The organism is Lentilactobacillus kribbianus, from assembly GCF_013184075.1.
GTDB classification, from domain to species: Bacteria; Bacillota; Bacilli; order Lactobacillales; family Lactobacillaceae; genus Lentilactobacillus; species Lentilactobacillus kribbianus.
Genome location: NZ_JABEQQ010000002.1, coordinates 287,822 through 345,492, shown reverse-complemented (window position 1 = coordinate 345,492; position 57,671 = coordinate 287,822). Strand labels below are relative to the sequence as shown.

Below are 57,671 nucleotides of genomic sequence, written 5' to 3'. Positions count from 1 at the left end.
TTGCTGATAACTATCAAAATCAAACATATAAAAAATAATTGATTTTGCAATTTTTAACAGACTATAATCAAAAGCTACTGACGAGTAATCAGTAATTAAGGTATCAGTCACCGTCAATAGTTCACTAGTTGATAATTGATGATAAAACCGAATTTGAGCGGTATTTTGTCGTTGTAATTCGTGTTCATGTTTTCTTAGCAACGGATGAAGTTTAATAACTACAATTGCATCAGGATCAACCGTTAGCGCCTCTGAAACTCCCTTGGGTAACTGAACACTTTTATTCTCTCGATATGTAGGAGCATATAAAATTACCCGTTTGTTTTTCAACTCTGGTGCAATGTAATAAACTCTTTCACGTGAATTTTGAATCCAGGTTTGATTCAAATAACGGTCCGAGCGTGGATAACCTAATAGCTGCATTTTAGAACTGGGTTCATGATAGCTATTTTCAAACACCGACCCCATCGCTTCAGAGCCAACAATATATTCATTGAACTGATTATACACTTGCTGAAAACGCCGCTTATCGCTGTTACTACGTCTGTTAGTTATGGGATCTTCCCAACCAAATTTTTTAATTGCGCCAGCTGCATGCCAGAGTTGAACAATTTTAGTTCGTGAAGAATGAACTAATCCACCAAGAAAAGCATAATAATTATCACAAAAGATGATTTTAGCACCCATTATGACGGGAATTAGTTGAGTAGCAAAATACAAGTTGTCATCAAATTGGATGGTTTCCAATCCAAAAGCGGCTAGATCAGTAGCCGCTGCCTCTGCTTCTTCTCGATACAACACAATAATTTGAGTCTGTTGTGGTAAACTTTGCGCTAACTGCTTAATAAAATTAACGTTATTACCAAAACTCATCAGGTACACAATTTTCTTTTTAGGTCGCCATAAATTTAATAACGACACTAATCTGATTAACCACAAATATACAGTTTTCACTATCTTCACCGCACTAACGATTTATTTTACAGCCGATATTATATCATATTCCCTTAGTTCGAACTAAATAACTTAGGAATATATTACTTTTTTAATTTAAGGTCCTGGTTCATAAAAATGACCCAGTATTTTAACGATATTAGACACGCTCGCAAATGCTTTAGGATCAGACTCTTCTAATGCTTCTTCCAACTCATTCATCTCATAACCAGAAATAACGGTAAACAAAATGGTTTTAGGATCGTGATGATAAGCTCCCTCCACATTTTTAACGATAGTAACTCCTCGACGCATATGATTTTGAATACTATCAATGACGGTATTCGGTCGATCAGTGATAATCATTACTTGCATCCGTTGTTGGTTGGTATAAGTCATATCCATAATTCGGGCATTAACAATTAGTCCTAGCACTGAGTACAAAGCGTATGGCCAGCCGTAAGCAAAACCGGCAGCAATAATGATAAACGAATTAAAGAACATATTTATTGTTCCCATGCTTCTACCCGTGCGCTTTCGAATAACAATACCCAAAATGTCTAAACCACCGGTAGAAATACCGTTTCTAAGTGCTAATCCCGTTCCAAAACCATTAACTGCCCCACCAAAAATAGCACAAATAATGGGATCATGAGTTAGTGGAATGGGATGCAACAACTGAATCATCACACTAGACATTAATACCGATAAAAAAGTAAAAGCCGTAAACTCATGACCGATTGCTTTCCAGGCTAAAATAAATAATGGCAAGTTCAGAATAAATAATCCAGCCCCAGTTGGGATTGTTACCGGTAAAAATCTACTAGATATGGTATTTAGCAATTGCGCAAAACCGGTAATTCCGGAAGAATAAATGTGTCCTGGCGTCCAAAAAAAGTTCACCGCTATCGACACTAGGATTCCGTAAATTACGGATGTCGTTGCTTTTGTAATATATGTATGGCGTTTAATAACACTACCAAAATCGTCCATTGTTTTTCATCTTACCTCACTTAATATAGTTACCTACCAAGTATAACAATTAATAAACAATATGAGTAAAAAAATCAGTTACTTATTAAGTAACTGATTTAAAATTAAATATTAAAATAATCGGTAACAACTTGTTTAAAGTTAACCATAATCTCACTTTGAGGAACTGAAACTTCCTCACCAGTGACCATTGATTTAACATTAGCCGTTTGATTTTGCATTTCCGATTCACCAATCGTAATCGTAAATTGAGCATTATTTTTATTAGCTGATTTAAACTGAGCTTTTGGTTTTCTATTGAGATAATCTCTTTCAGCAGAAATATCTTGTTGCCGTAGTGATTGAACCATCTTCATTGTAGCAGGGGAAGTCTCTTCTCCAATACCTACAATATAAGCCGTTAAAGTATTTAGAGATGGCATATCAACACCTTGAGCTTCTAATAGAAGTAATAAACGCTCAACCCCCAAACCAAAGCCAACACCAGATACTTCCGGACCACCCAGTTCTTTAACTAAACCATTATATCGACCACCAGCACAAATTGTTGTGTACCCATCACCAAGGGTCTTGGCCTGTGTCATAATTTCAAAAATAGTGTGGTTATAATAGTCTAGCCCTCGCACCATAGTCGCATCTACTTCATAATCAATATTTAAAGTATCTAATAGCAATCGAACTCGATCAAAGTGCTTTTGAGAATTCTCTGATAGAAAATCTAAAATGGAAGGTGCATCTTTAACAAAAACCTTATCTTGTGGGTCCTTGCTATCCAATACTCGCAGTGGATTTTTATGCAAACGTAACTTAGAGTCATCACTTAATTCCTCAAAATGTGGTTCTAAATAATCAATTAGCGCTTGACGGTAATCATCGCGAGTTTCTTGATCACCTAACGTATTAATAGTCAATCGTAAATCCGTCAAGCCAAATTGTTGTAATAAATCCATTGCCATAGCAATCACTTCAACATCTACTTCGGGTTCATCACTACCAAAGGCTTCTACCCCAATTTGGTGAAATTCACGGAGTCGACCTGATTGTGGGCGTTCATAACGAAACATGGACCCCATGTAAAAAAGTTTAACTGGGCGTTGATATTCCGGACCATACATTTTATTTTCCACATATGCTCGAACAACTCCAGCAGTTCCTTCTGGTCGAAGACTGATATGACGATCACCTTTGTCATGAAAATCATACATTTCTTTGGTAACGACATCAGATGTTTCTCCTGATGATCTAGAAAATACTTCAAAATTTTCAAACAATGGTGTTCTAATTTCTTGATACTGATAATTATTGAATAAATCACGGGCAATATTTTCCACGTAAGCCCACTTTTCTGACTCACCTGGTAAAATATCCGCTGTTCCCTTTGGACGTTGGAATCTCATGATGTTCCTCCTAAGTTTTAAATAAAAAAACACCCCGACGAGTGTTCGTTACGGCATAAACGTAATTTTAAAAAGTTGCGTAAAACCTTTAATATCAAGTTTTAGCCTAATAGAAATTGAATAAAATGTCAAGAATGCTTAATAAACTTGGTTCACCTTTGAAAATGACCTATAATGCAATTAAATCAATTTTCAGGAGTTATGACTTTGACAAATCTTATTAAAAAACGAGGCTTAATTATAGCAATTATAGTCACACTCTTTACACTATTAATTCTCTTAAACGTTTATTTTTCTAATTCTGTTACGGTAAAAATCAGTCAACTAAATGTCCGAAGTGGTCCAGGAGTAAATTATTCCCTAAAGGGAACTGTAAAAAGAGGTACTCATCTGCAAGTAACTGCTAAAAAAAATAATTGGCTAAAAGTGGTAGCCAATCATAAGCAAACCGGGTGGGTTGCATCTTGGCTAGTTGATAAAACCACGATTGGTCACCATTCTAAATTGGCAGAAACCACCATTGTGTTAGATCCTGGACACGGTGGTGATGATACAGGGGCACTATCTAATACCCAAAAATATGAAAAAAAATATACCCTCCAAATTGCTAAACGCGTAGCCCAGCAACTTAGAAGCCAAGGAGCTAGAGTGATCTTAACTAGAAGTACTGATAAAACCACTAGTTTAGTTTCTCGTCCAGCACTTGCCGAAAAGGTTCATGCCGATGCATTTATTAGTTTTCATTTAGATTCATCAGATGTTGCTAATTCTGCTTCAGGAGTGACTAGCTATTATTATCATGATGGTGCGTCTAAACGGCTAGCCACCAATATTAATAACCAGTTAAGATCACTACCATTACCTAATCGGGGTGTGCAATTTGGTGACTTTTTAGTTATTCGTAATAATACAGTTCCAGCAGTATTATTAGAAACTGGCTATATTAATTCCAATAGTAATTTTAAACGTATCAAAAGTATTAAATACCAAAATCAAATTGCTCAAGACGTAGTTACAGGATTAAATAATTATTTTTAAAAGAACATGGCCATCATCTTTATTAGATGACAGCCATGTTTTTTTAGTCTTTATCCGTTTGAAGCCACAATCCAAGTTCGGCCATTTGTGAAACTCTAATTTCTGGATTACCAGTTTGTACAATTAAAGCATCCGGATCAAATAATCCGGCGGCAATATTAGCGTTATGACCTGCTAAAATATCTAATTCACGGTCTCCAATCATTATAGCTGCATCCCGATTAACCGCATGTTTTTCGATTAAATAATTTAATGAATCAGGCTTAGGTTTTCTTGGGAAAGGCATATCGGCCGTGACCGCATCCGCAAATAAAACATCTAAATGATCCTTTTTTAATAATTCTTTAGCTTGATCATTTCGATGAGTTAAGAGATAATTCGCGCCGCCATGAGTAATAGCCGTTTTTAAAATATCCGGAACCCCAGCAATCGGCTTAGCCTTTTTTACCTCTTCTACTTCTCGAGAGTAATACTTTTTCTTTAATTCCTTAATAGCAATTCCATATTCAGCAGCAAATTGAATAAATGCTGTCCCTAAAGATTGTTGCCTCATTGTAGTATAAATGGAATGATCATCAATTTCTAAATCATCAATATGCATTTCAATTAGAGCCTGATGAAATGCCGCCACCATCGCTGGATAAGTATCATAAAGCGTTCCATCAAAGTCCCAAAATAGTTGATTAATCATCATTTGTTCTCCAATCGTTATTTATTATCAGTATCAAATATAATCGTTACTGGTCCATCATTAACTAAAGATACCGCCATATCAGCACCAAATTCACCAGTAGCTACTTTTATTCCGGCATTTTGTAATGATTCATTAAATTGATTGTAAATTTGTTGAGCGTGTTCAGGCCGTCCGGCTTTAGTAAAGCTAGGACGATTGCCCTTTTTAGTATCAGCATACAAAGTAAATTGAGAAATTGATAGAATCTGACCAGCTACATCCAAAAGACTTAGGTTCATTTTATCATTTTCATCTTCAAACACTCTCAAGTGACTTATTTTACGAACTAAATAATCGATTTCCTCTAATCCATCTGAATCTGCTACGCCTATTAAAAGCATAAAGCCGCGGTTGATTTTTTCTTTTACTACAGAATCAATTGAAACACTGGCGCTACTAACTCGCTGCAAAACAACTTTCATTTATTTCCCTCTATCTAAATATTCGTTCCACCATATAAACATCTTTAATTGATTTAATACTATTTGAAACCCGATCAATTTGATCAATGTTTTTAACACCAACAGTCACAGAAATAATCACTAGTTTATTATGATCAACTTTTCCGTTAATGGATGAAACGTTTTTAGTAGCATTATTAATTGCATTTAAAACATCAGCTAATAACCCGGGACGATTATATCCTTGAACCGACAAATTAACTGGATAGTTACTACCATCACCATTACTGTTACCCCAGTAAACTGGAATTATTCTTTCACCACTTTGTTCAGCCTTGGCCACATTAGGGCAACCAATTCGGTGTACCGAAACACCTCTACCTTTAGTGATATAACCAACAATCTGATCACCAGGAACCGGCGTACAACAATGACTGAGACGCACTAATAAATTATCTACTCCATCAATAACGACCCCGTCAGCCGGTTTTTTTTGTTTACCATTAACCTTATGGTCTGTTGCCTGATCGCCACTTAAAGTATGGTGTTCTTCCAGTAACTCTTTTTCAGCTTGATCTTGCCGTTGCTTTTTTTGTTGTACCCGAATATCAGCAGTCAATCGATTACTTACACCGGTTGGTTGAATATCACCAAAACCGATTGCTGCCAATAAATCGTCTGCGTGTTTATAATGCATACTCTCCGCTACTTTTTCGATTTTTTCTTCAGTAAATACCGTTTTAGGATCGAAATTAGCTTCTTGTACTTTTTTTATGATTTCAGCTCGACCAGTAGCAATATTTTCTTTTCGTTCTTTTTGGCGGAAGAATTGTTTTATTTTATTTCGTGCCCGATGAGTATGAACTAATGGAATCCAATCTCGGCTAGGCCCCGCTGAATTACTAGAAGTAATAATATCAACGATATCGCCATTTTGAACCTTAAAGTCCAATGGTACCATCTTACCGTTAACTTTGGCACCAGTGGTATGATTACCAACCTCAGTATGAACCATATAGGCCATATCTAGTGGTCCCGCCCCTTTGGGCAACTCATATACGTCGCCCTTGGGCGTAAATACATAAACCCGATCACCAAACAGCTCGCCCTTAACTCCATCCATAAAATCAGAAGCATCATCGGTATCTTCTTGCAATTCAATAATTTGTTTAACCCAATTTAGCTTACTATTATCGTTGGTTTGTTGAACTTCACCGGTGACACCTTCTTTATAAGCCCAATGAGCGGCCACACCAAATTCAGCCACTTGATGCATTTCCACCGTTCGAATTTGAACTTCTAGTGGTTTGCCTTCGGGTCCAATTACTGTAGTATGCAGTGATTGATACATATTGGCTTTTGGCATAGCAATGTAGTCTTTAAATCGTCCCGGCATTGGTTTCCACTTAGTGTGAATAGCCCCTAAAACCGCATAACAATCTTTAATGGATTTGACAATCACCCGAATGGCTAAAAGATCATAAATTTGACTAAATTGTTTATGTTGATCCACCATCTTTCGATAAATTGAATAAATATGCTTAGGACGTCCATAAATTTCAGTTTCAATACCCAAATCACTAATGGAATCCTGCACTTCTTGAATGGCATTATCAATGTAATCAACTCGTTGATCACGTCTAGAATTCATCAAATGAACAATTCGGTAATATTGCTGGGGATTTAAATACCTTAAAGCAGTATCTTCTAATTCCCATTTGATTGTCCCAATCCCCAAACGATCAGCTAAGGGGGCATATATTTCCAAAGTTTCTTTTGAAATTCGTCGTTGTTTTTCTGGCCGAAGAGAATCTAGGGTACGCATATTGTGTAAACGGTCAGCTAGCTTAACAATCATTACTCGAATATCTTTACACATAGCCAGTAATAGCTTCCGGTGATTTTCTGCTAGTCGTTCTTCACTAGATTTATACTTAATTTTACTGAGTTTAGTAACCCCGTCTACAATTAAAGCCACATCGTCACCAAATAATTTTTTGATATCATCGAGTTCTACATCTGTATCCTCCACAATATCGTGCAAAAAGCCAGCGCTAACGGTCGCTGGATCCATATGCAAATCAGCTAAAATACCGGCCACTTGAATTGGATGAGTAATATAAGGCTCACCTGATTGCCTTTTTTGATTTATGTGGGCATTAGCAGCGTAATCATAGGCTTTTTGAACTTCTTTAACATGTTCTTCGTTCATATATTCAGCTACTTTAGCTAATACCTGATCAGCAGTCCATTCTACTTTTACCATTATCCTCATCCCTTTCGTTGTTTAATTACGCATTAACTCTAACATAACAGAAACTGCGCTTAGAAAATATAGTGGTGCCGTTTCTGTTCGTAAAATACGAGGACCTAGTCCGGCCGCAATATAACCATGATCAACTAGCTTATTTACTTCTGTATCGGTCAACCCACCTTCAGGACCAAAAACACTTACGATGGTTTCATTCGGTTGGATTTGTTGTAAAACTTTAACTAACGCTGCTGTCTCGCCTTGTTTAGCCACTTCTTCATAAGCAACTATTTTCTGATCAAATGATTCTTGAAACAATGCATCCCAATCAGCTAAATAATCTACCTTAGGAATTACATTTCGGTGTGACTGTTCAGCAGCACTTTGGGCCACTTCTTGTAGCCTACTAATTTTTTTAACACTTTTTTGATTCCACTTAACAATTGACCGTTGCATCGGTAAAAAAATAATGCGATGAACGCCTAATTCTGTGGCCTTTTGAACAATCAATTCCGGTTTACTTTGTTTAGCCAACCCCGAAACAATAGTCACATTCACCGGCAGTTCGACATTGTTTTTTTTATTTTCAATTATTTGAACAATATGATTATCCGCATCAATCAATTTGGCTACAAAAAGAGTTTGATTTTTTTCTGAAACTAATTCTAATTGATCGCCTACCACGGCTCGCATTACTTTCACAAAGTGATGAGCAATGTCATTCGGTAGTTTAATTTGATCTCCTAGTGTTAAATTTTGATTTATAAAATAATGTTGCAAAAATTAACCCTCATCTGGATTAGGCTTTTGTGCAATCACACCATACCAGTCTTTCATCTTACTTGTTTGAATAATTTTAAAACCTTGTGCTTTCATTTCACTTAAAATCAAATCAATCTTATCAGCAATTATTCCAGATGTCACAAAGTAACCACCATCATTTAAGTTATGCCAGGCTTGAGGAATTAGTGGCACAATGATTTCAGCCAAAATATTGGCAACCACTAAATCTACATGTTTATTGATGCCATTCAATAAATCATTAGCCACTACTTCAATAGAAGTTGCTTGGGGATTTAAATTAATATTTTTTTGAGCAGATTCAACAGCAACTTCGTCCAAATCAGTTGCAAAAATGGTATCCACTCCCAACAATTTAGCTGCAATACTTAACACACCGGATCCGGTTCCAACATCAATCATTGATTCGCCGCCCATAACTACTGTTTCTAGTGCTTGCAACGTTAATTGCGTAGTTGGATGAGTTCCTGTACCAAATGCCATTCCAGGATCTAACCTGATTACTTGTTCATGTGGTGATTGAATTTGATAATCTTCCCATTGAGGTACTACCGTCAAAAAATGGGTAATTCTAACTGGATGATAGTATTTCTCCCATTCAGTGGCCCAGTCTTTATCATCTACTGCTACAATACTAACTTCGGCTTTACCCGTATTTAGGCCCACATGTTTTAACGCTGTGACCTTTTCACGAATTAAGTCTACTTGTTCTCTAATATTGATATTTTCTGGGAAATAAGCCGAAATCATTGCTCCAGATTCAATATGAATCAGCTTAGTTGGATCAATAATTTCACCATAATCACCATAACGGCCTGCCTTTAGTTTGGCATAATCAGCCGCGTCTTCAATTGATAGGCCGCTTGAGCCTAATTCCATTAAAATATTAGAAACTGCTTCTACAGCCTCACTACTAGTTTGTACAGTTATTTCGGTCCACTTCATTTGTAAAGGTTCCTCTCAAACGTTATTTACTTTAATTATACAAAAAAAGCATCCTAATGAGATGCTTTTTTAAAATTTGATACTTATTTGGATGTTTGATCATCATGAACTTCTGCTTCATGACGCAACAAATGCCCCTCCAAGTAACTTAACAGTTCTGTTTCACTATCAAATACTCGAGGATGACGTTGCTTGTGTAACCGTAAATCAATTTCTTTGATTCTTTGTCGGCCAGTCCATTTATGATCATAACGAATAATTAAGCGGTTATCTAATTTTTCACGACCAAATTTAAAAATATAAATATTAGCCGGGGTAAAAAGTGGCCGCATATATTCTTTTTTATAATGATAACCGTTTTCGGTTAAGAAGTGTTTTGTTCTTTCTAAAATAGTGGACGCCTCCCAACAATGATTTATATTTGTATTATTATATAACTTCCGACAAGGAAAAACGAATTAATGTTATGATAAATAAAATAACTCAAATTGAGCTAAATTTCCAGTTAAATTTTTGCTGCTAGAGGAGCTGCTTGAAAATGATTCCATTTAAAATTACTTTTATAAATAAAATTAAACGAGATACTGTTGAAATTTCTTATACAGCAACAACCGAAAATGCCCAAAGTAATATCATGTTTAAAGGTAGTCAGGTCTTTTATCGTGAATACCTTAATCCAGTCGCTATTGCTAATGGCTGGGTTGCTATTCGGGCCATCATTAACGTTTTAAACGCTACCCCAGCTAATTTAATTTTAAATCAAGTTTCATTAGCACAATCTCCCAATCGTGAAGTGCTCAACTTACCTTCACAAAAAGATTTTGAAACTCAAATTACAGAAAATCATTTAATTAATCGTGTCTTAAACCACCAAGATGATAATCATCAAATTATCATTGACACAAAATTAATTCCAGAACTCAGAATTGGTTAAGTGGTCTACTTATCACTTTTTTCGTCATCGCCGGTTTGAAGAACTGACATAAAGGCTGCTTGTGGAATTTCCACCTTACCAACCGATTTCATTCGTTTCTTACCACGTTTTTGTTTTTCCAATAATTTAGCTCGACGATCTGGATCACCAGTATGAATTTTAGCAGTAACGTCCTTTCGATAAGCCTTGATATTAGTTCTGGCAATGATTTTAGAGCCAATAGCTGCTTGAACTGGAATTTCAAAGTTTTGACGTGGAATGATAGTTTTTAACTTAGAAGTAATATCTCTTCCTCGTTTATCAGCGAAATCTCTATGGGTGATGAAACTTAAAGCATCAACTTTTTCGCTGTTAAGCAAAATATCAATCTTAACTAAATCACTAATCCGATAGCCGGCCATCTCGTAATCCAACGAAGCATACCCTTTTGTGCTGGATTTTAATTTATCAAAAAAATCAAAAATAATTTCAGATAAAGGCATGTAATAAATGACATTAACCCGATAATCATCTAAGTATTCCATTGTATCAAATTGTCCCCGACGTCGCTGGCATAATTCCATAATAGCCCCAACATAATCATTAGGAACCATAATGGATGCTTTGACATATGGCTCCTCGATGTTTTTCATTTCAGAAGCTTCTGGCATTTCCGCCGGATTTTCGACTAATTTAACGCTACCATCAGTCATATTAGCTTTATAAGTTACTGAGGGTGCTGTTGTAATTAGATCTAAGTTAAATTCTCTTTCCAGTCGTTCTTGAACTACATCCATATGCAAAAGGCCTAAAAAGCCCACCCGAAAACCAAAGCCCAACGCTTGTGAAGTTTCAGGTTCAAATTCCAAAGCTGCATCATTTAATTTTAATTTTTCTAAGGCTTCACGTAAATCATCAAACTTAGCATTATCAGTAGGATACAATCCAGCATAGACCATTGGATTCATTTCACGATAACCTGGTAATGCTTCAGCAGCAGGATCATTTGCATTAGTTACTGTGTCACCCACACGGGTTTGCGTAATATCTTTAATACTAGCAGTGATATAACCAACGTCACCAGACATTAAGTAATCACGTTTAACAGGACCCGGGGAGTTAACCCCCACTTCAGTAACTTCATATTCACTGCCACTATTCATTAATCTGATTTTATCGCCAGGTTGCACTGTACCTTCAAACAACCGCACACTTAAAACGACTCCGCGATAATCATCATAAATTGAGTCAAAAACTAAAGCTTTTAAAGGTGCGTCTAATGATCCCGTAGGTGCTGGAACCTTGTGTACAATCTGTTCTAATAGTTCCTCGATACCAATTCCTTTTTTAGCACTAGCTAAAACAGCATCAGAGGCATCAATACCAATCATATCTTCTACTTCTTTTTTTACTCGATCTGGTTCTGCAGATGGTAAATCAATTTTGTTAATAACTGGCACGATTTCAAGATCATCATCTAATGCTAAATAAACATTAGCTAAAGTTTGTGCTTCTACCCCTTGAGCAGCATCAACTACCAGTACAGCGCCTTCACAGGCAGCTAAACTTCTTGATACCTCATAAGTAAAATCCACATGACCCGGAGTATCAATTAAATGAAATTCATAGTCATTACCATCTTTGGCGTGGTAAGTTAACTCCACCGCATTTAACTTAATAGTGATACCGCGTTCACGCTCTAAATCCATATTATCTAATAACTGATCCTTCATATCTCGCTTGGGAACCGTATCCGTTAGTTCCAAAATACGATCAGCTAAAGTTGACTTACCATGATCAATGTGAGCGACAATGGAAAAATTTCGAATATATTTTTGGTGCTCGCTCATTTTTTCTAAGTCCATTTTGTCAATCTCACTTTCATACTTATTCAGTTTATTATACCAATCAAATCAGCATTAATAAAGAAGACCACTCTTTAATTAACAAAAAAGTTTAAGGATAAATTTCCTTAAACTTTTTATTTTTATCTTTTTTTCAATTTATCAAAGAAGTTACCGCCCTTACCATTGCCAGTAGTTTCCCCACTTGCCTTAGCAAATTCGGTTAATGCTTCTTTTTGGGCTTTATTAAGCGATTTAGGTGTTTGAACCGTAACCGTGACTCTTTCATCACCATTACCATTACCACGGAGCTTAGGTGCTCCCTTGCCCTTTAGTTTGAAAGTAGTCCCTGTCTGTGTTCCAGCAGGAATATTCAAATCTACATCACCATGAACTGTTTTAACTTGAACATGACCACCTAAGGCAGCGGTAGCAAAACTAATGGGTTGCTTAAAGTAAATAGTAGCACCATCACGTTGAAAATCTTTGCTGCCTCGAACTTCGAAGACAACGTATAAATCACCATACGGGCCACCATTATCACCAGCTTCACCTTGGCCTTGAAGACGCATTTGTTGACCGTCTTCAATTCCTGCAGGAACAGTCACTTCAACTTCATGTCTTTCGTCTACTTTGCCACGGCCACCACAAGTTGGGCATTTTTCTTTAATTTCTTTACCGGTACCATGACAAACTGGACATTCTTGTCGGCTCTGCATCCGTCCCAATGGTGTATTAGTTTCAACCGTTACAAAACCATTTCCCCCACAATTAGAACAAGTTACTGGTGAAGTTCCTGGTTTAGCCCCAGAACCATCACAAGTTTTACATTCAGCCTCACGATTGTACTTAATTCGAGTCTTTTTACCAAAAATAGCTTCTTCAAATTGCAAAGTCATTTGATATTGTAAATCACGACCGCGTCGGGGAGCAGTTGGATCAGACTGTTGTTGACCGCCACCAAAAAATGAACTAAAAATGTCATCAAAGCCAAAGCCACCGCCAGCACCACCAAAACCACCAGCACTAGAACCGCCACCGAATCCACCAAATCCTTGAGGACCTTCAGCGGAACCGTATTGGTCATAATTAGAACGTTTTTGGGGATCTCCTAATATTTCGTATGCTTCAGTGATTTCTTTAAACTTCGCTTCCGCATCTGGAGCTTTATTTATATCTGGGTGATACTTCTTGGAAAGTTTTCGATAAGCTTTTTTAATTTCAGCATCACTAGCATCTTTGGAGACGCCCAGAATTTCATAATAATCCTTATTTGCCATGCGTAACTCCTATCTATATAAATAATCACAAATTTACCTATGCTAGAATAGCACATTTAGATAAAAAGCCAAAGCTCAATGGCCTTGGCTCTTCATCAATAATTATTTAATGATTACTTCTTGTCATCATCATTTACTTCACTGAAATCACCATCAACGGTATTGTCATCACTGGCTTTATCGTCGGTTGAAGCACTATCTTTTTTGGCATCTTCAGATTGTTGGTAAAGTTTAACGGCTAAGTCTTGAACAATCTTGCTCAATTCATCCTTCTTAGTCTTCATTTCATCAACGTTGTTATCTTCACGAGCCTTCTTTAATGCATCCTTGGCATCATTAGCCTTCTTGATTTCATCATCAGAAACTTTGCCCTTAACTTCATCTAAGGTCTTATCAGTTTGGAAAATCAACTGATCAACTTCGTTATTCAAATCCGCAGTTTCTTTACGTTTCTTATCTGCTTCTTCGTTTTCTTGAGCTTCTTTCATCATACGATCAATTTCAGCATCATCTAATCCTGAAGAATCTTGAATGGTAATTTTTTGTTCTTTACCAGTTCCCTTATCTTTAGCAGAAACGTTAACGATTCCGTTCTTATCAATATCAAAAGTAACTTCGATTTGAGGAATTCCACGTGGTGCAGCTGGAATATCAGTTAATTGGAATTGACCTAAAGTTTTATCATCAGCAGCCATTGGACGTTCACCTTGAAGAACATGGATATCAACGGCTGGTTGATTATCAGCTGCAGTTGAAAATACTTGAGACTTGCTAGTTGGAATAGTTGTGTTTCTGTCAATTAACTTAGTGAACACACCACCCATAGTTTCAATACCTAATGATAATGGAGTAACGTCAAGTAATACAACGTCTTTAACATCACCAGTGATAACACCACCTTGAACAGCAGCTCCTAAAGCAACAGCTTCGTCAGGGTTAATAGAACGGTTAGATTCTTTACCAGTCCATGATTTTACAGCTTCTTGCACAGCAGGAATACGAGTAGAACCACCATTTAAGATTACTTGATCAATATCAGATGTTGAAAGTCCCGCATCTTTTAAGGCATTGTCAAAGGATACCTTAGTCTTTTCTACCAAATCAGAAGTTAACTCATTGAACTTAGCTCTAGTTAAAGTAGTTTGTAAATGTAAAGGACCATTAGCACCGGCAGAAATAAATGGTAAGCTAATTTCAGTTTCAGTTACGCCAGACAAATCCTTTTTAGCTTTTTCAGCAGCATCTTTTAGTCGTTGCAATGCCATCTTATCTTGAGATAAATCAACACCATTTTCGGCCTTAAAGTTTTCAATCAACCAATCCATGATGCGTTTATCAAAGTCATCACCACCAAGGTGGGTATCACCATTAGTTGAAAGTACTTGGAAAACACCGTCACCTAATTCAAGAACAGAAACATCAAAAGTACCACCACCAAGATCGTAAACCAAGACTTTTTCATCTTTATCTTGTTTATCCAAACCATAAGCTAAAGCAGCCGCTGTAGGTTCGTTGATGATTCGTTCCACTTTTAAGCCAGCAATTTTACCTGCGTCTTTAGTAGCTTGACGTTGTGCATCGTTAAAGTAAGCTGGAACAGTAATAACTGCCTTTTCAACAGTGTCACCCAAGTAATCTTCAGCAAAGCCCTTAATATATTGTAAAATCATTGCTGAAATTTGTTGTGGTGTGTATTTTTTACCATCAACATCAACAGTATAACCTTCTTCACCCATGTGACTCTTAATGGAAACAACGGTGTTAGGATTAGTGATTTCTTGGCGCTTAGCCACTTCACCAACTTGTGGTTGACCATCTTTAAAAGCAACTACTGAAGGAGTAGTTCTTGATCCTTCTGGATTAGGAATAATTTTAGGTTCGTTACCTTCCAATACGGCAACTGCTGAGTTTGTAGTACCTAAATCAATACCAATAATTTTATTACTTGCCATTTAATAGACCTCTTCCTCTTTTTTATTGAGCGACAACGACCATTGCTGGACGTAACACGCGATCTTTTAATTTATAACCAGATTGAAGCACTGATACAACTGTGTCAGCAGGATGATCGTCATCGGCTGGAACAGTTTGAATAGCTTGACTAAAATGAGGGTCAAATGGTTTATCAACAACCTCAATCATTTCAACACCATTATCTTTTAAAGCCTTTAGTAGATGATCGTTAACCATAGCAACACCTTTTTTCAGTTGTTCGCCACTTTCATCATCCACTTCAACTTGTAATGCTCGATCTAAATTATCAATTACCGGTAAAATATCGTGAGCAAGTTGTTGAGCCCCATATTTAATCAAATCTGCTTGTTCTTTTTTGGCGTGAGCTTGCATATTTTTGATTTCAGCTTCTGCCCGAAGATACTTATTTTCCATTTCATCTAACTTAGTTGTTAATTCAGTCACTTGATCGTCATTGTCACTTTGATTGTCAGTCACTGCTTCATCAGATGAAGTGTCTTGTTTAGTAGTATCATCTTGTTTATTATCTAAATCTTCTGTGTTATCGACTTGGTCAGCCAAACCATCGCCTCCCCATATTATTAATTACCGTTTTCATAATATCCCAGTAATTTATTTGCTAATTCGGTTCTTAAAGCACCAACAATACCAATTACCTTAGAATAAGGCATCCGTGTTGGTCCTAAAACTGCAATCATTCCATGACCGTATTCCTTTAAATCATAAGTTCCAGTGATTACACTATAATCTTTTAATAAATCATTGCGTAATTCTGTTCCAATCATGACCTGTACAGAATCTGGCTTTGGTTTGACAATTTGTGCAACACCATCACCAGCATCAAGAAAACTGTAAAGCGGTTTTAAATAATCAATATCTTGACGTTCAGCAAACTTTAATAAATTTAACTTGCCATCAACATGAACCCGATCCTTATTAATATCAGTTAACATCTGACCAAACGTCGCTAGAAAAGCATCTGGTTTAGCAATATACTTTGCTAATAATCCTGGCAAATCATACTGTAATTTGTGGGATACTTCAGTTAGCGGTTTACCAATCAATTGATCATTTATGATTCGTACCAATGTTTCTAGTTGTTCACTAGTGACATTGCCTAACGGAAAAACTTGATTTTCAACATGACCATTTTCTGTAATTAAAATTGCCATTACCTGTCGCTCATCCAGTTTGACCAGTCTAAAACCACCTAAGGTAGATGCTTTTGTTTGTTCCGGATTAAACGTTAGTGCCGTGTAATTAGTCAAATCTGATAATACTCTGGCGGATTCTTGAATAATTTCATCAATACGATTGAAATTACCCTGAAATGAATTTTTGATCATATCTTCCGCATTATCTTCAAGAGGACTGGGTTCGATGAGATTGTCAACATAGTAACGATATCCTTCCATTGAAGGTACCCGACCAGAAGAAAAATGAGTCTTATTAATTAGACCATGTTCCTCTAATGCCGCCATTTCATTACGGACAGTTGCCGAACTAACATGAGTCATCAATTCATCAGCCAAAGCCTTTGAACCAACTGGCAAACCAGTATTGGTATAATCACGGACGATAATTGATAGAATTGCCTTTTGTCTATCTGTTAACATCTTATCACCTCTTTTTAGCACTCGTTATCTCTAAGTGCTAAGGCACATTTATAATTTACCAAACCCATAGATATTAGTCAAGAATAAACCGCCTATTTTTTAGCAATTAATTTAATTGAGTGCTAATTATTAGCAAAAAACCTTCGAGTAGCCGTTTCATCCAGTTTTAATTGATTAATTAATTTATCAACATCAGCAAATTTCACTTCTCCTCGTAGCCAATCTAACCAATAAATTGTGACATTTTCACCGTAAACATTTTGGTTAAAATCCAATAAATTAATTTCAATTGTAACCGGATGATCATCGTAAAAAGTAACGTTTTTACCAATTGACGCCATTCCTTGATAATAATTGTCACCTATTTTCACCTTGGTTACATAAATACCAATACCCGGCAACCATTTTAGTGGATCAACCGCAACATTAATCGTGGGAAACCCAATGGTTCTACCAACCTGTTCGCCATGGACTATCGGACCATTTATTGAAAATGGTCGTCCCAGCAATTGTTGCACTGTTTTAACATCTCCTACATCCAACTTTTCTTTAACACTAGTTGAGCTTACTTTTTGCTCTCTTAATTCTAGCGGTGGAATAATAGAAATTTGAAAACGTCCGTTAGCGTACTTCGAAAGTTGTTCCATAGTAGCTTCTTTACCAGCACCGTATGTATGGTCAAAGCCGGCCACCACTTCTTCAGCGTTAAATCTCACTATATAGTTGTCTACAAATTCTTGCGGAGTTTGATCTTGAAAGGCATAACTATAATTTATTAAAAAAACCTTATCGATTCCTAATTGTTCAATTAATTTCATTTTTTCATTTGGTAACGTTAAATACCGACGATCATGTGGAGATAAAGCTCCATAAACCATTTGAGGATGATGATCATACGTCAAAACAGCTGATTTAATGCCTCGTTCTTTAGCCTTATTTACCGCAGCCTTAATGACTTTTTGGTGTCCCAAATGAACGCCATCAAAAAAACCCATCGCTAAAACGATTGGATCTGCAAATTTAGTTTGATTATTAATTGGGTGGTGTATTTCAATAATTTCCATTGACTTAGACCTCTAATTGTTATGAATAAACATTTTATATGGTCGATAAAGTTGCTTGCTTCGATCGAACTGATATAGAGCTAATAATTCATCATGATAAATTATTCGAACAATTTTATTATTGGTTGACATTGATTCCAGCGGCGTAATGAAACCACCATTTTTTACTCGTTGATAACGATCTTCGTCAAGTATCATTGCTGGAAAGGCACTTAAAGCCTCGTTCAGTGGTTTTAATACCTCCGTTAAACGCTCTTCATTCATTGCTGCTTGTACTTCTGCTAACGTATTGGTTTCATTGATTGTAAAACCACCACTTTTAATTCTGGTTAAGCGACTCATTACGGCTGGAACACCAATCAACTTGCCAAAATCAGAAGCTAACGTTCTTACATAAGTACCTTTGGAGCAACTTACTTCAAAATATATTGTTTGCTGTTGTTTTTCAGCATCATATTCTGTAGGACGAATCTGGGTAAACGAATCAATTTTGATGGTTCTAGATGATCGTTTAACCTCGATTCCTTCCCTGGCATATTCATAAAGTTTGCGGCCATTAATTTTAACCGCCGAGTACATTGGTGGAATTTGTTGAATTTCACCAGTTAGTTTTAACAAAATAGCATTAATATCCGCATCTGAAAATGGTTTTGTGATCGGCAAAGTTTCAATTATATTGCCAGTAATATCCTCCGTATCGGTAGCTAAACCTAGGGTAATAGAACCCTGATAAGTTTTACCAGAGTTCATTACAATTTCACTAATTTTAGTAGCCTCTCCCACACAAATTGGTAAAACTCCATCAACATCTGGATCTAAAGTTCCCGTATGGCCAATTTTTTTGGTATGCAGAATTTTTCTCAACGCACTTATACAATCAAAACTGGTCATGCCTCGTTCTTTAAATAACGCAATTACACCATTCATTTATTGTTACTCCAATCCGTTTTCATGAAATAAATTATAGCACAAAAAAGCCCCCTAATATTATTATAGGGGGCTTTTTAGCTACTGTTTAGAGTTCAATTCGTTTAATAATCGATCGATATTATCACCGTATTTAACTGAATCATCTCGTTGAAATTTAAGTTCAGGAGTTTTATAAATACTTAAACGTGAACCCAATTCCTTTCTGATTAAGCCAGTGGCTTTTTCCAAACCAGCGGCTGTTTTTTCACCGTCGCTAGCTTTATCAGATAAGATACTGTAATAAATAGTTGCTTGTTGTAAGTCACCAGTGACTTCAACACCAGTAACTGTAATTCCTTGAACTCGTGGATCACGAACTCGTTTTAATAAGATATCGTTGACTTCTTTTTGAATTTCTTGTTCTAGTCTTCCTACTCGATATTGGGCCATAAAATCACTCCTATTTTACTGGAACTTCTTTCATAACATATGCTTCGATGACATCGCCAACTTTAATATCATTATAATCTTGGATAGTTAAACCAAGTTCAAAGCCTTGTTTAACATCATTAACGTCATCTTTGAATCGTTTCAAACTATTTAAAACACCATCATAGATAACCACACCATCACGAATCAAGCGAACTTTACTGTTCTTACCAACGTGGCCACTAACAACCATCCCGCCGGCAATGGTACCAACTTTAGAAGCTTTATAAAGTTCACGAACTTCTACTTCACCAGTAACTTCTTCTTCAAATGTTGGTTCAAGTAATCCCTTCATTGCTGATTCAACTTCATCAATAGCATTGTAAATAACTTGGTGAAGACGAATATCAACACTTTCAGATTCAGCTTGAGATTTAGCTTGAGGAGTTGGACGAACATTAAAACCAATGATAATTGCATTACTTGCAGCAGCTAAGGCTACATCACTTTCATTAATCGCACCAACACCAGTATGGATAATGTTAACCTTAACACCCTCTACATCAATCTTTTGTAGACTGTTTGCCAAAGCTTCAACTGATCCTTGAACATCAGCCTTGATAACAATATCCACAGACTTCATTTCACCCTCTTTAAGGGAATCGAACAATGTATCCAAGGTTACGCGATTATTTTTACGACGTTCTTCCATTTGGGCTTCTTTAGCACGAGCTTCACCAGCGGCACGAGCACTCTTTTCGTCATCAAAGACAACAAAACGATCCCCAGCTTCTGGCACTTCATTTAAACCAGTGATTTCAACTGGAGTTGATGGAGTTGCCTTCTTCAAATCACGACCACGTTCATTAGTCATAGTTCGAACACGACCAAAAGTATGGCCAACAACAATTGGGTCACCAACGTGCATCGTTCCTTGTTGAACAAGCAATGTAGCAACTGATCCTTTTCCTTGATCCAAACGGGCTTCAATAACTGATCCTACCGCTTTTTGATCAGGGTTAGCCTTTAATTCTAGGACTTCTGCTTGAAGAACAATCATGTCTAATAATTCATCAATATTTTTACCAAACTTAGCAGAAATATTAACAAAAATGGTGTCACCACCCCAGTCTTCAGGAATCAAGCCATATTCGCTTAATTGTTCAGTAACGTGGGCTGGATTAGAATCTGGTTTATCAATCTTATTCACCGCAACAATAATTGGTGTATTAGCAGCCTTGGCATGATTAATGGCTTCAATAGTTTGTGGCATAACACCATCATCTGCCGCCACAACTAAGACCGTAATATCAGTAACGTTAGCACCACGAGCCCGCATTTCAGTAAAGGCCGCATGTCCTGGGGTATCTAAGAAGGTAATCAAGTCGTTACCATGACGAACTTGGTAAGCACCAATAGCTTGAGTGATTCCACCGGCTTCACCATCGGTAATATGAGAGTGACGTAAGTGATCTAGTAAGGTGGTCTTACCGTGATCAACGTGTCCCATGATTGTAACTACTGGTGGTCGTTCTTCCAAGTGAGTGGTATTAGCCATTTCTGCATCAAATAAGTTATCAATGTCAGAAATATTTTCCTCAATTTTTTCTTCGGCCTCGATACCATAATCCGCAGCTAAAATTTGAATTGTATCAGCATCAAGTGACTGGTTTTGGTTAACCATTACCCCTAGCATGAATAATTTTTTTACGATTTCAGCTGGTTCACGATGCAAAATCTTACCCAAATCTTGGGCATTCATACCATCAGAATAAACCAATACCTTTGGTAATGGCCGTTCTTTTCTTACAGACACGGTATGTTCAGTTTCACGAAGTCGCTGATTTTTTTGCTTCTTTTGTCGTTTGTTTTGTTTCTTATTATATTTTTTACCATGGTGATTATTATTATTTCTATTTAAACTACCACCAAATCGGCCACCGCTATTATTATTGCGACCTTGGTAATTGGAATGAGCTTGGCTGCTTGAATGGTTACTGTTATTCGTACTACTTTGACTATTGGAACGATTTTGGTTATTTGAATGGTTTTGGCTGTTCGAACGGTTTTGATTACTTGAATGATTTTGGTTATTCGAACGGTTTTGGTTATTGGAATGACTTTGAGTATTTGAACGGTTTTGATTATTCGAATGGTTTTGATTATTGGAACGATTTTGACCATTAGAATGACCGTTATTGTTAGTTGATTTTGACTTACTTTGGTTAGCAAACATTTTTCTGATTTGCTTTTCTTGTTGATCATCTACTGAAGCCATGTGATTTTTAATATCCAATCCGGCTTGGTTAGCATCATCAATGATTTGCTTACTTGAGACGTTCAATTCTTTTGCTAGTTCATAGATACGCTTTTTCCCCATATCATCACTCTCCTTTTTGATTATGAATAAGGGTGATTATCTTCTTAGCCATTCCAGTGTCGGCAACGCCAATAATTGAACGTTTTTGTCCAATTGCTGAGCTAAGTTCATCCTTAGTGTACCCGCTAAACATCGGTACATGGTAATAATTTGCCTTATCGGTAAATTTCTTTTTAGTACTTGCACCAGTATCCGACGCAATAAATAAAAAGTTAACTTGATTTTTTCTAATAGCAGCTAAAACAATATCTTGACCAGTTACTATCTTTTGAGCACGCCTAGCCAATCCTAAAAAATTTAAAGTGGCCTGTTTATCATTCATTTTCAAACAGCTCTTTTCGGGCTTGTAAATGATCAACATAAGCAATTAATTCATCATAGAATTCATCACTAATAGCGACAGAAAAGGTTTTATCCAAGATATGGTTAGTTTTGGCTTTTTTAGCATTGTCAACGTTAATTGCAACGTAGGCTCCGCGACCTGATTTTTTACCAGTTTCGTCAATGGAAACACTGCCATCACTATTACGAACAACTCTGACTAGTTCCTTTTTAGGTGCCATTTCACCAGTGACAACATCTTTGCGCATTGGTACTTTACGATTTTTCAATCCAAACACCTCCTAAAACTAGTTTAAATTATCTTGTTCAAAATCGTTTTCTTGTTGGCTTAAATTCACTTCATCAACATAATGTTCTTCATTTTCACCACTATCAATAGTAACATCCACTGAATTGTTAACCTTTTGTTGTTGATCATTAAACATATCTTCAGCTTCTGATTCAGATTTGATATCAATCTTAAATCCAGTTAAGCGGGCTGCCAAACGAGCATTTTGTCCTTTTTTACCAATAGCTAATGACAACTGATAATCTGGAACAATAACCGTGCAAGCACGATCGTTATCAGCATCAAAGATTACATCAATGACTTCAGCTGGATTTAAGGCGTTAGCAATATACTTGGCGTTGTCAGCATCCCATTCAACGATATCCATATTTTCGCCATGAAGTTCATTAACGATAGTTTGAACTCGTTGACCACGAGGACCAACAGCCGTCCCAACAGGATCGATATCGGCATTGTTAGAACGCACCGCTACCTTAGCCCGATCACCAGCTTCTCTAGCAATCGAAACTATTTCTACAGTTCCATCATAAACTTCTGGGACTTCTTGTTCAAATAATCGTTTCAACATTCCAGGAGCAGTTCGACTAACAAAAACTTGAGGCCCCTTGGTAGCATTTTCAACCTTAGTTACGTAGACCTTAATTCTGCTTTGTGGACGATAAACTTCGTTAGGCATTTGATCTTTAGCACCCATTACGGCTTCAACATCATCTAAATCCACGTAAACAAATCGATTATCTTGGCGTTCAATTTCACCAGTTACCAATTCGTCTTGGTACTTACTATATTGATTAAAAACAATTTCACGTTCTGCTTCTCTTACTCGTTGCATGATAACTTGCTTAGCAGTTTGAGCAGCAATTCGTCCAAATGTTTTAGGAGTTACCTCAAACTTAATTTCGTCATCTAATTCATAACCACGATTAATTTGAACGGCATCTGATAGGCTAATTTCTAATTGAGGATCTTCAACATTTTCCACAACTTTTTTAACGGCATAAACGTGGACGTCACCCTTTTTTTCATCAAAGTTGACTTCAACATTTTGGGCTTGACCATAATTTCGTTTATATGCTGATACTAATGCTGCTTCTAAGGCATCGATGATAACCTCTTTTTTGATACCCTTTTCTTCTTCTAATGAAGATAGAGCGCCTAAAAGCTCTTTACTCATTTTTATTCTCCTTTATTAATCAATCTTCAAAATTTAATTGCTAAGCGTGCCTTAGCAATTTTATCACGTGGTATTTCAACTGCTTGATCAAAATTCATTACGTTATCTAATTTAAGATAATCGGCTGTTACTTCGACCAAATCACCTTCATATACTTTTTGTCCATTTAGATTTTGGTAAAGAGACAAATGCACGTAATCTCCTAAAACGTCATTGAGATCTTTATCATTTCTCAATGTTCGTTCTGCACCTGGAGAAGATACGTCTAAATAATAAGCTTGTGGAATTGGATCTGGTTCCATTTCGTCCAATTGTTCACTTAATTCATCGCTGACAACGGCACAGTCGTCAATTGTAATGCCACCAGGCTTATCAATATAAATTCGTAAAAACCAGCTTTTGCTTTCCTTCACAAATTCAATATCATAAAGATAAAATGAATGGCTAGCCAAAATTGGTTCTACAATCTGTTTTACTGTTTCAGTAACCTCGCTCAATAGATTGCCTCCTAAATTTTTCCATTAAAAAGAGCGAGCATTTCTGCTCACTCCTTTACGAGTTATTTAATACAGATAAGTATACCACAGTAATAGCTGTTTAACAAATCTCTATCTACATCATATCAAAAAGGCTCAATTGATTTTCATCTGGTAAACCATCTAAAACACCATTATCACTCATAAAATCAATTAAAGTTTTAGAAACCTTTCCTCGTTTAGAAAGATCTTCTTTAGATAAGAAGGGACGGTCTTCTCGTGCTGCCACAATTTGTTTAGCTACATTTAGGCCTAAACCGGGAACAGAATCAAATGGTGCGATTAAAGTATCACCATCAATTAACCATTCACTAGAATCTGATTTATCGAGATCAACCATTTGAAATTTATAACCTCTCTCTAACATTTCGTTAGCTAACTCCAAGACAGTTAATAAATTCTTTTCCTTAGTAGAAGCATCCATCCCTTTAGCATTTATTTCGTGCATTGCGTTTTTAACACTTTCCTTACCTCGACACATTGAGACAATATCGAAATCATCTGCTCTGACCGAAAAATAAGCCGCGTAATAAAGCATTGGGAAGTACACTTTGAAATAAGCAATTCGTAACGCCATCAAAATATATGCTGCAGCATGGGCTCGTGGGAACATATATTTAATCTTTAGACAAGAATCAATATACCAATCTGGAACATCGGCTTCACGCATCTTAGCTTGCCATTCATCAGGAATTCCTTTTCCTTTTCGAACGTGTTCCATTACCTGGAAGGCGATTTCAGAATCTAGTCCCCAATGAATCAAGTCGGTCATGATGTTATCACGACATCCAATCACGTTGGCAATTGTTGCTGTTCCATCTTTTATCAATTCCTCAGCATTGCCTAACCAAACATCGGTTCCATGAGAAAGGCCAGAAATTTGAAGAAGTTCAGAATAATTCTTAGGATGCGTTTGTTCTAACATGCCTCGCACAAACCTAGTTCCGAATTCCGGAACACCTAAAGTTCCAGTCTTGGATTGAATTTGTTCTTCTGTTACCCCGAGAACTTCTGGACTAGAAAATAATGACATCACCCCTGGATCATTCATTGGAATCGTATGTGGATCAATGCCAGAAAGATCTTGTAACATTCGAATCATTGTTGGGTCATCATGACCTAAGATATCAATTTTTAAAATATTATCGTGAATAGAGTGGAAATCAAAATGAGTGGTTTTCCACGCAGCCGTGCGATCATCAGCCGGAAATTGAATTGGCGTAAAATCATAAATGTCCATGTAATCTGGAACTACAATAATACCAGCCGGATGTTGGCCGGTGGTTCGCTTTACTCCGGTTGCTCCCTTTGCCAACCGATCCTCTTCAGCTTGACGAAATACTTTACCTGTATCGCGTTCATAAGCCTTTACGTATCCGTAAGCTGTTTTATCTGCCACCGTACCAATTGTCCCAGCACGAAATACATTTTTTTCACCAAACAAGACCTTCGTATAGTTATGGGCAATTGGTTGATAATCACCTGAAAAATTTAAATCAATATCTGGAACCTTATTCCCAGTAAATCCCAAGAAAGTTTCAAACGGAATATCATGACCGTCACCAATCATCAAAGTGTCACATTCAGGACAATTTTTCATTGGTAAATCATAGCCGGAACTATATTCACCCTTCGTGAAAAATTCGGTATGTTGACAATTGGGACAACGATAATGTGGTGGTAACGGATTAACTTCAGTAATTCCGGTCAATGTAGCCACTAAACTGGAACCAACCGATCCCCGAGAACCAACTAAGTAACCATCTTTGTTACTCTTGGCTACTAGTCGTTGGGCAATCAAATAAATAACGGAAAATCCATTGCCAATAATACTTTTTAATTCCTTTTTTAATCGTTGATCAACAATATCAGGCAGTGGATTGCCGTACATTTGATGAGCAGTATCCATTGTTCGTTGCTCAATTTCATCCTCAGCGCCTTCCATCTTAGGCGTATACAATTTATCTTTTAGTGGATGAATAACATCGATTGAATCAGCAATTTTATTAGTATTGGTCACCACAATTTCTTGTGCTTTGCTAGCTCCTAAAAAAGTAAAGTCAGCCAACATTTCATTGGTTGTCAAAAAATGAACATCTGGCAAAGTTTGTCGATTTAATGGATTGGCACCACCCTGAGAGTTAATCAGAATTTTTCGATAAATATAATCATGAGCATCTAAATAGTGAACGTCGCCAGTTGCAACTACAGGCTTATTTAATTCATCACCAATATTAACGATGTTTTGTAAAATTTCTTCTAAATTAGCGTTATCCTTAATCATTTGTGATTCAATTAATGGTTCATATGCTGCCTTAGGCTGTACTTCCAAATAATCATAAAACTTAGCCTTTTGTTTGGCTTCTCCCACTCCTTTTTGCATCATTGCGGTGAAAACTTCACCGTTAGAGCAAGCCGAACCAACTAAAATACCATCACGATATTTTTCTAATTGACTACGAGGAATGCGAGGAACTCGATAAAAATATTCAACATTGGACAATGACACCAGCTTAAATAAATTTTTTAAGCCTGCCTGAGTTTGAGCTAACAAAATAGCATGGCTAGGACGCGCATGTTTGTACGCATCGTTGTCATTCATATGTTGATTAAGTTGATCATGGTATTCAATCTGATACTGTTCGTTGGCATCATTTAAGAAAATATAATTTAAATGTCCCGTCGTTTCCGCATCATAAATTGCCCGGTGATGATGCTCTAAGTTAACGTTGAATTTTTTAGCCAACGTATTTAATCGATACCCTTTCATATTTGGATACAAAAAACGTGCCAACGTTAATGTATCAATGATTGGATTATCAATTTCTGGCATATCATGACGTAAATAACCAGTATTCATAAAACCAACGTCAAAAGTCACGTTATGTCCCACAATAATGTCATCTCCACAAAACTCACGGAACAACTTAAATACTTCCTCTTCTGACTTCGAACCATGGACCATTTCATCAGTAATAGAAGTTAAGTTAATGGTTTGTTCCGACAACGGAAATCCCGGATCAATAAATTCTTCAAATTGATCAATAACATTATTGTTCTGCATTTTAACGGCCGATAGTTCAATTACCCGGTCATAGATAGCAGATAATCCCGTGGTTTCCACATCAAAAACCACATATTCGGCTTCTTTTAAATTCACATGAGCATCATTATAACCAATGGGCACGCCATCATCTACTAGATTAGCTTCCACTCCATAAATTATCTTAACGTCTTCTTTTTCTCCCGCATGAAACGCATCAGGAAATCCTTGCACACCCGAATGATCCGTAATTGCAATCGCTGGTTGCCCCCATTGCTTTGCTCGATGAACAAAATCACTAATATTATTAGTGGCATCCATTTGACTCATTTGGGAATGTAAGTGTAATTCCACTCTTTTCTGATCAGCTGGTGCATCATCTGTTTTTTCTGCATGCTTCATTAAGTTAATATCGTTGGCATTCATCGTTAATTCATGAGAATAATTATCTTCTTGGACATTACCACGAACTTTAATCCAGTCGCCAACATTAATGGTATCAAATAAGGCCTCATCATTTTTGCCAGAAAAACGCTTAATTTGAATTGAAGAAGAATAATCAGTTACCTTTAACATTAACAGTTTTCGCCCTGAGCGTAGTGCTCTAATTTCTTTATCAAAAACGTATCCTGTAACAATAATCGAATTTTCCTCATCTAAAATATCGACCATCTGGGTTACTGGTTGTTTATTATCAATTCGTCGGCCAATCGTAGCGCCTTTAGGGTTAGAACTGGTTTTATGTTGAGCTGGTTTTTGCTGCGCATTGTTAGCAACTTGTTTAGCAATTTGAACTTGTTGCTCAGCCGCTTTTTGCTTCATTGCTTCAATTTTTTGCTGTGAAGCTGATTCATCCACCATGGTATGGATAGTAAAATTAGGAAACCCTAACTGGCGGTATGTGTCTTCAATTGGCCCTAAGGCTTGTTGTGTTAAAAAATTTTTCACCACTTCATTTTCAACAGTAAATTCAACTCGTGAATCACTAATTTGTGGTGCTCTTTCGTCACATAATTCCCTCAATAGTGGTGATGTAATTCCACAATTAGTTACTACCCATTGCCAATAATCCTGTAAAATTTTATTATCAAATTCATTGGTTGTCGGGATAATTGTTAAATTAACTTGAGCAATATCTTGAAAGGCCCCACGAAGGCGGTTATTTAATTCATAAAATAACTCAAATGGTAAAATAGTTTTGGTATTAATCACAAAATTCCAAACTTTACTACGCTTATGAATTTCAATTTTATCAATTCCGGCGTTATCAAAAGCCAAATTGCTGCTCATATCGGTCCAATTTAATTGCTCCAATAATTTTCCAAAAAGTTCTTGTGGATTGAGGCTCAAAATATTTCCTCCTTAAGTAATACAAATACAATTAAATTCTGATTAAAAAAAACTGGGAAATCCCAGTTTTTTTATTGCTTTATATATCTTAAAACAAATTCCTTATTTTGCAACTAAGCAATTGTTTTTTGTAATTCAGTAATTGTCTTCAAAACGTCAGTGGCAGCTACTTCAACACTTTCACCAGTTTTTCGAACTTTAATTTCAACAATTCCTTCAGCAGCACGTTTTCCAACCGTTACTCTAATTGGCAATCCCATTAAATCAGAATCAGCAAATTTCACACCTGCTCGTTCCTTTCGATCATCTACCAAGACGCTTACCCCAGCTTGAGTCAATGTTTCCTCAATTTGATCAGCTAAATTACGTTGATCATCTTTTTTAACATTGACCGGGATAACGTGAACATCAAATGGGGCAATGGCCGCTGGCCAAATCAAACCATTTTCATCGGCATTTTGTTCACTAATTGCTGACAATAGTCGGCTAATACCAATTCCATAAGATCCCATAATAACGGGAACACTGCGACCACCTTGATCTAATACGTTAGCACCAAAACTTTCCGAATAACGAGTACCTAATTTAAAAATATGGCCAATTTCAATTCCGCGAGTGAACTTAAGATGTCCCTTACCATCAGGTGAAGGTTCACCTTCTTTAACGATTGAAAAATCACCAATGTGGTCAGGAGTGAAATCACGATTAATATTAACATTAATATAGTGATATCCATCTTCATCAGCACCAGCACTGGTATTAACCATATTAGCTACTCGAACATCAGCTAACACTTTAACATCAGAAGAAATACCAACTGGTCCCAATGAACCAAAATTGGCTCCTAGAAATTCTTCGGCTTGTTCATCATTAGCTTTATCAAAGAAATCTGCATTTAAGAAGTTTTTGACTTTAACTTCATTGACTTCATAATCACCACGAACTAGAACCATTACTGGAACTTCATCAGCTACATACAAAATTGATTTCATGGCTTCAGCTGGTGTAACTTTCAAGAAACCAACTAAATCATCAATAGTTTTAATACCTGGTGTTGCAATTTTTTCTAATTCGGCTGGAGTCTCATCATTTTTAACATCTTCAATAATTGTAGTAGCCATTTCTAGGTTAGCTGAATAGTCACTCTCATCGGAATAAACGATAGTATCTTCACCAACAGCAGCAGGTGCGGAAAATTCTTTAGAATCTGAACCGCCCATGGCACCACCATCACCAATGATTACTCGGTAATTTAAACCAATTCGATCAAAAATCTTAATGTAAGCCGCTTCCATCAAATCAAAGGCTTTATCCAAGTCAGCTTCATCAGCAGCAAAAGAATAAGCATCTTTCATAATGAATTCTCGACTTCTTAACAAACCGTATCGCGGACGATCCTCGTCACGATATTTACTTTGAATTTGATAAAGTGACAATGGTAATTGTTTATATGATTTAATTGAGTCTCTAATTAATTGAGCAAATGTTTCTTCATGAGTTGGTCCTAAAATAAAATCAGTATCATGGCGATTCTTGAACTTAAATAACTCAGGCCCATAAGTTTCATAACGACCAGATTGAATCCACAGATCAGCTGGTAACACATCTGGCATTAACATTTCTTGAGCACCAGTGTTAACCATTTCTTCTCTAATGATAGTTTCAATTTTGCTTAGTACTCGATAAGCCATTGGTAAATAAGAGTACATTCCAGCAGAAACTTGTCGAATATATCCTGCTCGAACAAGTAACTTATGACTAAGAGCTTCTGCTCCACTAGGATCTTCCTTTAAAGTGGGAACAAGTATTAATGACTGCTTCATAATTTTCAAAAATCTCCTTTAATAATTAACTTAATGCAAAAAGTATCTTTGCAAATCGTTCCATGTAACCAAGACCATTAGAATCATTAAAAAGACAAATCCAATTAAAGTAATTACCGTTTCTGTTTTGGTTGAAACCGGTTTATGTCTAATCGCCTCAATAATATTTAATAATAATTTACCACCATCAAGTCCTGGAATTGGGAGCAAATTAACGATTCCTAAGTTCAATGACAAGAATCCTAAGAAACTTAATACGCCGGTAATTCCTAACTTAGCAGCTTGAGAGGTAGTAGCAAAAATAGCTACTGGTCCACCTAAATCGTTCAAACTAAAATGACCGGTAAACATTGAACCAATGGCAATAAGGAGTTGCTTGGTCATTGACCATGATTGAGTAAATCCAGACAAAGCTTTAGCCTTAAAACTGCGATCCAAGCTTTGTGTAACACCAATCATTCCGACGCTTTTACCACTAATTTTTTCCTTTTTAGGGGTTAGAGTCACTTTTTTTTGTGAGTTACCACGTTTAACCGTTAAATCAACTTTTTTTCCTGGTTTATTCTGAATTTTAGTTGTTAATTCTGTCCAATTATCAGTTTTTTGGCCATCAACAGCAATGATTTTATCACCGCTTTTAATACCAGCATCACGAGCAACTGAATCATGGGTAGCAACATCTACTTGGTTAGTATTAGTGAGGACTCCACCTTGAACAAATCCTAAAATGGTATAAACCACAATAGCCAGCAAAAAGTTATTAAAAACTCCAGCAAAATTAGTAAGGATCCGATTTGGTAATGAAGCAGAATCAAATTGGACGTCTTTAGGAGCAATTTGAACTGCAACCCCGTCTTTTTCAATTATTGTGGCATCATGATCAACTGCAAAACGCTTAGTAGTTGATTCATCACCATTTTCATAGCCATCTAACCAAAGTTGGTTTTCTAAATCTGAATCAGTAATTGTGACTGGAATTCCCTGAAATAGAGATGTTTTATTACTAATATTAATAGAACTAACTTTGTTTTGCTTGTTAATTTGTAGTGTTGCCGGTGTTCCCGGTTTAATTTCTTCGTCTTCATCATCTGCACCACCAGCCATTCGAACATAGCCACCGACAGGTAGCAGTCTAAGGGTGAAGGTGGTTCCATTTTTTCGGTAATAAAACAACTTAGGTCCCATACCTACTGAAAATTCTCGCACTAAAATTCCCGATCTTTTGGCCATAATATAATGACCAAATTCATGGAAGATTACCAAAATGCCAAAAACGATAATAAAAACAATAATCGTAGTTATCAAGGATTATCTTCCTCCTAATGGCTCTAAATCAATCCTACAAGATGTAGGACAGGTAAAACAAACAATAAACTATCAAAACGATCTAAGATACCACCGTGCCCTGGCAAAATTTTACCAGAATCCTTAACACCATAGTATCGTTTAAGTGATGACTCGACCAAATCACCTAATTGCCCCATCACTGACAATCCGATGGTAATTGGTAAAAGTTGCCAGAAGCTAAGGCCTGCGATGGGATAAAATAAGGCCCAGATGCTAACAAGTGCCACTGCGAAAATACTGCCATAAATTGAACCTTCCCAGGTTTTGTTCGGACTAACATGTGGGGCTAACTTATGTTTACCAAACATCCGACCAAAAATGTATGCACCACTATCGGTAGCCCAAACAATAAACAATGCGTAAAGAAGCATTGTTAAGCCTACGTGTCTAGCCGTTAGGAAAAAGTGAAAGCCCATGCCAGTATATAGCATTCCCAAAGTTAACACTCCGACATCATCAAATGAAAATCGGTTACGTGTAAACACCGTTAGCAATAATAATGCCATTACTACCATATAAAATAAGAAGGTTTGACTAATATTATTTGGTATCAAAGACAACCACTGTTGCGGAGCAATTAGTACTAAAACTCCCAAATACGAAATCAATGCTTCTCCAGAAATTAGTAATTTCTTTTTCATTACTAATATTTCTGAAATAGCTACCACTCCTAAAACTGCAGCAGCAATATCGATCCAAACCCCACCAGCAATAATAATGGGGATAAAAATAATTAACGCTACTACTGCTGTAATTACTCTTTGTCTCATGTTAATCCCCTACTTTTTAGATTCTTTTTCTAGGCCGCCAAACCGTCGATGTCGGCCCTGGTACTCAATTACTAATTTTTCAAAAGTATCAGCATCAAAATCAGGCCACAACGTTTCGCTAAAAATAAACTCACTATAAGCGATTTGCCAAAGTAAAAAATTAGAAATTCGTTCTTCGCCGCTAGTACGAATCAACAAATCAGGATCTGCCAAGTCACCTAAAAATGCTGTCATTAAATGATCAGCAATCATATTTTCATCAATATCAACAGGATCGATTTCGTGATTGGCCGCCGCTAGTGCAATTTCTTTTACTGCATTAGTAATTTCCATTCTTGCACCATAATTTAACGCAAAATTCAAAATCATACCAGTACAATGACTAGTTTGTTCAACTGCCTTGTTAACGGCTGCTAATGTTTGCTTCGGCAATTGTTCTGTCATACCCATTACTCGTACTGAAACATTATTTTCTATCAACTCCGGCACAAATTTGTCAAAAAAAGCTCCGGGTAAACTCATAATGTAGCTAACTTCATCTTTAGGTCGCTTCCAATTTTCAGTAGAAAAAGCATACAGGGTCAAAACTTTAATTCCCATATGACTAGCGGTCTTAGTAATCGTTTTAACTGTTTCCATTCCTTGTTTATGACCGGCGATTCTTGGTAGATAACGTTTTTTAGCCCAGCGGCCGTTACCATCCATGATAATGGCCACGTGTGAAGGAATATTATCAGGATCTATCTGCGTTACTTTTTTTGTTTTTTTTGAATTTAGCAATTACTCATAACCTCATCTTTACGATATCAAAAATAAAGGATGAGAATCATTTAACTCATCCTAAACAATCCTATTCATTAGTTTCACTAGCGGTTTGATCATCACCAGCTTCTACCATTCTCCATTCACCACGGTTAGCGTCAACTAACGTGTTAAAGTACTTCAACAAATTATTAGCTTCATCTGGGTTAACCGCACCTAATTGATTCAATCCTTGACCGGTAGTCATAGGTTCAGATAAATCAGTAATTTCATTTTCATTTTCAATTTTAGCAGTTGAAAATGCAACTACCCAATCGTCTTCAATCAATGGAGCTACAATGAAGAATAAATTGAAATTGTCTGCGATAAAAGCAGGCATTGCATAAAAGTTTGGTTGAATTTCTTGAAATTCATTACCGCCATAGTTCAATACTGAAATATCGTCAGCATTCATTTCCCCATTTAGCTTGAACAACATTTGATCAAATTCTTTGGAACCAGGAATAATTTCTACTTCTTCATTGTTATTATTTTCATCTGCCATGTTTGTTTCCTCCTAAAATTGACTTTTAAATTAACCGCTAATAACTTCGTTTTCTTTATCAGAAACTCGTTTGTCGATGTCTTTAATCGCATTATCTGTAATTTTTTGAACTTTATTTTCATTACTATGAAGTTCATCGTCAGTAATTTCTTCTGCTTTGTTGCTCTTCTTTAAGCTATCCATTGCTTCACGGCGAACATTTCTAACTGCAACCTTGCTTTTTTCACCAACTGCTTTAACTTGTTTAGCAACTTCTTCACGACGTTCCTCGGTTAAGGCAGGAACAACCAAACGAACAGCAGAACCGTCATTAGCTGGACTAATTCCCAAATCAGCTTCATAGATTCCTTTTTCAATATCTTCAAGTGCTGATTTATCAAATGGTGTAATTAAAATTACTCGCGCTTCTGGAATAGTAATGGAAGCAATTTGATTTAATGGTGTGGGAGCTCCGTAATAATTAACCATTACTCGGTTTAATAGACTAGCATTAGCATGTCCCGCTCTAATTCCTGATAGTTCACGGCCTAAAACTTCCTCAGCCTTTTTCATTTTATCTTTTGCTTCATTTAAAATTGCATTAACGTCAGCCATGTTATTTCTCCTTTACCGTTGTTCCAATGTTATCACCAGTAACAACTTTCTTAATATTGCCAGCCTCATTTAGGTTGAACACAACTAATGGAATATTGTTATCCATTGATAATGAACTAGCAGTTGAATCCATTACCTTAAGACCTTTGTTTAGAATATCCATGTAAGTTAAGGTATCAAACTTTTTGGCCTCTTTATTCGTACGTGGATCATCAGAGTAGATACCATCAACACCATTTTTAGCCATCAAAATAGCATCTGCATCAATTTCTGCCGCACGTAAAGCTGCTGTTGTATCAGTAGAGAAGTATGGGTTACCAGTTCCACCAGCAAAAATAACTACCCGACCCTTTTCTAAATGTCGGACTGCTTTACGACGAATATATGGTTCAGCAATTTGACGCATTTCAATTGAAGTTTGCACACGAGTTGGTACCCCAATTGATTCGAGATTGTCTTGTAAAGCCAGACCATTCATAATGGTTCCTAGCATGCCAATGTAATCTGCCTGAGCTCTCTCCATTCCCATTTCAGCACCGGCTTCGCCTCGCCACATATTACCGCCACCAACAACAATACCGATTTGAATTCCTAGTTCATAAATCGCTTTGATTTCTTCAGCAATTGTTTTAATCACTGGTGGGTTAATACCAAATCCGGTATCGCCAGCGAGAGCTTCCCCACTTAATTTTAGGACTATCCGTTTATATTTAATTTCAGACATCAAACTGCCTCCCATTGTTAATCATTACATTCAATTTTAGCATAATAAGGGCAGTGACAACAATAATTCCACCCAAATAAAAAACCTACTGATATTAAAATACATCAGTAGGTTTCATTTCGAAACTGAATCTAATTTTTTAAAGAAAAAATTAGTTATTCATTTGTTCGCGAACTTCGTCTTCAAAGCTCTTTTCAACTTTTTCAATACCTTCACCAACTTCGTAACGAACAAAGGTCTTAATTGAACCACCTTTTGATGCTACGTATTCAGCAACGGTTTGATCTGGATCCTTAACGAATTGTTGATCTTCAAGGCAAATTTCAGCCAAGAACTTGTGAAGACGGCCTTCAACCATTTTTTCAACAATCTTTTCAGGCTTGCCTTCGTTTAAGGCTTCCTTAGTAAGAACTTCTTTTTCATGAGCAAGTCGATCTGCAGGAACGTCATTTTTGTTCAAGTATTCTGGGTTAGTAGCAGCTACGTGCATTGCAATATCACGAGCAACTTCTTCATCAGCACCTTCAATAACTGTAAGTGCACCAATCAAACCACCATTGTGTAGGTAGTCACCAAATACTTCGTTATCAGCTTTTTCGACAATTTGGAAACGACGAAGAGTAACTTTTTCACCAGTAATTTGAGTAGTTTCAACAATAGCATCGTTAATAGTACCCTTAGTTGCTGGCAATGCTAAAGCTTCTTCAATTGAACTTGGTTTCTTAAGAGCGATAACATCAGTAACCATGTCAACTAGGTCCTTAAAAGTATCATTAGTTGAAACAAAGTCAGTTTCAGAATTGATTTCAGTAATAGCAGCAACATTATCGTGAATAGCAACTCGTGCTAAACCATTTGCAGCAACCTTATCATTCTTCTTTTCAGCCTTAGCAGCACCTTTTTCACGAAGAATATCAGTAGCCTTAGCAAAATCACCGTCAGCGGCAACTAAAGCCTTTTTGGCGTCCATCATACCAACACCGGTTTTTTCACGTAATTCTTTAACTTGAGCAGCAGAAATTTTTGCCATTATTCATGACCTCCTAATAAATAAGAGCTGACCCCCACTAGGCCAGTAAGGTCCAAAGCGATGAGTCAGCCCATTGTTTAGCGTTAATTTAAATTATTTGTTGTCTTCTTCAACAACAACTTCTTCGATTGATTCTTCGCCGTTTTCGTCTTTTTCAGCTTTTACGAAAACTTCTTCTTCAACGTCGTCTTCGCCTTGACGACCTTCAATAATAGCATCAGCCATCTTAGCAGTAATCAAACGTACAGCACGAATAGCATCATCATTTGAAGGAATAACAACGTCGATTTGGTCAGGATCAGTGTTAGTATCAACCATTGCAACGATAGGAATGTTCAATTTTTGTGCTTCGTGCACAGCAATTTGTTCCTTACGAGGGTCAACGATGAATAATACATCTGGGATCCGTGGCATATCTTCAATACCGCCTAAGAAACGTTCTAATTTTTCACGTTGCTTAATAAGTAATGAAACTTCTTTCTTAGGAAGACGGTCAAAAGTACCATCAGTTTCCATCTTCTTAAGGTCTTTAAGACGTTTTACTCGTGATTGGATAGTATCCCAGTTAGTCAATGTTCCACCAAGCCAACGGTGGTTTACGTAAAATTGACCAGCACGAGTTGCTTCTTCAGCGATTGAGTCTTGTGCTTGTTTTTTAGTACCAACAAACAAAACAACAGCGCCTTTAGAAGCTTCGTCCTTCATAAAGTTATAAGCAGTATCAATCAACTTAACAGTCTTTTGTAAGTCAATGATGTAAATACCATTACGTTCAGTAAAGATATATTGCTTCATCTTAGGGTTCCAACGACGAGTTTGGTGACCGAAGTGAACACCAGCCTCTAATAATTGTTTCATAGAAATAACAGCCATTATATAGCCTCCATATAGTTTTTTTCCTCCCCGAACATCCTTCGTTTAATTAACCATTGCTGGCACCGATTAAGCGTCCGTTCGGGTGTGTATTAACATACCTTAAAATTATAGCCAAAAATAACTTACTAATCAAGTTAAATTTCGAAAAAATTAAATTAGAATTTTACTAATTTATCTGAAGTGCCGGTTTCATTAAGGTCTTTACTTGCATTCATAGCAAAGTAAACCATATTTTTAACAGCTTTTTTAGTGTAAAAAGCAATATGTGGTGTCACGATTACATTTTCACGCTTCATTAGGTTCTTAAGGCGTTCATCAGGGATATTATCAAAACTACCCAAATCATTATTAAAAATACCAACTTCATCTTCATAAACGTCTAAACCAGCACCAGCAACTTTGCCACTATCTAAGGCACGCAGTAAAGCATCGGTATCAATCAAACTACCACGAGCAGGATTTAAGATCCAAACGCCGTCCTTCATTTTTGAAAAAGCTTCATCATTTAGCATATGTTCATTTTCAGCTACTGCTGGCGCGTGAAGGGAAATAACATCACTTTGTGCATATAATTCTTCGGGAGTATCAACATACATCCCTTCTGCTTCTAATTCAGGGTTATGGAAAATATCGTAAGCAATAACTTTAGCCCCAAATCCTTGATAAATCTTAATTGCAGCGCGACCAATTTTACCAGTTGCATATACCCCAACTGTCATTTGATTCAACTCATCAGCCAAATCCGGAGCCCATTTCATGTTACCGTTAGCTTCTTTATGGGCAAAATTCTTAAAACGACGAAGTAATGCCATGAGTGTAGCAACCGTATATTCGGCAATGGCCTCTGGTGAGTATGCTGGTACGTTAGTTACTAAAATACCATTACGTTTGATGGCATCAGCATCAATATTATCAATACCGACATTTCTTAGTGACATGAATTTAACTCCATATTCACCAAGTTTATCAATCACACTAGCGGTATATGGTTTTTGTTGATAAACCACAATGCCATCTGCCCCTTTAGCATCTACGACAGTTTCATCGTCTAAAAGTTCACTGTTGCCAATTACCTCGACAGATGGATTTTCTTCAGCCCATTGATTTAAAAATGGTCTTTCATCATCACGAATACCGTATGCAACAATTTTCATAACACAACCTCCTGGATTTATTAATCTATTAGACTAATATTAGTCTATATCAATTATACCATTAAGAGATCACTATTTAACCCCTTAATCCGTGATTTTAGACTGATGTTTTTTAATATATTGCATCTTTTGAGTTCGACTCAATTGTTTAAATTGATATTCAGCATGCATAGCACTATGTTGGTCCACAAACTCTTCTTGATAAAGTAATTGTTTAGGTCGATGAGCCCGGGTATACTTAGCCCCTTTACCGGTGACGTGTTGTTGATAACGTCTTTTAACATTCGTAGTGTACCCCGTATATAAACTACCGTCTTCACACTCAATAACGTACATAAATTGTTTATTACTACTTTCCATATAACATCTCTTTTACTTGTTGAGAATATTGATCACCATCATATACAATGATATCTGGAATTACCTTGACTCCGTTACGCTTACCATCTTTAATAGCCTTGACCAATACCATATTAGCGTCTTTATTTTCATGTGGTCGAACATATTGAACAATTTTAGGTTCTAATCGATATTTACGTAACGTTTCTAATAAATCGGTCAGGCGATCTGGGCGAAAAACACAAAAAAAGTTTCCGTTCATTTTTAATAACCCAGCACTGATTTCAGCGACTTCGGCCAAATTAGTGGTTAATTCGTGTCTGGCCAGCGCTAAATGACGATTAGGATTTTTTTGACTAGAATCATAGTTAACAAAATATGGTGGATTACAAGTTACCACATCCATTGAATCCTTCTTAAGATAGTTAAAACTATCCTTTAAATCCGCATTAATGATTGTTATTTGTTTTTCTAGATGGTTTAATTCAAGACTACGAGTGGCCATATCAGCTAATTCTGATTGAAGTTCAATACTATAAATATGAGCATCAGGGTTAATTTGAGTAGATAAAAATAAACCAACTGCTCCGTTGCCCGCACATAAATCAACAATATTTTTATCTTTTTTAGTAATGACAGTAAAATTAGCCAAAAGTACGGCATCTAAAGAAAATGAAAAAACATTTGGACTTTGAATAATAGAAACACTTTGGCTATATAATTGATCAATTCGTTCGTCTGCTTTTAATTTCACCATGTTTATCTTTCCTAACTTAAGTAACAAATTTTCTTGATAAATTATTGGATAATACGTAAGATTGAAATAATAGATTTCATTTTGAGGAGAATAACTTTGCTATATTCAATATTAAGAGTTTTAATTCGAATTTTCCTTTTTATAATCAATGGTAATGCTCATTATCAACACAAGGAACGCTTACCAAAAGGAAATTATATTTTGGTGGGACCGCACCGAACTTGGTTTGATCCCATTTACTACGCTTTAGCTGCTAGTCCCAAAAAATTTGGTTTTATGGCTAAACAAGAACTATTTAAGAATCCGATTATTAAATGGATTTTAGTCAATTGTAATGCATTTCCAGTTGATCGAGATCATCCGGGTCCTTCAGCAATTAAAACTCCAGTTAAAATGCTTCGAAAGAGTGATTTATCACTAATAATGTTTCCATCAGGAACACGTCATTCAGAAGAGCTCAAAGGTGGTGCAGCTTTAATTGCTCAACTAACTGGAGTCCCTTTGGTTCCTACTGTCTATCAAGGTCCTTTAACTTTCAAACAACTTTTTAGTCGTAAAAGAATTACAGTAGAATTTGGCGAGCCTATCTATGTTGACCGTAAAACCAAGTTAACTGAAGAACAACAAGCCAAAATTGAAAAGCAAATGCAAGCTGCCTTCGATAAATTAGATAAATCCATTAATCCTGATTTTAAATATATTGATCCTGCTAAAAAATAGAAAGCCTGCCAATTGGCAGGCTTTTTCTATTTAGAATTTTTTGCTTGGGCTTTCATCGTATGCATCATTTGATTAATCTTCTTTTGCGATGGTTTTTGACCCATTTGCATCATCATTGAGCGTAATTGGTCCTCACTAATAGGAGGATTGTCTTGAAGGTATTTTTTCATGTAACGACGAGCGCCAAAGAAACCTCCAGCTAATCCACCGATTAAGGCGAGGATAACTAACAAGATCCAAATCCAAGTTGGCAAAATGCAGTCCTCCTTTATTATCTCACCCTTTTAATTCTACACAATTAATACCTAAAATAAAAGGTGGATTAAAATAAATTTTATTTAATGATTAATCGTCTCTTAATCCCTTTTTACGTTGAACATCCTTTACCTTATCAGAAGTAACTTCTTTGCCTTCTTTATCGTAAATTTTCATCATTTCAATTTGAGATTTAAAATTATTACGAAATCTCTCTAAATATTTTTGCCGAAGATCCTTTTGTTCAAGCTTTTCTACCTCAGTTAACCCTTCTGCTTTAGCCTTTTTAGCCAGTTCATTAATTCGAGGAACAATTTCTTTCATGACCTCATCTTCAATTTGTTCCATTTTGTTTTGTTTTTCTTCTGTCATTTCGTCATCCTCCATCAATATTCTTATTATGTATTATAACATTTTTGATTTTTTTCGGTTTTGTCATGCTTACCGAACATCTGTTTGAAAAAAAGAGAAAAATGTGATAACATCAGTCTATTCAAACGAAATTTAGCTGAGGTAAAAAACATGACGGACTCACCAAAAAATAAGCAGATTCAAATTCTACACTACATATGGGAAAAAGTGAACGAACACGGCTATCCACCAACTGTTCGTGAAATTGGTGAAGCTGTTTCCCTTTCTTCAACTTCAACTGTTCACGGTCACATTGCAAGATTAGAAAAAAAAGGATTACTTATTAAAGATCCTTCTAAGCCCCGCGCCCTTGAAGTAACTCCTGCCGGTCTTGATGTTTTAGGAATCGAACCAGATCAAAAACAAATCCCCGTTTTAGGAACAGTAACTGCCGGCGAACCCATTTTAGCAGTAGAAGAAGCTACGGATTATTTTCCTCTACCACCAGAACTTAGTCGTATTGAACAACCATTGTTTATGTTGAAAATTCGTGGCGAGAGTATGATTAATGCTGGTATTTTAAGTGGCGATTACGTAATCGTTAAGAAACAAGCTGCCGCTGAAAACGGTGAAATCGTCATTGCTATGACCGATGAAAATGAAGCAACTTGTAAGCGATTCTTCAAGGAAAGTGATCATTATCGTCTTCAACCAGAAAATGATACCATGGCTCCCATCATCTTAACTAAAGTTTCAATTCTTGGTAAAGTCGTTGGGCTTTATCGTAACAATATCTCATAATAAAAAACCTACCCTCGGGGTAGGTTTTTTATTAGTTAAATAACTTTACCAACATATGGTATCTTGGTAAGTTCATTAAAATTGTAGTCTTCTACTTGATTAGGAGTAGTTAAATGAGAAGTTAGGCTTTCAGAAACCATAATATTTAAAATAGTATCTTTTTCATGGAAAATAATAATTGGTTTTTGTGCCTGGTATGCATACCCTAACTCAAACGCAGTGCCACTATCAACGTTATCATCTGTAAAATCAACGATAGCAACAACGATATCGCACCAATCAATCTTAGAAATATCGTGTTTAAAAACTTCTGAAGCCCACTTAGGTGATCCATATTCAAATTGTTCCAATTGGTTTTTTCTAGGACTGAACACTTCTCCAATTGAAGGATTTTGAGCTAAAGCTTTTTCAATCGATTCTACTCTAGCAACTTGTTCATCGCTAAAAAAAGGAGCAGCAAGGTAGACATTTTTCATAGTGGGTTCCTCCGAATAAATATTTTACTTTATTTTAACGAAAATAAACGAACAATTCAATGATTAAATCATTTTTCATTCGCATTTTTATAAATCAATTGATGATTTTTTTGACCTAGTAAATAATAATTAGCATTTTCGGAGCTAGTATCTAACTGGTAGTCTGCCGATTCAAAGGGTTTTCGAGCATTGAAAATTTCTTCATACTCATCAATTGAAAGCAATGTTCGATCAGCCAACATTTCATCAACTTGATCTTTAATTTCCAAGCGTTTTTTTGCTGGTCCAATTCTACCCGCAAAAAATTCTCCTTGGGCGCCAGAGCCAAAGCTAAATAATCCAATATGGTTGCCTTGTTTAACATTCGTTGAATTAGCTAACCAAGATAAAAGACTTAAATATAAAGAACCCGTATAAATATTACCAACTTCAGCATTATACTTCTTAGCGGCCTCAAATTCCTGCCATATTTTTTGAGAGTGATCATCATCAGTTAAAATAGTTCTTAATGCTTTAATACCCATTTTAGTGTAAGGCAAATGAAACAAGAAAGCATCAAAATCATTCATTGTTTGATTCGTTTTTTGTTGATATTGCTCCCAAGTTTTAGTAAAGAAGTCGATATACATATTATTAGAATAATGTCCGTCAACTATCGCCTCTGAACGATACAATGGGCGCCAAAAATCCATAATATCTTCGGAGTAAAATGTGCTAGGTTCTTCAATTTCCACTAGGTCTGGATTACTTTTAACTAGCATTGCCACTGCCCCAGCGCCTTGAGTAACTTCACCAGGAGTATTAATACCATATCTAGCAATATCAGCTCCCACCACTAAAACACTTGCTTCAGGATGCAATTTAACAAAATCTACCGCCATTTGCAGGCCAGCCGTGGCTCCATAACAAGCTTGTTTAATTTCAAATGCACGAGCTTCGTGCGATAATTCCAATAAATTTTGCAAATACATGGCCGCTGCTTTGGAATTATCAATACCACTTTCAGTTCCAAAAATAATCATTTCAATATTTTGCTTATCTTCAGCCGTTAAAAAGGTAGCCGCTGCATTAGCCGCCATCGTAACAATATCTTGTGTAACTGGTGCTACTGCCTGCCTTGTTTGACCAATTCCAACTAAGTATTTGTTAGGATCTTCATTTCGTGCATGCGCCAGGTCAACCATATCTATATAAAATTTGGGGGTATAAAAACCAATTTTATCAATTCCGACACTCATTGTGTTTGCCTCCTAAAAATCAGAGTCTTTAATTTTATCACTAGCTGAAATGAATTTTATATTCATTTTTACCATTAATTGAGCGAATGACTTGTCCCTCTTCAAAACTACCAGCAAAAACAAAACCTTCTAGTTCGGCTGCAGCAGGGATAAAGGTCCACTGGATTGCTTGTACGGTACCCGGAATACTTCCAAATACACGAACTCCAGATAATTGACCATAATTACCATCTGATAATCGTACTTGTTGATTGCCCATGTTACCGTTTAAATTCATTGTAATCATTTTTTTAATCTCCCAGTTTTAAAATCCACCACTAATGATACCGTAATTGAATCAATTAAAGTGTTTTAGTAGCTTTTTTATGATTTTATTAATATACTTAATGATAACAAATTTATTAAGTTAGTTAGTAACAAATTTGGAGGTATTACCATGAAAATTGATATCCATCGTTCCAAGAATGGTGTGATTGCTGGTGTAATTGGTGGTTTAAGTGAACATTTTGGTTGGAACGCTAATTTAGTTCGAATTCTTTTCTTACTATTAGCCATCACTCCACTATTTCCTGGAATTATCGTTTACTTAGTTCTTTGGATTTTAATGAAGGATCCAGAATAAAAAGCAACTGATTATTTATCAGTTGCTTTTTTTATTTCTTGTTTAATTGCAATATGCAACATCAATATCAATAATAATAAAATTAAACCAAATAAACCAAAACAAAGTCCAAAAAAGCGATCTGGTAACATTAAAATCACTGAATCTACGTTGGGATCAAATAGCCAATACTGATTGTGGAAAAAAAGTTCATGGAATTTAACAAAAACATCGTCAAAATCAATCAAGCTAAAACTTGCCAAAATCAAAATAATAGCAACCATTATCCTTAAGGGAGTTAATAGCGTAAACAACATGCGCCGCTTTTTAAGTTGGTTTAATTTCCAAAAACTAAAGATACCACTAATAATTAAAACCGCATTATTAAATAAAATCAGTTGTTTTACCTCCCTAAAATGCTCTATTCCATGACTAGAGGAAGTAAAATACCAAAAATGTAATTCTGGTGACCATGGTATTTGTAAATAATAAATTATATTTTGATATTCTTTCATTAACTGGTGGACTGATAATCCAGTTGCACCAGTAATATTAAACCAATGAATTGAATAGTAAAATAACCAGGAACTATTAACGACAATGCAAATGGCTAAGGAAATAAAAAAAATAAAAACCATAAAGCTATTAAACCAGGACTTAGTTTGAAACTTTAAATATTCCAATCGTCTAAGCTATCAACCATATATGTTGGTTGAACTAATTCTGATTTAATAGATGCAGGAGTAGAAACTCCACCAAATACTAAGAGAGTATCAATTCCCGCATTAATTCCGGCTTTAATATCTGTATTATAGTTGTCCCCTACCATAATTGCTTTTTCCGGTTGAATCCCCATTTTTGCCATAGCCGAATTTAAGATAGTAGCTTGCGGTTTACCGATGATAATTGGTTGTACCTGAGTAGCATATCGTACAAAATCAACCACTGCTCCAGCGCCAGGCAAATGGCCGCGTTCCTTAGGAATATTAGTATCTGGGTTAGTCCCAATAAAAATCGATCCGGCCTGAATGGCCAAAACCGCTTTGACCAATTTTTCATAGGTTAAATCGCTATCTAAGCCAACCACTGTATAAGTTGGATTTTTGATATCAATACTAAATCCGGCCGAAATAATCACTTGTTTCAAATCAGCCTCTCCTACTACATAAACAGTTCTAGGTTTGTCTGGATGTTTTTTAGCTTGTTGAACTAAATAATCCGCCGTAGCCATTCCAGATGTATAGACATTAGATTCGGAAATATAAATATCATGATTATCAGCCAAATTCTGCTTCACTGCTTTAGGTAGTTGCGTAGAATTATTAGTGGCAAATAAAAATGGAGTTTTATTTTTTTGAAGTCGTTCAATAAATCGTTTAGCCGCTGGTATTTTCGTTTTGCCAGCATACACTGTACCGTCTAAATCAATCAAATAACCTTCATATTGTTTCATGGAGTTACTTTTCCTTTCGTCGCTCTTTGATGACAAATTGGTGATTACCCTTTTTACTTTGTTCTTTAACCACCACTTTAGTCCCCTGATTATTCTTGATGGAACTACCTTCTTTTTTAACTCGTTTTTCTTTAAAATCACGATTATTATCACGTCGATTACGTCTACTGTGACGTGAACGGCGGTGACGTGAATTACTTTTACGCGCTGCTGGAATCGGACGTGCTTCTAAGTTATGAATAACATAATACGATTCACTAAAATCCAATTCTTCTAGTCGAATATCAGTCAACTGTGAGATAAACGGTCCAGTAGCATTCTCTCGAGTGTCTTCATAAAACCCCCGCAATAATAATTGATCTTGCTGAGTTTCTCCCACGATGTAATCAAATTTACTAAAAGCTGAATTAAAATGCTGTTCGAATTGAAAAAAATCAAAACTATCTCGATGGTTTTCAATCAATTGATACTTATGATCATTAATCAATAAATTATTTTCATCTTCTCTAGTAATAGAACCTAAGGAATGTCGTTGCTCATTACGCTCATCGATGATTTTTTTTAAGTCATTACGATCCAATCAAATTTCCTCCATGTATTTTATTATTTAATCGGATATTGTTTTGCTAAATAATTAGCAAAAACCGTCCTTAAGTCTTCGTCAAAATAAATAGTATTTTCTCCCATTATCTGAATAGTGGGGAAAAACGGAATGTATAAATAGTGATCTGGCATTGCTACTTCATAGGTTTCAATCGGACTAACTAATTGGCCCCGCCAGAACAGTTGATGCTTTTCATAATCATACCGAATACCATAGTAATGCAATTCCCCAAAATACTTGCCACGAAAGCCCATACCTTTTTGTTGAAATTTAATTAAAAAGCGTCGATTCTTTTCCATTTCCTGAATAAGGCGCCATAAATTATAACCATCTAATCTAACTTTCATTACTCTCATAGCATGCGGTAACATTTGATGAATGTCATTTTGGGTGACAATACCTTCTGGTAAGCTACGTAAAAATAATCCCGTGTTAATGATAGCTGCCTCAGTATGTGCTTTATGTGCTTCCGCTTTCAAAGCTTCATTAACTATAACCGAATTTCCAATTAACTGTGGCGTCATTGAAAACGATAATTTAGCAACTTGGTTAGCTTTAAGTAACTCAACTCCCATTTGTTGGTAGTGATTGGTCTCAATTTCATCGCTAGCTTTACTTTCAATTAAATCAACCGAAATCGTTTGGGCCGTTTTCTGCATAATTTTATGATGATTTATCGTTAAATGAACTGTACCAATATGTTGCCCCCATTTTCCCGCTCCGGTTAATAATGATTGATTAACAACTTCACCATTGACTAATAAATGATGCGTGTGGCTACCTAAAATAACATCTAATTCAACAAATCGTTTAGCTAATTTACGATCAGTAGGAAGTCCAAGATGTGACAATAAAATCACAATATCATACTGGCCTTTATATTTAACCAAGATATCTTTCATAACCTCAAATGGATCTTGAACACGCCAACCAATTAAAGGATAAGTATTATCGTAAGGGGCAGTAAGACCAACCACTAATATTCTAGTTTTAGCTGCTGTAACAATGATTTTAGCTGGCTGAGCCCAATTAGGAATATCGCCAGTTTGATCGTCAACTAAATTAGCTAATAAAACATCAAAATTGGCTTCATCATATAATTGGTTTAACTGTTTGTGTGAATTAGTTAAACCTTCATTGTTACCAATAGTCGCCCCATCAAGCTTTAATTTATTTAACAGTTGAATATTGGCTTTGCCGTTTGTTGCTTCGGTTAGTGGATGAAATCGGTCTAACGCATCCCCAATATCAAAAGTGAGCGATTCCACCCCTTTTAACAAATTATTTTTTCGCTGATTTGTAATGTAGCGAGTTATTTTAGGTAAATTTTCTAAGTGAGAATGGATATCATTAGTATTAAGGATCATTATTTCTTCATTTAACATGTTATTTTCTTTTTGCAAAATCAATATATTTTTGCTCCACAATTTTTTCAATTTCAGTTTCTGATAATGGCGTACCGAATGGTACATCCTCAGTTAAATAATCTAAATCACCCGAATCGGGACCAACATTCACGTTTTCTTTAATAGGAACCGTGTAACGATGTAAGTGACCATGCAAATTAATAATTTGTTTAACAATGCCTAACATCATTGGATAATGAGTTAAATAATACTGTCTGTGGTTCATTTTGATCAAAACACCGACATCATGAAATTCAAATTTAGGGCGATTACCGTAAATATAATTATGCTTATCAAGATATTTAAATAAATCCCTACTATCGTGATTACCTTTAATTAAAATCAAATGACCATTTAATTGATTCAATACTTCAAAAATTCGTTGATAAACCACTTTCGCTGGTCGGGTATGAAGCATTGCAATATCACCCAAATGATAAACAATATCATCAGCATTTACTCGTGTGTTCCAATTTCTAATAATAGTTTCATTCATATCTTCAGCATCAATAAAATCACGATTAGAAAAATCGTTCACACCCACTAACTGTTCATGGAAAAAATGAGTATCCGAAGTAAAATATTGCACAATAATGCCCCCAATTTAGCTAATAAATTATTATATTTAATGATAACATTTAATTTGTGTAAATAAAAAGGCGTCTATGAAGTTGATTTCATTAACTAGAAATAAACTTTCATATTCGCCTTTTTTATTATCTTAAACGTTCAATATCACGTACAATCATTAGTTCCTCATCAGTTGGAATTAATAACGTTTGAACAGTAGCATCATCGGTACTTAAATTACGTTCAACCCCACGGACATCGTTTTTAGCGGGATCAATTTTGGCACCAACAAAGCCCAAGTGATCAACTACTTCTTGGCGAACATCTGCATCATTTTCACCAATTCCCGCGGTGAAGACAATAGCATCCGCACCATTCATTTCAGCCATGTATGAACCAACATAGCGTACAACTCGATTAATGAAAATATTATGTGCCAATTGAGCGCGATGATTACCATCAGCAGCTGCACTATCGACGTCACGCATATCAGCAGAAATGCCAGAAATACCAAGCAATCCAGACTTATGGTTTAAAATATCAATCATGTCATCATAATCAGTAATATCTTCTTTAGCCATTACGTATTGCAATACAGAAGGATCTACATCGCCTGAACGAGTGGCCATTGTGATACCAGCCACTGGACTAAATCCCATTGAAGTATCAAATGATTTACCATTTTGAACAGCATCTAAAGAAGCACCGGCACCCAGATGCATAATGATAAGCTTCAAATCCTCTAATGGTTTGCCAAGCATGTCAGCAGCACGTTGAGATACATAGCGATAACTAGTCCCATGAGCTCCGTACTTACGAGCTTTATATTGATCATAGTAATCATATGGCAAGCTGTACATGTAATTTTCTTCTGGCAAAGTACTATGGAATGAGGTATCAAAAACCGCAACACTAATTACGTCAGGTAAAATTTTACGGAAAGCTTTAATCCCCATGACATGAGCTGGTTGGTGTAATGGTGCAAATTCTACTAATTCTTCAATTTTGTTCAAAACATCATCATCGATAACAACAGAATCAGTGAAGAACTCTCCTCCGGCAACCACTCGATGACCAACACCAGTGATTTCTGAGTATTCTTTGATAATATTTAAGCTCAATAACTTATCCAAAACTAATCGAATGGCTTCTTCGTGATTCTTAATATCTAGCGTATCAGTATATTTTTTACCGTCATCGTATTTGATGGTTACGTCTGATGATCCTAGTCCGATTCGTTCTACATTCCCACTAGCAATGACCTTTTCTGAAGGCATTTCAAATAATTTAAATTTTAATGTTGAGCTTCCAGCGTTAATTGCAATTGATTTTCCCATTATTGATCTCCTGATTTCTTATTAAAATTATTAATTTCCCAGTCATCTATCATCGTTAAGAAACGTTTCATTTCTGCTGGATTATTAAATGATGGAAATTCACCTAGCAATACTTTTTCCACTTGCTGAGCGGTTTTTCCAGGCTTTTGTAAAATTAAAATTGATTTTTGGGCCTGCTCGGAGGCAAATAACTCAGTAGGTAGATTCAAAATTCCTTGCAAATATACCGTTTGCTGAATCCAAGCTAATAATCCTTTAGCTTCTTCAGTCTTGAACAATTCACTTGGAACCAAAAAAATACCAAAGCCGCCGGGTTGTAAGTGATCCATACTATATTCCATCAATAAATGATGTACATATGAATGCCCCTTATTAGCCTTAGTTTTGTACTTTACCGTATTTTCATCAATTGGATAATAGCCAATTGGCAAATCAGAAACGACCGTGTCCACATTTCCAACTACCAAATCTTGAATTGTATCCTCATGATATAAACTACCAGCTGACTTTTGAAGTTCAAAATTTAAGGAAGCTAACTCTGCTAATGCTTCATCGTTTTCAATTCCGATAGCATCAACATTAACCCCTCTACTTCGAAAATCATTGGTGATTGTGCCCAATAAATTACCTGATCCCATCGCCGGATCTAAAATAGTAATATGATCCGCATTGCGATAAAGACCACTTAACAAATAACTAATTAAATTACCAATAGTATCAGGGGTAATTTGATAATTAGCTTGCATCTTATCAGACCTTGATGCCTTTAAAACTGCCATTTGAATTGCTTTACGAACTGTTTCAGCATTCATAGCATCAATATCAACAGTCTTGATTTTAGAAATAAATGAACCAAATTCAGAGTCAGAGATTCCTTCGACACCCTCAACATCATCCACATTAGACATAATATCTAACGTTTCAATTAATGAATCTAAATATGAAAGATCCAGTTTATCTTGTAAAAATGTAGACGAAGTGTCAAGAATATCAAATAATTCTCGAATTTGTTTTTCAGCCAGGACACTCAACCCCTTCTAATTATATATACTAGATTGATTTTACCAGAAATTAGTCTCATAATTCAAGCACTTCACAATTAAAAACACGCATTATCAAAGGAATGAAAGGGTTATCATTGTTAATGTTGCACATATTGATACTTGTTGATAATTTGATTGATGGTTTGCATATAAGCCGAATATTGGTTAACTTCCAATAATAATATAACCGTTAACATTGCGACAAAAATAATTGCTACTGCGGTAAGAGAACCATTTCTAAATTTATGATTCTTGGAAAATAACCGTTGAACTAAACTTTTTGTCATTTTCAAATTCTCCTTTAATTTGAATTTGATTAACTTTTTTTCGTTGCCATTCAATATTTTTAACGTTTTTTAATACAGGAATGTGGCCTTTTTTAATACCAGTTATTCTGACATAATTACAATACTTAGTTAACTTATAATTTTTATCGGTTACTATACTATGCAATTCAATTTCAGTTGCCGAAAATTTTTTAATAGTAAACAAAAAATCGTCCCCTTCTAGTCGTTGCAAAAACAAATGGTAACTGATAATAGAATCATCATGAAATTTAGTGGTTGCCGTAAGAACAAATGCTATTGTCCAAACAGCTAATAAACAAAAAACGGTCCCTATTAAAGTCTCAATTAGTAGAAAACCGCTCCTGTGATTTAATTGTTTTTTTACTATATTTCTCATAATCAGTTCTGGCCTGCTCCAATCTAACTTCATTTTCTTTCATGTTATGATCCATAAAGCTATTAGTTTTAGCATACAACAATGCAAATGCAACAATAATAGTTAAACCAATCAAAGCATCTACCGTTGTAAAACCAGTTTTAATAATTTTTTTCAAGATTAAATCCACTCCACCCTAATTGAAATTTTTGTTTGTACTTTAATCGAGCATCTGTACCGTACCATCTAATGGTTTGTGGGCTGATAAAACCGTTTTTAGTAACATTAACCGAATGATTTTGCTTGAGTTTAAGACTGGTAGGAATTTGAATTTTTTTGATTAAATAACGATCATTCCTAATAAGTGTAAAAGTTACACATCCATTTTCATGAAAAGTTATTTTGTTAGTTCTGTTATTTAATTCGGCACTAGCCTGAATATTCTCAACTATGACGCTAACTGTGTCAAAAAAGCGTTTTTCTTTTATTTGATTTTGATTTTTCATCATTGCAATTATCATCAGATTAGCCATCACCATTATTCCAGTCACTGCCAATGCAATTATGGTTTCTGCCATTGTAAAACCGCTGCGTTTAATGAATCGCTTCATTGTTGGCAATCCTAATTCCTTCTGATTTAGCTTGTTCAATTTGTTTTTTAGTTAGATACCCTGCATCCTTTAACTTTTGAAAATTAACTTTTGATTTATCATTTTTTCCTTCACTTAGATAGGCATCAATTTGCGATTGAACAACTGCTGTCATTGTGTTGGTGTGAATTACATTAGCATTTTTTCGTTGATTAGATAGATTGGGAATAATAATTAAAACCAGTAACGAAATAATAAAGAGGACAATTGTCATTTCAATTAATGTAAATGCTTTACGTTTATATTTCAGTTTTTCTTTAATTTTCATCAATATACCATCCTTACCGAATCATAAATCGGCAATAAAATTTGCAAGTAAGTTACTGTGATAATAATGCCAATTGTCAAAAAAATAACGGGTTGTACAAATGACATTAATCGATTGGATTCTTGAACCATAGCAGAAAACATTGTTTTAGAATACGCCATCATGGATTGAGCCATTTCGGTTACTGTTTTGCCACCATCAATCAAAGCAATCAACTCTGGTGCAATAATTTCATAATGCGAAGTGATTTGTCGATAAGAAGCACCTACTTGTAATTGTTGAGCCACCTGTTGACCTAATTCAAAAATTAAGGAATCAGCTGGCAAGTGTTTAATCAGTAATATAATTTCCTTTATACTAAGCCCATTTTTCAATAGCACCATTAAATTACTAGCCAAATAATAGTTAACATAATATCGAAAAATTTTACCAATTATTGGTAACTTAATTAAGAGGCCAAATCGTTTGGAGGGTAACCTACTGTTTAAATATTTAACCATGCCCCAAATAGAAAAAATTACTAGTAATAAAACACCAGTGATTTTTAATAAATGATGTTGTGAATTACTTTTACCTGACAGTTGACTAACCTGAGGTAAAACGAATATTTCAATTAAAATTAATAGAGTTGTTAAGAGGACACCCAAAATTAAAGGATAAACTAACAGTGATTTGAGTTTTTTATTTTGTTCCAATTTCTTACTACTAAATTCGGCCAGCTCTGCTAAGGTGATCTGTAATTGACCATGACTTTCGGCAATTTTAATTTGGTTGCTTAATTCCTGAGATATATAACTGACAATACTATCTGCAAACCCATTGCCCATTTTGATAGAGTTAATAACCTGACAAGATACGGCAGCTAATTGTGGTTCAGTTTTAATAATAAAATCCAGACTTTGTGAAAGTGAAAAACCAATTTGCATTAATTCTGAAATTTTTTGAAAAAATTAGCCTGTTGATTAGCCGTTAATGGCTTAACCTGTTGCGAATTGTTTAGCTGTTTCTTTCGTGATTTGATTGGAATCGACCATTGTTTCAAGATTTTGTTGCCACTCCTCCCATTGATAAGGTTCAGCTGCACTGTCTTTTAAATGATGAATTGCCATCAGTGATTGCGAATTACCGTCAATATCAGGAATTAATCGTTGATAAACTAATCCCGTAACTGATTGATTAATGTACTCCTGAGTGATTCCTAGTTGACTAATTCTTTTAATGATTCCCCAAGGATCCTGAGAATGAACAGTGGCTAACACTAAATGACCACTTAAGGCTGCTTGAATAGCAGCATTAGCAGTGATTTCGTCTCTAATTTCTCCAATTAAAAAAACATCTGGTCGGTGCCGTAACCCAACTTTAATTAACTCTGAATACCCCATCCCAGCTGCTTCATTAACTTGCAACTGTAAAAAATCAGATTCCGCAATTTCAACGGGATCTTCAATACTCATCACTAACTGTTCTTGAGCTACTTTTTTGGCTAAATGATATATGGTGGTGGTTTTTCCCGATCCAGTAGGACCAGCAAAAGCAATTAGTCCTCGTTGTTTGGTTAATTCAACCAATTGGTTAAGTTGCTCTGGAAAAAAGGTGGATTGATTAATTCGATTCAATGGATAAATAATTCGAATAACCAACGATTCAGCAGCATTGAAGTCACCTACCGTGGACAAACGTAAAGAATAACAATTGTTTTGAACATACCAATCCATTGCCCCTACTTGTGGTCGCCGATGTTCACTGATAGCCATATCAGCTTGAAACTTACAATAATTCAGGCACTTTCGACCATCTAATTTAGAAAGTCTATCACTTATCACTACTTGATTTTTAAACCGTAATTTCACATCATAGCCATCCTTCTTGGGCAGAAAATAAATATCACTAGATTGCTTTAAAATGGCTGCACTTAATAGATCGCTAAAATAATTTTCTATTATCATATTTTTCACCTCACACTTTTAAATACGATAAAGTAAACAATTTTACTGCAATAAAAAAAGATTCGACCAAGACGGTCGAATCTTTTTTAAAACTATTCTGCTTCTTCTGGCAATACTGCAGCTTCATAAACATCTTGAACATCATCATTTTCAGATAATTCATCGATTAAGCCCGTGTATTGAGAAACCTTACCTTCAGGAACTTCAGTAGTGTTTTCTGGGAACATAGTTACTTCTGCAGTATCCAAATCATAACCAGCAGCTTGTAAAGCATCACGAACAGCTGGCAAAGCTGAAGGATCAGTGAAGATTTCAAAAATTTCGTCAGAAGTCTTCATATCATCTGCACCTGCATCTAGAGCAGCCATCAACATAGTGTCTTCATCAGTATCCAATCCATTACGCAAGATAACAATGTATCCTTGACGATCAAACATGTATGATACTGAACCACTAGCACCTAATGAACCGCCATGGTGAGTAAATGCTGAACGCACAGCAGCAGCAGTCCGGTTCTTATTATCAGTTAGGGCTGAAACCATAATGGCGGTACCACCAGGGCCATAACCTTCATAAGTAATTTCTTCGAACTTAGCACCACCAACACCGGAAGCCTTATCCAATGCTCGTTGAATGTTATCTTTTGGCATGTTAGCAGCTCGAGCTTTTTCCATAACTAATCGAAGTTGAGCGTTACTTTCAGGTTCAACTCCACCAGCTTTTGCAGCTTGATAAAGATCACGAGAAATCTTTTGGAAAATTTTACCACGCTTGGCATCTTGGGCGTTTTTACGACCCTGAATGTTATGCCATTTTGAATGTCCTGACATTTATTAACAACTCTTTTCTTTAAGTTTAAAATTCATGTTTTACATACCGTTTTAGTTTATCAAACTAATGGCGGTGTTTCAAGGTTATCAGCCAATATAGTTATTTGTATCTAACTAAAAATTCAAGACAATTGTCCTAAACAAAGATGTCACATTGATAAAATTAGTCTTGATATCATCTGAATTAGCATACTTTATACGTACCCACTGAATCTTAACTTGGTAAGATTAGTTATCGTAAAGATGGACAATTATCTATACTTTATAACATAGCAAAGCGTACCTAAATTCCATTTAAATTCAATCTATTACATAAAGTGATCAATTATCACCCAGGCTTCTAAGATAAGATTAAGCACAGCATCAATCATCATAACAGAAAAAAATATTCTAACTGGCAAAACTGATTTATTGATATATTCCTTAGTATACTCAAACGGATGAGATTTACGATATTCAATTAACTTCTCACGTCCTAAATAAGATAAAAATAATATTTCAACGCCTAAGACTAACACAATAAAACTCATACCACCCAAAATAATAAAACTAGCATATGGTGGATTTATAAACATAATCGCTATTATCAATAACAGCCATATTGACAATGTTATCCAAATCATCGATTTTTTATTAACAAAATTTTTATATCCAGGGTACTCTTTTTCTATACTTTGAATAAGACTGGATGAATTTCGATTCATTAATCTTATAAATTTTGAAGTAACAGCATATAAAAATGTAGGCAAAAACGCTATAAAACAGATAATTAAAATCATTAAACTTCACCAAATATCTATATAATTAATAATAATTAGAATGGATCTATGGCTCATCCTTTCTAACTACTCCCAAAAGCCCAGCAAATAAGAAACCCAATCCATCAGTACATAGTCCCAGAATAATAACTGATCCAACAGCCACAATTCCTACTATATATTGTGCATTCATTGATATATAAGTGCTCACTTTGGAAAAATCAAATTCAATGTCATTAATTGTATCATATATATCGTTGTAATCATTAATCAGCAAAAAAGCGTTAACATGTTTATACTTATCTTTTGTCTCTTTTATATACTCACAATCTTTAAAAATCATCTATTTTAATATAAATTACAAATTTTATACATAATAAAAACACCCCTTCGACTTAAGTCTAATGGGCTGTTTCGTTATTCATCACTTTATTAAAGAGTATCAATGTCAAATTTTGAACGTCCTGACCTATCTAAAACATCTTTTATTAATTAATCTACTGTTTACATACTAGTTTATTTTATCAAACTAATAGCGGTGTTTCTATGAATCTCTAGATCTCTATCAACTATATAACTAATTGTGCTAGCATTGAAAATTTCTTTTATCATATCATTGCCCATCTGATCAATCATCCCGCTAATATAAGCAGTACGCCAAAAATAAGATTTACAAATGAATCAATTATCATTAAGTTACGTAATATAACTATAGTTCGTTTCTTTTTATTATATTGCTTAGTGTATTCAAAAGGATGCTGTTGTTGATATCTTTTTATCAAACGCTCAATACGGTAAGACTTTAACCATAATACCATTCCTGAAATAAAAGTAACGATACTAGCTCCTTCTAACATAAAAAAGTGCTATATGGTACTTTCATAAACGACGGTTTAGCAATCAAAATAAATGCCGTCCATACTAATACAACAAATAATATGATGTTTAACACACTTGAACTATTATTTTTCTTCAAATAAATTGAATATCCTTTTTCCATACTTCTATCAAATCCGATTAAATTATCATGATCTCGTTTCATAAATACTCTAGTTAAGATATACAGAGAAATCGGTAATATATCAAATAATAATATAAGTAATATCACTTTGTAATTCCTCCAATCGTAGCAATAAATGTTATTTTTTGGTTCGTCCATAAACCGGCTGGCCGTGTTCTCTCAAAATCACTTTCAATCGAAGAATTTGAGGAAAAACAACGTAATAACTTCTAGAAACCAGGTATAATAACAACGTCAATACAACTGGTGTACCCACTATAATTAACTCAGAATCCGGAATCCTTTTATTAAAAATTAAACATACATAAATATCCCTGCAGTGCCAGATACAATAATCACAAATAAAATATAAAACAGGAACTGGAAAAATTTACTACGCGATTTATAAAGTATTTGATATTCCTTGGTAGTCTTGACAAATGTAGGCAAGATAAAGCCACTGTGTAATTCTGAATCTAAACCAATAAACGGCGCCATCTCGTTTAATTCAGCAGCCGCATGATATCCCAAAATCCGACAGATCCAGTAATTAAAGCAACGCAACAGTAAATAGACCGTTAATGTCGTCAATATCGGTATTGCCATAGAATTTTTTGCATAATATGTGTTACCATACGCATCAAAAATCGCCAAAGAAACAATTACATTACATAGTTGTAAAAATAACCATAGTATAGAAACCAGTCCTCGTAAAAAATAGTGTTCCTTTTCTTTTTTTCGTTTTCTCATCAATTGCTCTCCAAAATATAAAAATCCAAACAAAAACAGCCTTTTAATTTAATAATCATAGGCTGTTTTTGTTTATTAAGTTAATCTAACCGTTTCGAGTCAACTTAACTATTCTAGTTATACACTCAATTAATCCATTTAGCTACTTGATCTGCAAATTCTTGTCCCTGTGGAAAAATACCAAATTTATCTAAAAAGGCATGCGTCATTCCTCGATAATTAGAATAATATGTAGAAACACCGTTATCAGCCAATTTTTTGGCATAAGCATATCCAGTTGGTCTTAATGGATCAAATTCATCCGTAGCAATAAAGGCTCTCGGCATATTTTGATAGTCTTCATCTGTCATATTATATGGTGAAAATCTTGGATTTTTCGGGTCGTCACCGTTGATATAAACATCAACGATTGCTGGCATCCCCTTTGAAGAAAAAATACTATCCTTTTGATATCTAGTTTGCATAAAACTATCTAAATGATACTTAGATTCTGGCCATGCAATTTGATCATTAGTTTCTTTGTCCAAAGTGACACACGGGTAACACATTACTTGATGAGTTACATATTTATGACCAATTTTTTGATCCATATAAGC

64 protein-coding genes (2 of these 64 running past the window's edge) are annotated in these 57,671 nt (G+C 35.6%); 5 read left to right on the top strand and 59 right to left on the bottom strand.

Annotation, left to right across the window (positions count from 1 at the left end; all coding sequences use genetic code 11):
* The 3 genes from HII32_RS06490 to hisS form a co-directional block, all read right to left on the bottom strand.
* A protein-coding gene (locus tag HII32_RS06490; protein ID WP_343034673.1) for a CDP-glycerol glycerophosphotransferase family protein crosses the window boundary here: on the bottom strand, window positions 1–954 show its 5' portion. The gene continues 219 nt to the left of window position 1, outside the view; only the first 954 of its 1,173 coding nucleotides appear in the window; its start codon is at window positions 952–954; its stop codon lies off the left edge, out of view.
* A 96-nt stretch (window positions 955–1,050) separates the two neighbouring features.
* On the bottom strand, window positions 1,051–1,926 hold the full coding sequence (locus tag HII32_RS06485) for a YitT family protein (RefSeq protein WP_172189540.1): 876 nt from the start codon (window positions 1,924–1,926) through the stop codon (window positions 1,051–1,053).
* Window positions 1,927–2,030: 104 nt separating this feature from the next.
* Complete coding sequence (gene hisS / locus HII32_RS06480) at window positions 2,031–3,323, bottom strand: histidine--tRNA ligase (RefSeq protein WP_172189539.1); 1,293 nt, start codon at window positions 3,321–3,323, stop codon at window positions 2,031–2,033.
* A 201-nt stretch (window positions 3,324–3,524) separates the two neighbouring features.
* On the opposite strand from hisS, the gene HII32_RS06475 reads away from it, so the two are divergent.
* Complete coding sequence (locus HII32_RS06475) at window positions 3,525–4,361, top strand: N-acetylmuramoyl-L-alanine amidase family protein (RefSeq protein WP_172189538.1); 837 nt, start codon at window positions 3,525–3,527, stop codon at window positions 4,359–4,361.
* 43 nt (window positions 4,362–4,404) lie between these two features.
* Here HII32_RS06475 and HII32_RS06470 read toward each other — a convergent pair whose 3' ends face one another.
* The 6 genes from HII32_RS06470 to HII32_RS06445 form a co-directional block, all read right to left on the bottom strand.
* A complete protein-coding gene (locus HII32_RS06470; protein ID WP_172189537.1) occupies window positions 4,405–5,052 on the bottom strand; it encodes an HAD-IA family hydrolase in 648 nt (215 codons plus the stop codon).
* 17 nt (window positions 5,053–5,069) lie between these two features.
* Complete coding sequence (gene dtd / locus HII32_RS06465) at window positions 5,070–5,516, bottom strand: D-aminoacyl-tRNA deacylase (protein ID WP_172189536.1); 447 nt, start codon at window positions 5,514–5,516, stop codon at window positions 5,070–5,072.
* 10 nt (window positions 5,517–5,526) lie between these two features.
* Window positions 5,527–7,761 carry a RelA/SpoT family protein gene (locus HII32_RS06460; protein ID WP_172189535.1) on the bottom strand — a complete coding sequence of 745 codons (2,235 nt, stop codon included), beginning with the start codon at window positions 7,759–7,761 and terminating at the stop codon, window positions 5,527–5,529.
* 21 nt (window positions 7,762–7,782) lie between these two features.
* A complete protein-coding gene (locus HII32_RS06455) occupies window positions 7,783–8,526 on the bottom strand; it encodes a 16S rRNA (uracil(1498)-N(3))-methyltransferase (protein WP_172189534.1) in 744 nt (247 codons plus the stop codon).
* 3 nt (window positions 8,527–8,529) lie between these two features.
* Window positions 8,530–9,492: a 50S ribosomal protein L11 methyltransferase gene (gene prmA / locus HII32_RS06450; protein WP_172189533.1), complete on the bottom strand. Its 963-nt coding sequence runs from the start codon at window positions 9,490–9,492 to the stop codon at window positions 8,530–8,532.
* Between the two features lie 83 nt (window positions 9,493–9,575).
* Window positions 9,576–9,824, bottom strand: a complete 249-nt coding sequence (locus HII32_RS06445; protein ID WP_216655659.1) for a hypothetical protein — start codon at window positions 9,822–9,824, stop codon at window positions 9,576–9,578.
* 206 nt (window positions 9,825–10,030) lie between these two features.
* Between HII32_RS06445 and HII32_RS06440 the strand changes: the two genes are divergently transcribed.
* A complete protein-coding gene (locus tag HII32_RS06440) occupies window positions 10,031–10,426 on the top strand; it encodes a hypothetical protein (protein ID WP_172189531.1) in 396 nt (131 codons plus the stop codon).
* A gap of 5 nt (window positions 10,427–10,431) precedes the next feature.
* Here HII32_RS06440 and lepA read toward each other — a convergent pair whose 3' ends face one another.
* From lepA to HII32_RS06310, 26 genes are all read right to left on the bottom strand, one after another.
* Window positions 10,432–12,270: a translation elongation factor 4 gene (gene lepA / locus HII32_RS06435; protein ID WP_172189529.1), complete on the bottom strand. Its 1,839-nt coding sequence runs from the start codon at window positions 12,268–12,270 to the stop codon at window positions 10,432–10,434.
* A gap of 122 nt (window positions 12,271–12,392) precedes the next feature.
* A complete protein-coding gene (gene dnaJ, locus HII32_RS06430) occupies window positions 12,393–13,529 on the bottom strand; it encodes a molecular chaperone DnaJ (RefSeq protein WP_172189527.1) in 1,137 nt (378 codons plus the stop codon).
* 113 nt (window positions 13,530–13,642) lie between these two features.
* Complete coding sequence (gene dnaK, locus HII32_RS06425; RefSeq protein WP_172189525.1) at window positions 13,643–15,481, bottom strand: molecular chaperone DnaK; 1,839 nt, start codon at window positions 15,479–15,481, stop codon at window positions 13,643–13,645.
* Window positions 15,482–15,503: 22 nt separating this feature from the next.
* On the bottom strand, window positions 15,504–16,064 hold the full coding sequence (grpE, locus tag HII32_RS06420; protein ID WP_172189514.1) for a nucleotide exchange factor GrpE: 561 nt from the start codon (window positions 16,062–16,064) through the stop codon (window positions 15,504–15,506).
* A 20-nt stretch (window positions 16,065–16,084) separates the two neighbouring features.
* Window positions 16,085–17,119 (bottom strand): heat-inducible transcriptional repressor HrcA, encoded by a 1,035-nt coding sequence (hrcA, locus tag HII32_RS06415; protein WP_172189512.1) that lies wholly within the window; start codon window positions 17,117–17,119, stop codon window positions 16,085–16,087.
* A gap of 122 nt (window positions 17,120–17,241) precedes the next feature.
* Window positions 17,242–18,183: a riboflavin biosynthesis protein RibF gene (gene ribF, locus HII32_RS06410; protein WP_172189510.1), complete on the bottom strand. Its 942-nt coding sequence runs from the start codon at window positions 18,181–18,183 to the stop codon at window positions 17,242–17,244.
* A 12-nt stretch (window positions 18,184–18,195) separates the two neighbouring features.
* Window positions 18,196–19,110, bottom strand: coding sequence for a tRNA pseudouridine(55) synthase TruB (gene truB, locus HII32_RS06405; RefSeq protein ID WP_172189508.1), 915 nt, complete (start codon window positions 19,108–19,110; stop codon window positions 18,196–18,198).
* Between the two features lie 81 nt (window positions 19,111–19,191).
* Window positions 19,192–19,542 carry a 30S ribosome-binding factor RbfA gene (gene rbfA, locus HII32_RS06400; RefSeq protein WP_172189506.1) on the bottom strand — a complete coding sequence of 117 codons (351 nt, stop codon included), beginning with the start codon at window positions 19,540–19,542 and terminating at the stop codon, window positions 19,192–19,194.
* 10 nt (window positions 19,543–19,552) lie between these two features.
* Window positions 19,553–21,901: a translation initiation factor IF-2 gene (gene infB / locus HII32_RS06395; protein WP_172189504.1), complete on the bottom strand. Its 2,349-nt coding sequence runs from the start codon at window positions 21,899–21,901 to the stop codon at window positions 19,553–19,555.
* A 4-nt stretch (window positions 21,902–21,905) separates the two neighbouring features.
* Window positions 21,906–22,223 carry a L7Ae/L30e/S12e/Gadd45 family ribosomal protein gene (locus tag HII32_RS06390; RefSeq protein WP_172189502.1) on the bottom strand — a complete coding sequence of 106 codons (318 nt, stop codon included), beginning with the start codon at window positions 22,221–22,223 and terminating at the stop codon, window positions 21,906–21,908.
* On the bottom strand, window positions 22,216–22,512 hold the full coding sequence (gene rnpM, locus HII32_RS06385) for an RNase P modulator RnpM (protein ID WP_281355390.1): 297 nt from the start codon (window positions 22,510–22,512) through the stop codon (window positions 22,216–22,218). The genes HII32_RS06390 and rnpM overlap by 8 nt, the downstream gene beginning before the upstream one ends.
* 18 nt (window positions 22,513–22,530) lie before the next feature.
* Complete coding sequence (gene nusA / locus HII32_RS06380) at window positions 22,531–23,706, bottom strand: transcription termination factor NusA (protein ID WP_172189500.1); 1,176 nt, start codon at window positions 23,704–23,706, stop codon at window positions 22,531–22,533.
* Between the two features lie 26 nt (window positions 23,707–23,732).
* Window positions 23,733–24,203, bottom strand: coding sequence for a ribosome maturation factor RimP (gene rimP, locus HII32_RS06375; RefSeq protein WP_172189498.1), 471 nt, complete (start codon window positions 24,201–24,203; stop codon window positions 23,733–23,735).
* A 115-nt stretch (window positions 24,204–24,318) separates the two neighbouring features.
* Window positions 24,319–28,635: a PolC-type DNA polymerase III gene (locus HII32_RS06370; protein WP_172189496.1), complete on the bottom strand. Its 4,317-nt coding sequence runs from the start codon at window positions 28,633–28,635 to the stop codon at window positions 24,319–24,321.
* Between the two features lie 113 nt (window positions 28,636–28,748).
* Window positions 28,749–30,458, bottom strand: a complete 1,710-nt coding sequence (locus tag HII32_RS06365) for a proline--tRNA ligase (protein ID WP_172189487.1) — start codon at window positions 30,456–30,458, stop codon at window positions 28,749–28,751.
* A gap of 30 nt (window positions 30,459–30,488) precedes the next feature.
* The gene (rseP, locus tag HII32_RS06360; RefSeq protein ID WP_172189485.1) at window positions 30,489–31,763 is read right to left on the bottom strand and encodes an RIP metalloprotease RseP; all 1,275 of its coding nucleotides are present in this window, start codon (window positions 31,761–31,763) and stop codon (window positions 30,489–30,491) included.
* Between the two features lie 23 nt (window positions 31,764–31,786).
* Window positions 31,787–32,575 carry a phosphatidate cytidylyltransferase gene (locus HII32_RS06355; protein WP_172189474.1) on the bottom strand — a complete coding sequence of 263 codons (789 nt, stop codon included), beginning with the start codon at window positions 32,573–32,575 and terminating at the stop codon, window positions 31,787–31,789.
* Window positions 32,576–32,584: 9 nt separating this feature from the next.
* Window positions 32,585–33,355, bottom strand: a complete 771-nt coding sequence (gene uppS / locus HII32_RS06350; protein ID WP_172189472.1) for an undecaprenyl pyrophosphate synthase — start codon at window positions 33,353–33,355, stop codon at window positions 32,585–32,587.
* Between the two features lie 70 nt (window positions 33,356–33,425).
* Window positions 33,426–33,881, bottom strand: a complete 456-nt coding sequence (locus tag HII32_RS06345; protein ID WP_172189470.1) for a hypothetical protein — start codon at window positions 33,879–33,881, stop codon at window positions 33,426–33,428.
* 30 nt (window positions 33,882–33,911) lie between these two features.
* A complete protein-coding gene (gene frr / locus HII32_RS06340; RefSeq protein ID WP_172189468.1) occupies window positions 33,912–34,475 on the bottom strand; it encodes a ribosome recycling factor in 564 nt (187 codons plus the stop codon).
* Window position 34,476: 1 nt separating this feature from the next.
* Window positions 34,477–35,199, bottom strand: coding sequence for a UMP kinase (gene pyrH / locus HII32_RS06335; protein WP_172189466.1), 723 nt, complete (start codon window positions 35,197–35,199; stop codon window positions 34,477–34,479).
* A gap of 151 nt (window positions 35,200–35,350) precedes the next feature.
* Window positions 35,351–36,229 carry a translation elongation factor Ts gene (tsf, locus tag HII32_RS06330; RefSeq protein ID WP_172189464.1) on the bottom strand — a complete coding sequence of 293 codons (879 nt, stop codon included), beginning with the start codon at window positions 36,227–36,229 and terminating at the stop codon, window positions 35,351–35,353.
* A 93-nt stretch (window positions 36,230–36,322) separates the two neighbouring features.
* A complete protein-coding gene (gene rpsB / locus HII32_RS06325) occupies window positions 36,323–37,102 on the bottom strand; it encodes a 30S ribosomal protein S2 (RefSeq protein ID WP_172189462.1) in 780 nt (259 codons plus the stop codon).
* 158 nt (window positions 37,103–37,260) lie between these two features.
* Window positions 37,261–38,259, bottom strand: coding sequence for a D-2-hydroxyacid dehydrogenase (locus tag HII32_RS06320; RefSeq protein ID WP_172189460.1), 999 nt, complete (start codon window positions 38,257–38,259; stop codon window positions 37,261–37,263).
* A gap of 84 nt (window positions 38,260–38,343) precedes the next feature.
* Window positions 38,344–38,619 carry a GIY-YIG nuclease family protein gene (locus HII32_RS06315; RefSeq protein ID WP_172189458.1) on the bottom strand — a complete coding sequence of 92 codons (276 nt, stop codon included), beginning with the start codon at window positions 38,617–38,619 and terminating at the stop codon, window positions 38,344–38,346.
* Window positions 38,609–39,355 (bottom strand): tRNA1(Val) (adenine(37)-N6)-methyltransferase, encoded by a 747-nt coding sequence (locus HII32_RS06310; protein ID WP_172189456.1) that lies wholly within the window; start codon window positions 39,353–39,355, stop codon window positions 38,609–38,611. Before HII32_RS06310 ends, HII32_RS06315 begins: the two co-directional genes overlap by 11 nt.
* A 96-nt stretch (window positions 39,356–39,451) precedes the next feature.
* On the opposite strand from HII32_RS06310, the gene HII32_RS06305 reads away from it, so the two are divergent.
* The gene (locus HII32_RS06305; protein ID WP_172189447.1) at window positions 39,452–40,075 is read left to right on the top strand and encodes a lysophospholipid acyltransferase family protein; all 624 of its coding nucleotides are present in this window, start codon (window positions 39,452–39,454) and stop codon (window positions 40,073–40,075) included.
* 26 nt (window positions 40,076–40,101) lie between these two features.
* Here the strand turns inward: HII32_RS06305 and HII32_RS06300 are convergent, their stop codons facing one another.
* Both HII32_RS06300 and HII32_RS06295 read right to left on the bottom strand, forming a co-directional pair.
* Window positions 40,102–40,329, bottom strand: coding sequence for a YneF family protein (locus HII32_RS06300; RefSeq protein WP_172189445.1), 228 nt, complete (start codon window positions 40,327–40,329; stop codon window positions 40,102–40,104).
* A 91-nt stretch (window positions 40,330–40,420) separates the two neighbouring features.
* A complete protein-coding gene (locus HII32_RS06295; protein WP_425483285.1) occupies window positions 40,421–40,654 on the bottom strand; it encodes a DUF896 domain-containing protein in 234 nt (77 codons plus the stop codon).
* Window positions 40,655–40,852: 198 nt separating this feature from the next.
* Here HII32_RS06295 and lexA point away from each other — a divergent pair, with 198 nt between their 5' ends.
* On the top strand, window positions 40,853–41,482 hold the full coding sequence (lexA, locus tag HII32_RS06290) for a transcriptional repressor LexA (RefSeq protein WP_172189443.1): 630 nt from the start codon (window positions 40,853–40,855) through the stop codon (window positions 41,480–41,482).
* A gap of 35 nt (window positions 41,483–41,517) precedes the next feature.
* On the opposite strand, the gene HII32_RS06285 is transcribed toward lexA, so the two are convergent.
* From HII32_RS06285 to HII32_RS06275, 3 genes are all read right to left on the bottom strand, one after another.
* A complete protein-coding gene (locus HII32_RS06285) occupies window positions 41,518–41,958 on the bottom strand; it encodes a nucleoside 2-deoxyribosyltransferase (RefSeq protein WP_172189441.1) in 441 nt (146 codons plus the stop codon).
* A 68-nt stretch (window positions 41,959–42,026) separates the two neighbouring features.
* On the bottom strand, window positions 42,027–43,196 hold the full coding sequence (locus HII32_RS06280; protein ID WP_172189439.1) for a hydroxymethylglutaryl-CoA synthase: 1,170 nt from the start codon (window positions 43,194–43,196) through the stop codon (window positions 42,027–42,029).
* A gap of 40 nt (window positions 43,197–43,236) precedes the next feature.
* On the bottom strand, window positions 43,237–43,482 hold the full coding sequence (locus HII32_RS06275; RefSeq protein ID WP_172189437.1) for a hypothetical protein: 246 nt from the start codon (window positions 43,480–43,482) through the stop codon (window positions 43,237–43,239).
* A 150-nt stretch (window positions 43,483–43,632) separates the two neighbouring features.
* On the opposite strand from HII32_RS06275, the gene HII32_RS06270 reads away from it, so the two are divergent.
* Complete coding sequence (locus HII32_RS06270; RefSeq protein WP_172189435.1) at window positions 43,633–43,818, top strand: PspC domain-containing protein; 186 nt, start codon at window positions 43,633–43,635, stop codon at window positions 43,816–43,818.
* Window positions 43,819–43,829: 11 nt separating this feature from the next.
* Here the strand turns inward: HII32_RS06270 and HII32_RS06265 are convergent, their stop codons facing one another.
* From HII32_RS06265 to HII32_RS06175, 19 genes are all read right to left on the bottom strand, one after another.
* Window positions 43,830–44,435 carry a TIGR01906 family membrane protein gene (locus HII32_RS06265; protein ID WP_172189433.1) on the bottom strand — a complete coding sequence of 202 codons (606 nt, stop codon included), beginning with the start codon at window positions 44,433–44,435 and terminating at the stop codon, window positions 43,830–43,832.
* Between the two features lie 32 nt (window positions 44,436–44,467).
* Window positions 44,468–45,250, bottom strand: coding sequence for a TIGR01457 family HAD-type hydrolase (locus tag HII32_RS06260; protein ID WP_172189431.1), 783 nt, complete (start codon window positions 45,248–45,250; stop codon window positions 44,468–44,470).
* 4 nt (window positions 45,251–45,254) lie between these two features.
* A complete protein-coding gene (locus HII32_RS06255; protein ID WP_172189429.1) occupies window positions 45,255–45,830 on the bottom strand; it encodes a YutD-like domain-containing protein in 576 nt (191 codons plus the stop codon).
* Between the two features lie 23 nt (window positions 45,831–45,853).
* On the bottom strand, window positions 45,854–47,257 hold the full coding sequence (locus HII32_RS06250; protein WP_343034672.1) for a bifunctional metallophosphatase/5'-nucleotidase: 1,404 nt from the start codon (window positions 47,255–47,257) through the stop codon (window positions 45,854–45,856).
* The gene (locus HII32_RS06245; RefSeq protein WP_172189427.1) at window positions 47,241–47,849 is read right to left on the bottom strand and encodes a metallophosphoesterase; all 609 of its coding nucleotides are present in this window, start codon (window positions 47,847–47,849) and stop codon (window positions 47,241–47,243) included. Before HII32_RS06245 ends, HII32_RS06250 begins: the two co-directional genes overlap by 17 nt.
* A 127-nt stretch (window positions 47,850–47,976) precedes the next feature.
* The gene (locus HII32_RS06240) at window positions 47,977–49,167 is read right to left on the bottom strand and encodes an acetate/propionate family kinase (protein WP_172189425.1); all 1,191 of its coding nucleotides are present in this window, start codon (window positions 49,165–49,167) and stop codon (window positions 47,977–47,979) included.
* A complete protein-coding gene (locus tag HII32_RS06235; protein ID WP_172189423.1) occupies window positions 49,167–50,198 on the bottom strand; it encodes a class I SAM-dependent methyltransferase in 1,032 nt (343 codons plus the stop codon). Before HII32_RS06235 ends, HII32_RS06240 begins: the two co-directional genes overlap by 1 nt.
* Before the next feature lie 110 nt (window positions 50,199–50,308).
* Entirely contained in the window at window positions 50,309–50,497 is a 189-nt protein-coding gene (locus HII32_RS06230; protein WP_172189421.1) for a hypothetical protein, read from the bottom strand.
* Window positions 50,454–50,927 carry a hypothetical protein gene (locus HII32_RS06225; protein WP_172189419.1) on the bottom strand — a complete coding sequence of 158 codons (474 nt, stop codon included), beginning with the start codon at window positions 50,925–50,927 and terminating at the stop codon, window positions 50,454–50,456. Before HII32_RS06225 ends, HII32_RS06230 begins: the two co-directional genes overlap by 44 nt.
* A 107-nt stretch (window positions 50,928–51,034) precedes the next feature.
* A complete protein-coding gene (locus HII32_RS06220) occupies window positions 51,035–51,493 on the bottom strand; it encodes a type II secretion system protein (protein WP_172189417.1) in 459 nt (152 codons plus the stop codon).
* Window positions 51,468–51,791 (bottom strand): competence type IV pilus major pilin ComGC, encoded by a 324-nt coding sequence (gene comGC, locus HII32_RS06215; protein ID WP_172189415.1) that lies wholly within the window; start codon window positions 51,789–51,791, stop codon window positions 51,468–51,470. The genes HII32_RS06220 and comGC overlap by 26 nt, the downstream gene beginning before the upstream one ends.
* A complete protein-coding gene (locus HII32_RS07925; RefSeq protein ID WP_343034683.1) occupies window positions 51,791–52,729 on the bottom strand; it encodes a type II secretion system F family protein in 939 nt (312 codons plus the stop codon). Before HII32_RS07925 ends, comGC begins: the two co-directional genes overlap by 1 nt.
* A gap of 39 nt (window positions 52,730–52,768) precedes the next feature.
* A complete protein-coding gene (comGA, locus tag HII32_RS06205; protein ID WP_172189411.1) occupies window positions 52,769–53,737 on the bottom strand; it encodes a competence type IV pilus ATPase ComGA in 969 nt (322 codons plus the stop codon).
* Between the two features lie 92 nt (window positions 53,738–53,829).
* Window positions 53,830–54,567: a YebC/PmpR family DNA-binding transcriptional regulator gene (locus HII32_RS06200; RefSeq protein WP_172189409.1), complete on the bottom strand. Its 738-nt coding sequence runs from the start codon at window positions 54,565–54,567 to the stop codon at window positions 53,830–53,832.
* Window positions 54,568–54,875: 308 nt separating this feature from the next.
* Window positions 54,876–55,346 (bottom strand): hypothetical protein, encoded by a 471-nt coding sequence (locus HII32_RS06195; protein WP_172189407.1) that lies wholly within the window; start codon window positions 55,344–55,346, stop codon window positions 54,876–54,878.
* Between the two features lie 46 nt (window positions 55,347–55,392).
* The gene (locus HII32_RS06190; RefSeq protein WP_172189405.1) at window positions 55,393–55,668 is read right to left on the bottom strand and encodes a hypothetical protein; all 276 of its coding nucleotides are present in this window, start codon (window positions 55,666–55,668) and stop codon (window positions 55,393–55,395) included.
* A 289-nt stretch (window positions 55,669–55,957) separates the two neighbouring features.
* Window positions 55,958–56,182, bottom strand: coding sequence for a hypothetical protein (locus HII32_RS06185; protein WP_172189403.1), 225 nt, complete (start codon window positions 56,180–56,182; stop codon window positions 55,958–55,960).
* Between the two features lie 458 nt (window positions 56,183–56,640).
* The gene (locus HII32_RS06180; RefSeq protein WP_172189401.1) at window positions 56,641–57,075 is read right to left on the bottom strand and encodes a hypothetical protein; all 435 of its coding nucleotides are present in this window, start codon (window positions 57,073–57,075) and stop codon (window positions 56,641–56,643) included.
* A 125-nt stretch (window positions 57,076–57,200) separates the two neighbouring features.
* Window positions 57,201–57,671, bottom strand: partial view of an alpha/beta hydrolase gene (locus HII32_RS06175; protein ID WP_172189399.1) — the final stretch only. The gene runs 663 nt beyond the window's last position; 471 of the gene's 1,134 nt are visible here — the last part of the coding sequence; its start codon lies beyond the right edge, outside the window; the stop codon is at window positions 57,201–57,203.

Coding starts and splice junctions, on each gene's coding strand:
- HII32_RS06485 (WP_172189540.1), bottom strand. CDS start 1,926: ATGGACGATTTTGGTAGTGTTATTAAACGCCATACATATATTACAAAA.
- hisS (WP_172189539.1), bottom strand. CDS start 3,323: ATGAGATTCCAACGTCCAAAGGGAACAGCGGATATTTTACCAGGTGAG.
- HII32_RS06475 (WP_172189538.1), top strand. CDS start 3,525: ATGACTTTGACAAATCTTATTAAAAAACGAGGCTTAATTATAGCAATT.
- HII32_RS06470 (WP_172189537.1), bottom strand. CDS start 5,052: ATGATTAATCAACTATTTTGGGACTTTGATGGAACGCTTTATGATACT.
- dtd (WP_172189536.1), bottom strand. CDS start 5,516: ATGAAAGTTGTTTTGCAGCGAGTTAGTAGCGCCAGTGTTTCAATTGAT.
- HII32_RS06460 (WP_172189535.1), bottom strand. CDS start 7,761: ATGGTAAAAGTAGAATGGACTGCTGATCAGGTATTAGCTAAAGTAGCT.
- prmA (WP_172189533.1), bottom strand. CDS start 9,492: ATGAAGTGGACCGAAATAACTGTACAAACTAGTAGTGAGGCTGTAGAA.
- HII32_RS06445 (WP_216655659.1), bottom strand. CDS start 9,824: ATGCGGCCACTTTTTACCCCGGCTAATATTTATATTTTTAAATTTGGT.
- HII32_RS06440 (WP_172189531.1), top strand. CDS start 10,031: ATGATTCCATTTAAAATTACTTTTATAAATAAAATTAAACGAGATACT.
- lepA (WP_172189529.1), bottom strand. CDS start 12,270: ATGGACTTAGAAAAAATGAGCGAGCACCAAAAATATATTCGAAATTTT.
- dnaJ (WP_172189527.1), bottom strand. CDS start 13,529: ATGGCAAATAAGGATTATTATGAAATTCTGGGCGTCTCCAAAGATGCT.
- dnaK (WP_172189525.1), bottom strand. CDS start 15,481: ATGGCAAGTAATAAAATTATTGGTATTGATTTAGGTACTACAAACTCA.
- hrcA (WP_172189512.1), bottom strand. CDS start 17,119: ATGTTAACAGATAGACAAAAGGCAATTCTATCAATTATCGTCCGTGAT.
- ribF (WP_172189510.1), bottom strand. CDS start 18,183: ATGGAAATTATTGAAATACACCACCCAATTAATAATCAAACTAAATTT.
- truB (WP_172189508.1), bottom strand. CDS start 19,110: ATGAATGGTGTAATTGCGTTATTTAAAGAACGAGGCATGACCAGTTTT.
- rbfA (WP_172189506.1), bottom strand. CDS start 19,542: ATGGCCCAATATCGAGTAGGAAGACTAGAACAAGAAATTCAAAAAGAA.
- infB (WP_172189504.1), bottom strand. CDS start 21,901: ATGGGGAAAAAGCGTATCTATGAACTAGCAAAAGAATTGAACGTCTCA.
- HII32_RS06390 (WP_172189502.1), bottom strand. CDS start 22,223: ATGAATGATAAACAGGCCACTTTAAATTTTTTAGGATTGGCTAGGCGT.
- nusA (WP_172189500.1), bottom strand. CDS start 23,706: ATGAGTAAAGAGCTTTTAGGCGCTCTATCTTCATTAGAAGAAGAAAAG.
- HII32_RS06365 (WP_172189487.1), bottom strand. CDS start 30,458: ATGAAGCAGTCATTAATACTTGTTCCCACTTTAAAGGAAGATCCTAGT.
- HII32_RS06355 (WP_172189474.1), bottom strand. CDS start 32,575: ATGAGACAAAGAGTAATTACAGCAGTAGTAGCGTTAATTATTTTTATC.
- HII32_RS06345 (WP_172189470.1), bottom strand. CDS start 33,881: ATGGCAGATGAAAATAATAACAATGAAGAAGTAGAAATTATTCCTGGT.
- frr (WP_172189468.1), bottom strand. CDS start 34,475: ATGGCTGACGTTAATGCAATTTTAAATGAAGCAAAAGATAAAATGAAA.
- pyrH (WP_172189466.1), bottom strand. CDS start 35,199: ATGTCTGAAATTAAATATAAACGGATAGTCCTAAAATTAAGTGGGGAA.
- tsf (WP_172189464.1), bottom strand. CDS start 36,229: ATGGCAAAAATTTCTGCTGCTCAAGTTAAAGAATTACGTGAAAAAACC.
- rpsB (WP_172189462.1), bottom strand. CDS start 37,102: ATGGCTGTTATTTCTATGAAACAATTATTAGAGGCTGGTGTTCACTTC.
- HII32_RS06320 (WP_172189460.1), bottom strand. CDS start 38,259: ATGAAAATTGTTGCATACGGTATTCGTGATGATGAAAGACCATTTTTA.
- HII32_RS06315 (WP_172189458.1), bottom strand. CDS start 38,619: ATGGAAAGTAGTAATAAACAATTTATGTACGTTATTGAGTGTGAAGAC.
- HII32_RS06310 (WP_172189456.1), bottom strand. CDS start 39,355: ATGGTGAAATTAAAAGCAGACGAACGAATTGATCAATTATATAGCCAA.
- HII32_RS06295 (WP_425483285.1), bottom strand. CDS start 40,654: ATGAAAGAAATTGTTCCTCGAATTAATGAACTGGCTAAAAAGGCTAAA.
- lexA (WP_172189443.1), top strand. CDS start 40,853: ATGACGGACTCACCAAAAAATAAGCAGATTCAAATTCTACACTACATA.
- HII32_RS06285 (WP_172189441.1), bottom strand. CDS start 41,958: ATGAAAAATGTCTACCTTGCTGCTCCTTTTTTTAGCGATGAACAAGTT.
- HII32_RS06280 (WP_172189439.1), bottom strand. CDS start 43,196: ATGAGTGTCGGAATTGATAAAATTGGTTTTTATACCCCCAAATTTTAT.
- HII32_RS06275 (WP_172189437.1), bottom strand. CDS start 43,482: ATGATTACAATGAATTTAAACGGTAACATGGGCAATCAACAAGTACGA.
- HII32_RS06270 (WP_172189435.1), top strand. CDS start 43,633: ATGAAAATTGATATCCATCGTTCCAAGAATGGTGTGATTGCTGGTGTA.
- HII32_RS06265 (WP_172189433.1), bottom strand. CDS start 44,435: ATGGTTTTTATTTTTTTTATTTCCTTAGCCATTTGCATTGTCGTTAAT.
- HII32_RS06260 (WP_172189431.1), bottom strand. CDS start 45,250: ATGAAACAATATGAAGGTTATTTGATTGATTTAGACGGTACAGTGTAT.
- HII32_RS06240 (WP_172189425.1), bottom strand. CDS start 49,167: ATGGGAAAATCAATTGCAATTAACGCTGGAAGCTCAACATTAAAATTT.
- HII32_RS06230 (WP_172189421.1), bottom strand. CDS start 50,497: ATGACAAAAAGTTTAGTTCAACGGTTATTTTCCAAGAATCATAAATTT.
- HII32_RS06225 (WP_172189419.1), bottom strand. CDS start 50,927: ATGAAGTTAGATTGGAGCAGGCCAGAACTGATTATGAGAAATATAGTA.
- comGC (WP_172189415.1), bottom strand. CDS start 51,791: ATGAAAATTAAAGAAAAACTGAAATATAAACGTAAAGCATTTACATTA.
- comGA (WP_172189411.1), bottom strand. CDS start 53,737: ATGATAATAGAAAATTATTTTAGCGATCTATTAAGTGCAGCCATTTTA.
- HII32_RS06200 (WP_172189409.1), bottom strand. CDS start 54,567: ATGTCAGGACATTCAAAATGGCATAACATTCAGGGTCGTAAAAACGCC.
- HII32_RS06195 (WP_172189407.1), bottom strand. CDS start 55,346: ATGATTTTAATTATCTGTTTTATAGCGTTTTTGCCTACATTTTTATAT.
- HII32_RS06190 (WP_172189405.1), bottom strand. CDS start 55,668: ATGATTTTTAAAGATTGTGAGTATATAAAAGAGACAAAAGATAAGTAT.
- HII32_RS06185 (WP_172189403.1), bottom strand. CDS start 56,182: ATGTTAGAAGGAGCTAGTATCGTTACTTTTATTTCAGGAATGGTATTA.
- HII32_RS06180 (WP_172189401.1), bottom strand. CDS start 57,075: ATGAGAAAACGAAAAAAAGAAAAGGAACACTATTTTTTACGAGGACTG.